48 protein-coding genes are annotated in these 47,589 nt (G+C 67.0%); 26 read left to right on the plus strand and 22 right to left on the minus strand.

Annotated elements, in window-relative coordinates; translation table 11 throughout:
* From A6M56_RS17430 to A6M56_RS17445, 4 genes are all read right to left on the minus strand, one after another.
* Positions 1-546, minus strand: a 546-nt coding sequence (locus tag A6M56_RS17430) for a DUF3683 domain-containing protein (protein ID WP_286758258.1), incomplete at its 3' end; no start/stop codon positions are given.
* A gap of 198 nt (positions 547-744) precedes the next feature.
* The gene (locus tag A6M56_RS17435; protein WP_102080720.1) at positions 745-1,326 is read right to left on the minus strand and encodes a YqaA family protein; all 582 of its coding nucleotides are present in this window, start codon (positions 1,324-1,326) and stop codon (positions 745-747) included.
* A gap of 57 nt (positions 1,327-1,383) precedes the next feature.
* Positions 1,384-2,631: a spore maturation protein gene (locus A6M56_RS17440; RefSeq protein ID WP_062739079.1), complete on the minus strand. Its 1,248-nt coding sequence runs from the start codon at positions 2,629-2,631 to the stop codon at positions 1,384-1,386.
* A gap of 31 nt (positions 2,632-2,662) precedes the next feature.
* Complete coding sequence (locus tag A6M56_RS17445) at positions 2,663-3,589, minus strand: ion channel (RefSeq protein WP_062739080.1); 927 nt, start codon at positions 3,587-3,589, stop codon at positions 2,663-2,665.
* 133 nt (positions 3,590-3,722) lie between these two features.
* Here A6M56_RS17445 and ilvA point away from each other — a divergent pair, with 133 nt between their 5' ends.
* From ilvA to A6M56_RS17460, 3 genes are all read left to right on the plus strand, one after another.
* Positions 3,723-5,243: a threonine ammonia-lyase, biosynthetic gene (gene ilvA / locus A6M56_RS17450; protein ID WP_045785775.1), complete on the plus strand. Its 1,521-nt coding sequence runs from the start codon at positions 3,723-3,725 to the stop codon at positions 5,241-5,243.
* Positions 5,243-6,079: an NADPH-dependent 7-cyano-7-deazaguanine reductase QueF gene (queF, locus tag A6M56_RS17455; protein ID WP_045785774.1), complete on the plus strand. Its 837-nt coding sequence runs from the start codon at positions 5,243-5,245 to the stop codon at positions 6,077-6,079. The genes ilvA and queF overlap by 1 nt, the downstream gene beginning before the upstream one ends.
* A gap of 223 nt (positions 6,080-6,302) precedes the next feature.
* On the plus strand, positions 6,303-7,613 hold the full coding sequence (locus A6M56_RS17460; protein WP_286758259.1) for an acetate kinase: 1,311 nt from the start codon (positions 6,303-6,305) through the stop codon (positions 7,611-7,613).
* 1 nt (position 7,614) lies between these two features.
* On the opposite strand, the gene A6M56_RS17465 is transcribed toward A6M56_RS17460, so the two are convergent.
* The 5 genes from A6M56_RS17465 to A6M56_RS17485 all read right to left on the minus strand — a co-directional run bounded on the left by A6M56_RS17465 (position 7,615) and on the right by A6M56_RS17485 (position 13,168).
* Positions 7,615-8,160, minus strand: a complete 546-nt coding sequence (locus A6M56_RS17465; RefSeq protein WP_102080718.1) for a hypothetical protein — start codon at positions 8,158-8,160, stop codon at positions 7,615-7,617.
* Between the two features lie 45 nt (positions 8,161-8,205).
* The gene (locus A6M56_RS17470; RefSeq protein ID WP_045785771.1) at positions 8,206-8,889 is read right to left on the minus strand and encodes a C39 family peptidase; all 684 of its coding nucleotides are present in this window, start codon (positions 8,887-8,889) and stop codon (positions 8,206-8,208) included.
* Positions 8,890-8,905: 16 nt separating this feature from the next.
* On the minus strand, positions 8,906-9,340 hold the full coding sequence (locus A6M56_RS17475) for a hypothetical protein (protein ID WP_045785770.1): 435 nt from the start codon (positions 9,338-9,340) through the stop codon (positions 8,906-8,908).
* Positions 9,341-9,463: 123 nt separating this feature from the next.
* Positions 9,464-10,753, minus strand: a complete 1,290-nt coding sequence (locus A6M56_RS17480; RefSeq protein ID WP_102080717.1) for a hypothetical protein — start codon at positions 10,751-10,753, stop codon at positions 9,464-9,466.
* Positions 10,754-11,452: 699 nt separating this feature from the next.
* Positions 11,453-13,168 (minus strand): AMP-binding protein, encoded by a 1,716-nt coding sequence (locus tag A6M56_RS17485; protein ID WP_102080716.1) that lies wholly within the window; start codon positions 13,166-13,168, stop codon positions 11,453-11,455.
* 237 nt (positions 13,169-13,405) lie between these two features.
* Between A6M56_RS17485 and A6M56_RS17490 the strand changes: the two genes are divergently transcribed.
* The gene (locus tag A6M56_RS17490) at positions 13,406-13,915 is read left to right on the plus strand and encodes a gluconokinase (protein WP_045787757.1); all 510 of its coding nucleotides are present in this window, start codon (positions 13,406-13,408) and stop codon (positions 13,913-13,915) included.
* 3 nt (positions 13,916-13,918) lie between these two features.
* On the opposite strand, the gene A6M56_RS17495 is transcribed toward A6M56_RS17490, so the two are convergent.
* Both A6M56_RS17495 and A6M56_RS17500 read right to left on the minus strand, forming a co-directional pair.
* Positions 13,919-14,713, minus strand: coding sequence for a hypothetical protein (locus A6M56_RS17495; protein ID WP_045785767.1), 795 nt, complete (start codon positions 14,711-14,713; stop codon positions 13,919-13,921).
* Between the two features lie 51 nt (positions 14,714-14,764).
* Positions 14,765-15,715, minus strand: a complete 951-nt coding sequence (locus tag A6M56_RS17500) for an alpha/beta hydrolase (RefSeq protein ID WP_062739086.1) — start codon at positions 15,713-15,715, stop codon at positions 14,765-14,767.
* Positions 15,716-15,862: 147 nt separating this feature from the next.
* Between A6M56_RS17500 and A6M56_RS17505 the strand changes: the two genes are divergently transcribed.
* Genes A6M56_RS17505 through A6M56_RS17515 form a run of 3 tightly spaced genes read left to right on the plus strand, consistent with a single transcriptional unit; the run spans position 15,863 to position 17,566 of the window.
* Positions 15,863-16,297, plus strand: coding sequence for a YeeE/YedE family protein (locus A6M56_RS17505; protein ID WP_102080715.1), 435 nt, complete (start codon positions 15,863-15,865; stop codon positions 16,295-16,297).
* A gap of 1 nt (position 16,298) precedes the next feature.
* Complete coding sequence (locus A6M56_RS17510) at positions 16,299-16,712, plus strand: DUF6691 family protein (RefSeq protein WP_045785764.1); 414 nt, start codon at positions 16,299-16,301, stop codon at positions 16,710-16,712.
* 47 nt (positions 16,713-16,759) lie between these two features.
* Positions 16,760-17,566 (plus strand): c-type cytochrome, encoded by an 807-nt coding sequence (locus A6M56_RS17515; RefSeq protein ID WP_102080714.1) that lies wholly within the window; start codon positions 16,760-16,762, stop codon positions 17,564-17,566.
* 106 nt (positions 17,567-17,672) lie between these two features.
* Here A6M56_RS17515 and A6M56_RS17520 read toward each other — a convergent pair whose 3' ends face one another.
* Entirely contained in the window at positions 17,673-18,506 is an 834-nt protein-coding gene (locus tag A6M56_RS17520) for a hypothetical protein (RefSeq protein WP_045785763.1), read from the minus strand.
* 151 nt (positions 18,507-18,657) lie between these two features.
* Positions 18,658-19,239, minus strand: coding sequence for a tetratricopeptide repeat protein (locus A6M56_RS17525; RefSeq protein WP_102080713.1), 582 nt, complete (start codon positions 19,237-19,239; stop codon positions 18,658-18,660).
* A gap of 290 nt (positions 19,240-19,529) precedes the next feature.
* Here A6M56_RS17525 and A6M56_RS17530 point away from each other — a divergent pair, with 290 nt between their 5' ends.
* Complete coding sequence (locus A6M56_RS17530; RefSeq protein ID WP_045785761.1) at positions 19,530-20,105, plus strand: TetR/AcrR family transcriptional regulator; 576 nt, start codon at positions 19,530-19,532, stop codon at positions 20,103-20,105.
* Positions 20,106-20,116: 11 nt separating this feature from the next.
* On the opposite strand, the gene A6M56_RS17535 is transcribed toward A6M56_RS17530, so the two are convergent.
* Positions 20,117-20,887 carry a glycosyltransferase family 2 protein gene (locus A6M56_RS17535; RefSeq protein WP_045785760.1) on the minus strand — a complete coding sequence of 257 codons (771 nt, stop codon included), beginning with the start codon at positions 20,885-20,887 and terminating at the stop codon, positions 20,117-20,119.
* Positions 20,888-20,920: 33 nt separating this feature from the next.
* Positions 20,921-21,181, minus strand: a complete 261-nt coding sequence (locus A6M56_RS17540; RefSeq protein WP_102080712.1) for a phosphopantetheine-binding protein — start codon at positions 21,179-21,181, stop codon at positions 20,921-20,923.
* A gap of 402 nt (positions 21,182-21,583) precedes the next feature.
* On the opposite strand from A6M56_RS17540, the gene A6M56_RS17545 reads away from it, so the two are divergent.
* From A6M56_RS17545 to A6M56_RS17590, 10 genes are all read left to right on the plus strand, one after another.
* Positions 21,584-22,240, plus strand: a complete 657-nt coding sequence (locus tag A6M56_RS17545; protein ID WP_102080711.1) for a COG4648 family protein — start codon at positions 21,584-21,586, stop codon at positions 22,238-22,240.
* A 27-nt stretch (positions 22,241-22,267) separates the two neighbouring features.
* Positions 22,268-23,959: an AMP-binding protein gene (locus A6M56_RS17550; protein WP_102080710.1), complete on the plus strand. Its 1,692-nt coding sequence runs from the start codon at positions 22,268-22,270 to the stop codon at positions 23,957-23,959.
* Positions 23,956-24,918: a lysophospholipid acyltransferase family protein gene (locus A6M56_RS17555; RefSeq protein WP_102080709.1), complete on the plus strand. Its 963-nt coding sequence runs from the start codon at positions 23,956-23,958 to the stop codon at positions 24,916-24,918. Before A6M56_RS17550 ends, A6M56_RS17555 begins: the two co-directional genes overlap by 4 nt.
* Positions 24,915-25,526: a LolA-related protein gene (locus tag A6M56_RS17560; RefSeq protein ID WP_045785755.1), complete on the plus strand. Its 612-nt coding sequence runs from the start codon at positions 24,915-24,917 to the stop codon at positions 25,524-25,526. The genes A6M56_RS17555 and A6M56_RS17560 overlap by 4 nt, the downstream gene beginning before the upstream one ends.
* A gap of 10 nt (positions 25,527-25,536) precedes the next feature.
* Positions 25,537-27,954, plus strand: coding sequence for an MMPL family transporter (locus A6M56_RS17565; protein ID WP_045785754.1), 2,418 nt, complete (start codon positions 25,537-25,539; stop codon positions 27,952-27,954).
* Complete coding sequence (locus A6M56_RS17570; RefSeq protein WP_045785753.1) at positions 27,951-28,814, plus strand: polysaccharide deacetylase family protein; 864 nt, start codon at positions 27,951-27,953, stop codon at positions 28,812-28,814. The genes A6M56_RS17565 and A6M56_RS17570 overlap by 4 nt, the downstream gene beginning before the upstream one ends.
* 77 nt (positions 28,815-28,891) lie before the next feature.
* On the plus strand, positions 28,892-30,094 hold the full coding sequence (locus tag A6M56_RS17575; protein ID WP_102080708.1) for a beta-ketoacyl-[acyl-carrier-protein] synthase family protein: 1,203 nt from the start codon (positions 28,892-28,894) through the stop codon (positions 30,092-30,094).
* Positions 30,091-30,918 carry a beta-ketoacyl synthase chain length factor gene (locus tag A6M56_RS17580; protein ID WP_062739095.1) on the plus strand — a complete coding sequence of 276 codons (828 nt, stop codon included), beginning with the start codon at positions 30,091-30,093 and terminating at the stop codon, positions 30,916-30,918. The genes A6M56_RS17575 and A6M56_RS17580 overlap by 4 nt, the downstream gene beginning before the upstream one ends.
* Complete coding sequence (locus tag A6M56_RS17585; RefSeq protein WP_045785750.1) at positions 30,915-31,376, plus strand: hotdog family protein; 462 nt, start codon at positions 30,915-30,917, stop codon at positions 31,374-31,376. The genes A6M56_RS17580 and A6M56_RS17585 overlap by 4 nt, the downstream gene beginning before the upstream one ends.
* Before the next feature lie 21 nt (positions 31,377-31,397).
* Positions 31,398-31,658, plus strand: coding sequence for a hypothetical protein (locus A6M56_RS17590; protein WP_045785749.1), 261 nt, complete (start codon positions 31,398-31,400; stop codon positions 31,656-31,658).
* A gap of 72 nt (positions 31,659-31,730) precedes the next feature.
* On the opposite strand, the gene A6M56_RS17595 is transcribed toward A6M56_RS17590, so the two are convergent.
* The 3 genes from A6M56_RS17595 to A6M56_RS17605 form a co-directional block, all read right to left on the minus strand.
* Positions 31,731-32,513: a bestrophin-like domain gene (locus tag A6M56_RS17595; RefSeq protein ID WP_102080707.1), complete on the minus strand. Its 783-nt coding sequence runs from the start codon at positions 32,511-32,513 to the stop codon at positions 31,731-31,733.
* Positions 32,514-32,978: 465 nt separating this feature from the next.
* Positions 32,979-33,518, minus strand: coding sequence for a single-stranded DNA-binding protein (locus A6M56_RS17600; RefSeq protein WP_045785747.1), 540 nt, complete (start codon positions 33,516-33,518; stop codon positions 32,979-32,981).
* Positions 33,519-33,606: 88 nt separating this feature from the next.
* Entirely contained in the window at positions 33,607-34,770 is a 1,164-nt protein-coding gene (locus A6M56_RS17605) for an MFS transporter (RefSeq protein ID WP_102080706.1), read from the minus strand.
* A 244-nt stretch (positions 34,771-35,014) separates the two neighbouring features.
* On the opposite strand from A6M56_RS17605, the gene uvrA reads away from it, so the two are divergent.
* On the plus strand, positions 35,015-37,879 hold the full coding sequence (gene uvrA / locus A6M56_RS17610; protein WP_286758260.1) for an excinuclease ABC subunit UvrA: 2,865 nt from the start codon (positions 35,015-35,017) through the stop codon (positions 37,877-37,879).
* Positions 37,880-37,928: 49 nt separating this feature from the next.
* Here uvrA and A6M56_RS17615 read toward each other — a convergent pair whose 3' ends face one another.
* From A6M56_RS17615 to A6M56_RS17625, 3 genes are all read right to left on the minus strand, one after another.
* On the minus strand, positions 37,929-39,605 hold the full coding sequence (locus A6M56_RS17615; RefSeq protein WP_062739097.1) for a Na/Pi cotransporter family protein: 1,677 nt from the start codon (positions 39,603-39,605) through the stop codon (positions 37,929-37,931).
* A 14-nt stretch (positions 39,606-39,619) separates the two neighbouring features.
* A complete protein-coding gene (locus tag A6M56_RS17620; RefSeq protein ID WP_045785743.1) occupies positions 39,620-40,240 on the minus strand; it encodes a LysE family translocator in 621 nt (206 codons plus the stop codon).
* Positions 40,241-40,361: 121 nt separating this feature from the next.
* The gene (locus tag A6M56_RS17625) at positions 40,362-40,970 is read right to left on the minus strand and encodes an adenine phosphoribosyltransferase (protein ID WP_045785742.1); all 609 of its coding nucleotides are present in this window, start codon (positions 40,968-40,970) and stop codon (positions 40,362-40,364) included.
* A gap of 109 nt (positions 40,971-41,079) precedes the next feature.
* Between A6M56_RS17625 and A6M56_RS17630 the strand changes: the two genes are divergently transcribed.
* Together A6M56_RS17630 and A6M56_RS17635 are read left to right on the plus strand one after the other, a co-directional pair.
* Positions 41,080-41,658 carry a DJ-1/PfpI family protein gene (locus A6M56_RS17630; protein WP_045785741.1) on the plus strand — a complete coding sequence of 193 codons (579 nt, stop codon included), beginning with the start codon at positions 41,080-41,082 and terminating at the stop codon, positions 41,656-41,658.
* Positions 41,659-41,709: 51 nt separating this feature from the next.
* Entirely contained in the window at positions 41,710-42,114 is a 405-nt protein-coding gene (locus A6M56_RS17635) for a ribbon-helix-helix domain-containing protein (RefSeq protein ID WP_102080705.1), read from the plus strand.
* Between the two features lie 12 nt (positions 42,115-42,126).
* Here A6M56_RS17635 and A6M56_RS17640 read toward each other — a convergent pair whose 3' ends face one another.
* Positions 42,127-44,106: a monovalent cation:proton antiporter family protein gene (locus A6M56_RS17640; RefSeq protein WP_102080966.1), complete on the minus strand. Its 1,980-nt coding sequence runs from the start codon at positions 44,104-44,106 to the stop codon at positions 42,127-42,129.
* Between the two features lie 313 nt (positions 44,107-44,419).
* Here A6M56_RS17640 and A6M56_RS17645 point away from each other — a divergent pair, with 313 nt between their 5' ends.
* The 5 genes from A6M56_RS17645 to A6M56_RS17665 all read left to right on the plus strand — a co-directional run.
* Positions 44,420-45,403 (plus strand): KpsF/GutQ family sugar-phosphate isomerase, encoded by a 984-nt coding sequence (locus A6M56_RS17645; RefSeq protein WP_045785739.1) that lies wholly within the window; start codon positions 44,420-44,422, stop codon positions 45,401-45,403.
* A gap of 16 nt (positions 45,404-45,419) precedes the next feature.
* The gene (locus A6M56_RS17650; protein WP_062739099.1) at positions 45,420-46,004 is read left to right on the plus strand and encodes a KdsC family phosphatase; all 585 of its coding nucleotides are present in this window, start codon (positions 45,420-45,422) and stop codon (positions 46,002-46,004) included.
* 4 nt (positions 46,005-46,008) lie between these two features.
* Positions 46,009-46,641, plus strand: coding sequence for an LPS export ABC transporter periplasmic protein LptC (gene lptC, locus A6M56_RS17655; RefSeq protein ID WP_045785737.1), 633 nt, complete (start codon positions 46,009-46,011; stop codon positions 46,639-46,641).
* Between the two features lie 58 nt (positions 46,642-46,699).
* Entirely contained in the window at positions 46,700-47,266 is a 567-nt protein-coding gene (gene lptA, locus A6M56_RS17660) for a lipopolysaccharide transport periplasmic protein LptA (protein WP_062739100.1), read from the plus strand.
* A gap of 28 nt (positions 47,267-47,294) precedes the next feature.
* On the plus strand, positions 47,295-47,589 hold a 295-nt coding region (locus A6M56_RS17665; RefSeq protein WP_286758261.1), incomplete at its 3' end, for an ATP-binding cassette domain-containing protein.

The following is a 47,589-nucleotide window of genomic DNA, read 5'->3' on the forward strand; positions in this document are numbered from 1 at the left end:
GTCGGTCACGTGCGACACGCGCGACAGGCCGTCGAACTTGATGTTGTCCTTGGCCGTCACGCGGCCGAGCACTTTCTGCGCGCGGCGGCGCAGGTCGTACACCTGGGCGAATTCTTCCTGGAACGCCTTGACGGCGCGGCGCGCGTGCACGACGAGCTGCTCGACCTTCTTGGCGCGCTCATCGCCTTCGGGGTCGTGATGCGAATCGTGGTCGGCCACGCGGCGCTTCTCGATCTCCGCCAGGCGGTGATTGAGTGCGTCGATCAGCATCTGGCGGCGCTTCGGGTTGTCGAGCAGGTCGTCCTGCAGATACGGGTTGCGACGCACCACCCAGATGTCGCCCAGCACTTCGTACAGCATGCGCGCCGATCGGCCGGTGCGACGCTCGCCGCGCAGCTCGTCGAGGATCTGCCACGCAGACTCGCCCAGCAGACGGATGACGATTTCCCGATCCGAGAACGAGGTGTAGTTGTAGGGAATCTCGCGCAGCCGGGGCGCAGCGTCCTGCGCCGCGAGTTTGGCGTCGATCAGAAGTGGGGCGTTCATGGCGAGCCGCGGGGAGGGAGCGCGGCAAAGCAGGTGTCGGCCGCGCGGTCTTTAAAGCGCGATTGTACTGCAAGGTTCACCGTTGATGCGTTGCAACAACGGTATCCCTGCCGGTCGCATGGGCGCGAAAACCGCCACGTTTTCAATGGCTTGCGAAAAGTGTGGCCGCAACCGAGTGGAGCCTGCACCACGCAAACGTCACATCAGGAGGGTCTTGATCCAGCCGAGGATGCCGTGCCAGAAGCCGTCCGGCAGGGTCAGCAGCGCCGTCGTCATGACGAGGTAGCGCAGGAATTTGCCGATGGCCATGTACATGACGCTGGGCCAGAAACGCAGCCGCAGCCACCCGGCGAGCGTGCAGAGCGGATCGCCGATGCCCGGCAGCCACGACACCAGCAGCGACACCGGCCCGATGCGGCGCATCCAGCGGAAATACTTCTTGTCGAGCGGGGGCGCGCGGTGGCGCTTGGGGTGCGGCACGTGGTGGGCGTGCTCGGCGTTGTGCTCGCGACGACGGCGCGCCAGGTGGATGCGCACCAGCGCGAGCTTGGCCGCATAGCCCATCCACCAATCGACCGCACCGCCCAGCGTATTGCCCAGCGTCGCAACGATGACGGCCGGCCAGAACATCTCGGGATTGAGCTTGATGTAAGCGAAGACGGCCGGTTCAGACCCCAGCGGCAACAGCGTCGCCGAGATGAAGCTGACGACGAAGATGGCGGGCAGCCCGACCTTGGGCAGGGCAAGGGTGGCAAAAAGCGTGTCGATCCACTGTTCCATGCGGTCGATTGTAGTGGGCGTGCAGCGCACACGCCGCCCCGGAGTCGCCCTGACCCGTCAGGCGAAGAACAGATACGCGACCAGAACCGCGCCGACCAGCCCGATCAGGTCGGCCCACAGCCCGCACGCCAGCGCGTAGCGCGTGTCCTTGATGCCGACGCTGCCGAAGTACACGGCCAGCACGTAGAACGTGGTCTCGGTCGAGCCCTGGATGATGGCGGCCAGCCTGCCCTGGAAGGAATCCACGCCGTAGGTCGTCATCACGTCGACCATCAGGCCCCGGGCGCCGGCCCCCGAGAGCGTCTTCATGATGCCGACGGGCAGCGCCGGCACGAAGCGCGTGTCGATACCGAGGTGCGAGAACAGCGCGGAGAGCCCCTGCATCAGGAAATCCATGCAGCCCGCCGCGCGGAACACCGCAATGCCGACCAGCACCGCCACGAGGTACGGGACGATGCCGATCGCCACCTGGAAGCCGTCTTTCGCGCCGTCCACGAAGGTCTCGTAGACATTGATGCGGCGAATTGCCCCACACGCCAGGAACGCCACCACGATGGTGAGGATGGCCCCCGCGCCGATCAGGCCGATCCACGCGGCCATCTGCTGCGGCGGAAACTGGCGCAGCCACGCAAACAGCAAGCCCATCACCGCGACAAAGCCGCCAAAGTACGCCAGCAGCGCCGGCTTGAACAGGTTGATGCGCTGATACCACGCCACGGCCGCAATGCCTGCGCAGAAGCCGATGAACGTGGACAACAGCGTCGGCAGGAAAATGTCCGCCGCATTGAAGCCGACCAGGCCCTGCTTGACCGCCATGGCCTGGCGGATGGCGATGACGGAGGTCGGCACCAGCGTCACCCCGGCCGTGTTGAGCACCACGAACATCAGTTGCGCATCGCTGGCGCGCTGCGGCTGCGGATTGATCTGCTGCAGCTCGCGCATCGCCTGCAGGCCGAGGGGCGTGGCGGCGTTGTCCAGCCCCAGCACGTTGGCCGACACGTTCATCATCATCGCGCCGTTGGCCGGGTGGCCGGCGGGCACGGACGGAAACAGGTGCCGCATCAGCGGGTTCACGAGCCGCGCAAACAGATCGACCACGCCGGCGCGCTCGCCCACGCGCATGATGCCGAGCCACAGCGCCATCATGCCGGTCAGGCCGATGGCGATTTCGAAGCCGGTGCGCGCGGCATCGAACATGCCGGTCAGCATGCGGGAGAAGACCTCCATGTCGCCCAGCACGACCTGCACGCACGCGGTGACGAAGGCGATGAGGAAAAAGCCGAGCCAGACGAGGTTGAGAGCCACGGGAGTTGCGCGTTGAAAGCCGACGAGGCGCTCATTGTGCCTGCGGCGGCGCCTCGGCCGGGGTGCCGATCGGCTCGATCTTGTGGAAGTTGTCGTAGTCAACCGTGGTCACGCCGTCTTCTTCGTGAATCAGGTCGAGATAGCGATGATTCCAGCGGATCGCGTCGTGCCGCCACGAATGGCGCGCCTGGACGGTCTGCGCGGCCGTCTCGTCAGCGCCTTCGATCGTGAGCAATAGCAGGGCGTCCACGGCGGCGAGCGATTCCGCCGTGGCGTTGTACAAGGGGCTGGTCTCGTCGATGACGTGCATCATGACCCAGCCGAGCAGGAAGATCGGATGCTCGCTGCGCTCGAGCTTGAGGTCGCGGATCTTGTAGATGGAATAGCCTTCCGGCGAGCGTTCGTCCTGCATCAGCCGCAGCCGTGCCGTGGCCTCCGCAATGACGTTCTGACGCGCATTCGCCGCGCGGAGCATCAGCGTGGGCGTGCCGTTGATGGTGCGCACGACCGGATGGCGGGCAAACAGGATCTTGGCCCGCGGGCGCGAAAACCGCGCAAACACCAGCCCCGTCGCCATGGCGATGCCCGACATGCCAATGAAGATCTCCAGCGTCGCGATGATGTGGGCGTACACCGTCTGCGGGTGCATGTCGCCGTAGCCGACGGTGGCGAGCGTCTCGACGCTGAAGAAGAACGCCCCAAGGAAGCCCGGCGGCGACTGGTTCGCGATGGATGCATCGCCGAGCGAATACAACCCGGCAAACACCGCGTTGAGCGCCAGGAACATCGTGGCCAGCAACGCAAAGAAGGTCGGCCAATTCACTTCCAGCGCGTGGTGGTAGACGTCGCGCCAGCCCAGCGGCGGCATGCCGTACGCAATGACGTGCTGCGTGCCCGACCAGATCTTGCGGCCCCGGCGTGGCCTGGAACGCTTGGAGGAAGACGACGGGGTATGCATGGGGAGCCTCGCGCCGATGGGGAGCCGCACCCCTGTGGCGCGGCCGGGGCAGTGTACCCAGCACCCCGCCCGGCCGGCAAGGCGACGCATGATAGGCTTACGGGCTATCCCCAAGTCCAACCCGGTCCGCACCATGGCCATCGATTACCTCAAGAAAATCCTGACCGCGAAGGTCTATGACGTCGCGCAGGAAACCGAGCTCAAGTTCGCGCCGAACCTGTCGGCGCGCACCGGCAACCGCGTCTACCTCAAGCGCGAGGATGACCAGCCGGTGTTCTCGTTCAAGCTGCGCGGCGCCTACAACAAGATGGCCTCGCTCACGCCGGCCGAGCGCAAGCGCGGGGTGATTACGGCATCGGCGGGCAACCATGCCCAGGGGGTCGCGTTCAGCGCGGCGCGCATGGAATGCAAGGCGATCATCTGCATGCCCGTGACGACGCCGCAGCTCAAGATCGACGGCGTGCGGTCGCGCGGCGGCGATTGGGTCGAGGTCGTGCTGCACGGCGAGAGCTACTCCGACGCCTACAACCACGCCGTCAAGCTGCAGGAAAAGCACGGCTACACCTTCGTGCACCCGTTCGACGACCCGGAAGTCATCGCCGGCCAGGGCACCATCGCCATGGAGATCCTGCGCCAGCATCCGCAGCCGATCCATGCGATCTTCTGCGCGATCGGGGGCGGGGGGCTGATCTCGGGCATCGCGGCGTACGTCAAGGCCGTGCGGCCGGACATCAAGGTGATCGGCGTGCAGAGCGTCGAGTCCGATGCGATGGCCCGCTCGGTGGCCGCCGGCAAGCGCGTCGAACTGAAGGACGTGGGCCTGTTTGCCGATGGCACGGCCGTCAAGCTGGTGGGCAAGGAGACCTTCCGCCTCACGCGCGAACTGGTCGACGAGATCCTCACCGTGGACACCGATGCGATCTGCGCGGCGCTCAAGGATGTGTTCCAGGACACGCGCAGCCTGCTGGAGCCGTCGGGCGCGCTTGCCATCGCGGGCCTGAAGCTGTACGCCGAACAGAGCAAGCTGAAGAACGAATCGCTGGTGGCCGTGGCCAGCGGCGCGAACATGAACTTCGACCGCCTGCGCTTCGTGGCCGAGCGCGCCGAAGTGGGCGAGGCGCGCGAAGCCGTGTTTGCCGTGACGATTCCGGAAGAGCGCGGCAGCTTCAAGCGCTTCTGCGAGCTGGTCGGCTGGTCGCGCAACGTGACGGAGTTCAACTACCGCATTGCCAGCAAGGACGCCGCGCACATCTTCGTGGGCGTGCAAATTGCGTCGCGCGCAGAGGGCGACAAGATCGCCGAGAACTTCCGCAAGCACGGATTCCCGACGCTGGACCTCTCGAACGACGAACTCGCCAAGCAGCACATCCGCTACATGGTGGGCGGGCGCTCGCCGCTCGCCGAGAACGAACTGCTGTATCGCTTTGAATTCCCCGAGCGGCCGGGCGCGCTGATGAAGTTCCTCTCGAGCATGAGCCCGAACTGGAACATCAGCCTGTTCCATTACCGGAACCAGGGGGCGGACTCGAGCAACATCCTCGTCGGCATCCAGGTGCCGAAGAACGAGAAGCGCGAGTTCAAGGCGTTCCTCGCCACGCTCGGCTATACCTATTGGGACGAGAGCGAAAACCCCGTCTACAGCCTGTTTTTGTGATGCACAACCAACCCGAACATTCGCCGCTGGGCAAGACCTCCGCTTACAAGACGGAATACGACCCGAGCCTGCTCTTTCCCATTCCGCGCCAGGGCAAGCGCGACGAGATCGGCCTGCCCGCCGGCACCGCCCTGCCCTTCTTTGGCGTAGACCTGTGGAACCTGTATGAGCTGTCTTGGCTGAACCTCAAGGGCAAGCCGCAGGTGGCGGTGGGCACGGTGATCGTGCCGGCGGATTCGCCCAACATCGTGGAATCGAAGTCGTTCAAGCTCTACCTGAACTCGTTCAACCAGACGAAGGTAGCTTCGCACGAAGCGCTGCAGCAGTTGATCCACCACGATCTGTCGGAGGCGTGCGGCGCGCCGGTGCAGGTGCGCATCGTGCCGCAGGAGGAGTTTGCGCGGCAGAAGATGGGTGAGCTCGACGGCCTGCTGCTTGATCGGCTGGACATCGAAACCGACATCTACCAGCCCGCTCCCGAACTGCTGCAGGCCGACGGGAACGAAAGCCCGGTGGAAGAAACGCTGGTCTCGCACCTGCTCAAGTCGAACTGCCTGGTGACGGGCCAGCCGGATTGGGGCAGCGTGCAGATCCGCTACGTGGGTGCGCCGATCAACCAGGAAGGGCTGCTCAAGTACCTGATCTCGTTCCGCGAGCACAACGAGTTCCACGAGCAATGCGTGGAACGCATCTTTACCGACATCCTGCGCCAGTGCCGGCCGGTCAAGCTGGCCGTGTATGCCCGCTATACGCGGCGCGGCGGGCTCGACATCAACCCGTTCCGCACGAACACCAATACGCCGTGGCCCGATAACCTGCGCAACGCACGTCAGTAAGCGCTGACGCTGCGCAAGACACGCCAGGCGCCTTCGGGCGCCTTTTTGTTGTCCGGGCGATCCGCCGAACGGGCGCGCCGGCCTCGTCCGTTTTGTGGACGCCGGCGCCCTATCGTTTCACGCCCGCTCGCCTATAGTGGTATCCGCATTCCGCCACCCGGGGGAAATCGTGAAGGGCCCATCCGCGTTTCGTGGACAGGGCGCTCTCGACGGGGACATCGCCATGAAGAACGCACCATGGGGGCCGCTTCACGCGGTTGCGTGCGCATGCCTGCTGCTATGCGGCAGGTCGGCACTTGCACAAGCCAACGGGCCGGTGGACGACAAGCCGCCCAGCCTGGAAGCGCTGCAGCGCGAGCTTGCCGATACGCAGGCGCGCCTGCAGGAGCTCAAGCGCTCGATCCAGCAGCAGGAAGCGCATCTGCGGCGCATGCGGCGCGCGCTCGGCATGAGCGAAGGCCGGCTCGACACCGTGCGCGGTGCCGGGGCACCGGGCGCGGCGGGCGATGTGTCGGAGATCGCGCAGACCGATCAGCCGGCGGCCACCCCCGTCGGCAAACCGCCGGAGCCTTCCGACCAGCCGCCGCGCATCGCGCAGATCTTCGACGAGCCAAGCGCCTTGACACCACCGGGCAAGGTGGTCGTCGAGCCGTCATTGCAGATGGCCTATTCGTCGTCGGACCGCGTGGCACTGGTGGGCTACACCATCATCCCGGCGCTGCTCATCGGGCTGATCGACGTACGACAAGTCAAGACGACCACGCTCACCGGTACGGTGGCCGTGCGCTATGGGCTCGCGCGACGCTGGGAACTGGAGGCGCGCGTGCCCTATGTCTACAGCACGAGCGACACCGTCAGCCGCGAGCTGTTCACCGGCACGGCGACGGATAATGCGTTCAGCTCGCACGGGCACGGCATCGGCGATGTGGAGCTGACCGCGCGCTACCAGCTCAATGCGGGCGGCGTCGACAAGCCGTTCTACATCGGCTGGCTGCGCTTCAAGACGCGCACCGGCAAGGATCCGTTCGACGTCACCACCGATTGCGTGACGCGCTGCGTGAGCAATACCACCGGCACCGGCCTGCCGCTGCAGCAGCCGACGGGCTCGGGGTTCTTCGCCGTACAGCCGGGGCTGACGTGGCTGTTCGCGACCGACCCCGCCGTGTTCTTCGGCAGCATCAGCTACCTGCACAACTTCGAGCGCAAGGATGTCAGCCTGAACCTCGTGGACGGCTCGAAGCAGTTCCTGGGCAACGTGAAGGCCGGCGACATCATCGGCCTGAACTTCGGCATGGGGCTGGCGCTGAACGAAAAGGCGTCGTTCTCCATCGGCTACGACCAGAGCATCATCGCGCCGACCAAGCAGAACGGCCAACGCGTGCCGGGCTCGGTGCGAACCATTCTCGGCACATTGCTGGTCGGCTATTCGTACCGGCTCTCGCCCAAGATGACGCTGAACCTGTCGGTGGGTGCTGGCCTCACGCGCGACACGCCGGACCTGACCGTCACGCTGCGTCTGCCGATCCAGTTCTAGCTCAGTGCAGCAGGGTGACGACGTTGGCCAGGGCACCCTGCAGTACGTTGGAGAGATTCAGCTGCCGGAACTGCGGCAGGCTGTTGACCGCTGCGTTGATCGTCGTCACGGCTTGCAACGTCTGGTTGTTCAGACTGTTCTGGATGACCGTGGCCGCTGCAGCCGCGCCGGCGCCCACATCGGGCGGCGCGACATTGTTCGGGCCGTTCTGCACGAGGTTGACCGTGTTGACCACCGAGGCCAGTTGCTGCGCCTGCGTGGCCGTCATGCGTGCCACGTCGGGGATGTTCACCGATGCGCTCGCCACCAGCTCGCCGTTGATGTAGACCGCGCGGTCGATGCCGAACGAGATGTGCAGCCCTGCAAGCGCGGGCACATCGAAGCCGCCGCGCATGTCGTCGAGCTTGTCTTCGGACACGGCGTGCCAGGCATGGACCGGGTTGTTGTCCATGCTGTCCATGCCGGCCGCACACGCATGCCCGGCCGCAGCCAGCGCAAGCCATCCTGCACATCCCGCAGCCCGCGCCACCTTGCCAAACCGCTTCATGATGCCCTCCTGCCCGACCAGCGAATGAGCACCCGCAAACGACGCTCAGAAGTCGGACGGACCATGCTTGGGAACGACGATGTTGCCCAGGCCGCTGCGGTCCATGCCTTCCTCCAGCGGCGCACGCGGTGCCACGCGCCAGTCCGATGAAGCGTTGAACGTCGCCCTCGCCTCGCGGTTGTGGACGACGAACAGCAAATGGTTGTCCCACATGCTCTCGAAGCTCGCACGCGGAATCGCACGCGTGCCCATGGCCGGATCGCCCACGAGCACGCGCCCTTCCTGCACGCCCTTGACCACCACGAAGTGGTGATAGCCGTTCTCGGTCAACAGCACGATGGCCGGCAAGTGGGCGTCCTTCAATGCATCCAGCGGCTGCTCGAAACCATCCGCCTCAAAGCCCAGAGAGGCCAGATAGCGTTTGATGTCGAGCAGCGAAAAGCCTTCTCGCCGGATCTTCTCCTGGTTGCCATGCTCGTACATGGCCTGGAACACGGTCTGCTCGCTCACGGGGTAGCCGTACTGATACGTGAGCAGCGTCGCCACCGCGGCCGACCCGCAACTGAAGTCGAAACGCTGATGCACGGTGCGCAGGTAGCGCGCGGCCTTCATGCTCGTCACCGGCACGGCATAGGTGCCGCCGCCCGTGCCGAGCATGTCGATCGCGCCCGCCCACGCGGGCCCGCACGCTAGCGCCATCAGCACCGCACCCAGCGTCTTGCGCATCATTCCGTCCTTCACAAGCTCAAGGCCGGAACTGCACGTTGACGATGGTGGCGTTCTGGATCAGCACGTTCGCTCCGCTGTTCTGGATGACCGTGGGGATCCCGCTGGCATTGGCAAACGAGCCGTCGCGCACGATGTTCGACCCCGTCGCCACGTTCACGGCGGCGTTGTCGCTGACGGTGCCCGACAGGCGTGCGTCATTGACGGTCTGGTAGAGATCCTGCGTGCCGCCGCGATAGCTGTCGAGCCGATCTGCGCCCACCGCATGACCGAACCCAGGCACCGACACGGCCGCGGCGACCGGGGGACGCGCCGCTTCCGTGTTGGCGACCTGCGCACCGTCTGCGATCGGCACATCGTCCGCTGCCATCGCTGCTGCCGCTGGCCACACTGCCAGGCCGCATGCCAGCCACCATGCCGCCCATCCTGCTGTGGTTCTTCTGTCGGATCGCATCGAGTGTCTCCTCTACGCTCCAACTGCGGGCCGGACCGCCGCTGCATTCCGGCCCCATCCACCGTCATGCGCGAAGCTTCATCGCTTGCGCCGCGGCACTTCCCCGCTCATGCCCGTACCGGGCTACTTGCCCACATTCAGGTTGGCCTGCACGTTGATGCTTTGCTGGATGAGGGAAGCGAAGCCGCTGTTCTGGTTCGCCACCATCACGCCTGCTGCAGACTGGCCGACGCTGGTCATGGCGTTAGACATGTTGAACGTGCCTGCGTCCACCATGACCGCACCGCCTGCGCCGCCCGTGCCACCGACCGCGCCATTGCCGACGCCGCCGTTGCCAACGCCGCCGGCACCGCCGGCCGCGCCGACTGCACCCACGGCGCCGTTGCCTGCCGTTGTCGACGCCGAGCCGTTGGTAGCGCTGCCGTTGGTGGCGCTGCCGCTGGCCCCACCCGTGCCTGCCACGTTGGTGGCTGCACCGCCGGCGGCGCCCGCACCGCCCGTGCTTGTGCCGGTGGCGCTGCTCGTGCCCGTGCCCGCACCCGCGGAGGCCGTGGCCGTGCCGCTGGTGGTGGCCCCGCCAGCCCCGCCTGCTCCGCCGGCCGATGCGCCGCCGCCGCCCGTGGCCGCGCCAGTGCCGCGATGGCGGTTCGCATCCCCACCGCTGGCGCTGGATGTGCCGCCCGCTCCGCCGCCACCGCCACCAGCTGCGCTGGTGCTGCCTGCTGCGCCGCCAAGCCCTGCGCCCAGGCTGGCAGACAGCGTGCCGGAGCTGCCGCCGTTACCGCCGCCACCGGCATCGCCAGCGGCATTGCCGCCATTGCCGCCGTTGCCCGCCACGGCACCGCCGTTGGTCGCGCTGCCGTGCGTGACGCTGCCCGAGCTGCCGCCCGCGCCACCGCTGCCGCCGGCGCCGCCCGCACCACCGCTGCCGCCGGCGCCCGTGCCGCCGTAGCCATATCCGCCACGCCCGCCGGCGCCGCCATTGGCCGACCCGCCATTGTTGGTAGCGACATTGCCGATGCCCGATACGCTGATGTTGGTCACGGCGCCGTCGAGCTTGGAGACGGCAATCGCCTTGCTGGTGTTGAAGGAGTTGGTGAACGTTGCCGTCGCCGTGCCGCCGTTGTTGGCAGCTGCGGTGCCGTAGCCGTCAGCGTTGGCCCAGCCGCTGTTGTCGCGGTTGCTGCCCTGGCTTTGGTTGTTGTGCTGATTCGAGTTGTCGGTTGCCGTGGTGGTTGTGGTGGTTGCCGTGCTCGTCGTCGTGTCTGTGCTGGTATTGGTTCTGGTGATGGTCGACGTGTTGGTCTGGGTCTTGTCGCCCGCGCCGGACGCCGTATTCCCGATGTCGGCCCATGCAACGCCAGAGACCCCCAATCCCATGGCGATCGCGGTGGCCAGTAAGGTCTTCTTCATAACGCACTCCATAAAGGTGAGAGGGACGGCGGGAAGCGCAGCCGCTCAGGCCGGTGCGCCTTGCCTGTGGGAAAAACATGACCCACCCCGGGGCGCCTCGTTTGCATAATCGGTGCCATCCTGGCGGCCGGCTCCACGTGCCCGTCCTAAGCGATTGAAAACGCGAAACATTCACCGGCCGCCCGCCCATGTGCCCGGGGCTTGGGGTGCAATGCTGTTGTGGCGGGTCACTTTTGGAGGTCCGCTTGCACCCGTTCGGTTTCAGCGCCGATACACCGCCGTGGCCCGCGCGCGATCACGGCATCCATGGGTTTGCGCGAAGAGGCAAGCCGCACGCGAGATTGGCGCGGCCACGGTGTCCGGGAGGGGCGATTCGGAAGGTGTTTCAGCGGTGATACATCGGCGCATCGTCGCTCACATTGCGTGAGCGACGGGGCACGGCCGCCCGGCCTCCGGTGGCGCACGTCGCGTGCGGTGGCACGCCGCGATGAGACGCACATCGCCCGCGCACAAGCTTGCGTTTCTGCTCGACTGCGAGCGCTTCCTATCGCGAAGACGCATGCGGCAAACGCGTCTCGGTTTCTACGCCGGGCGCCCAGGCGGGCGGAAAGCAACCGCGCGCGGCCAGCATCGTCATGACAGCGATGCGCCGCCGCGCGCGACCCGTTCGCATTTCAACCGCGAAACCGCAAGCCCGGTTCAGGCCGTGGCCGCCACCGTCAGCTTGAGCTCCTCGATCATGCGATCGCGCATGACGAACTTCTGCACCTTGCCCGTCACCGTCATCGGCATCTCGGTGACGAAGCGGATGTAGCGCGGGATCTTGTAATGCGCGATCTGCCCCTTGCAGAACTCGCGGATCTCGTCTTCCGTGGCCTGCTGGCCAGGCTTGAGCACGATCCACGCGCACACCTCTTCGCCGTACTTCGCATCGGGCACGCCGAATACATTGACGGCCTGCACCTTCGGATGGCGGAAGAGGAATTCCTCGATCTCGCGCGGGTAGACGTTCTCGCCACCGCGGATGAGCATGTCCTTCACGCGGCCGACGATGTTGCAGTAGCCCTCGGCATCGAACGTGGCGAGGTCGCCCGTGTGCATCCAGCCATCCTTGATCGATTCGGCCGTCTTGGCCTCGTCGTCCCAGTAGCCGAGCATGACCGAATAGCCCTTGGTACACAGCTCGCCCTTCTCGCCCACGGGCACCACGTTGCCCGCGCCATCCACCAGCTTGACCTGCAGATGCGGCTGGATGCGGCCGACGGTGGTCACGCGCTTGTCGAGCGGGTCGGTCACCGCGCTCTGGAACGACACGGGGCTCGTCTCCGTCATGCCGTAGGCGATCGTGACTTCGCGCAGGTTCATCTCCGAGACCACGCGCTTCATCACCTCGATCGGGCATGGGGAGCCCGCCATGATGCCGCCGCGCAGGCTCGATACATCGAACGTGCGAAAGTCCGGATGATCGAGCTGCGCGATGAACATGGTCGGCACGCCGTGCAGCTGCGTGCAGCGCTCGTCGGCCACGGTGCGCAGCGTGGCCAGCGGGTCGAACGCCTCTCCGGGGAACACCATGCAGGCGCCGGTGGCCGTGCACGTCAGCACCGACATCACCATGCCAAAGCAGTGATACAGCGGCACGGGAATGCACAGCCGGTCGCCCTCGCGCAGGTTCATCGCCATGGCAACGAAGCGCGCGTTGTTGACGACGTTCACGTGCGTGAGCGTGGCCCCCTTGGGCGCGCCCGTCGTGCCGCTGGTGAACTGGATGTTGATGGCGTCGTCCGGCGACAGCGCATTCGTGATCGCATCCAGCGCATCAACGGATACGTTTTTGCCGCGCGCGATGACGTCGGCAAAGTTGATCATGCCGGGTGTGCTGGCCTCGCCCATCCGGATGACCCAGCGCAGGGCAGGCAGCTTGGCTGATTGCAGTGCACCAGGCTGCGCGGTAGCCAGCTCGGGCGCCAGCGTCTGGAGCATCTCCAGGTAGCGCGACGTCTTGAACGCCTCCGCCGCCACGATCGCCTTGCAGCCGACCTTGTTCAGTGCGTATTCCAGCTCCGACAAGCGATACGCCGGATTGATGTTGACGAGGATGAGGCCCAGGCGCGCCGTCGCAAACTGCGTGAGCACCCACTCGACGCGATTCGGCGACCAGATGCCGATGCGGTCTCCGGGCTGCAAGCCAAGCGCATGCAGGCCCGCGGCCAGCGCATCGACCTGCTCCGCAAACGCGCGCCACGTCCAGCGCACGCCCTGCTCGCGAAACACGACGGCCTCCGCGTCCGGATGGCGCCGCACCGTGTCGGCCAGCAGCGCCGACACCGTCACGTGCGCCAGCGGCACCGACGTATCGCCCACCACGTACGACACACCGCCGCGCGGTCGGGAGTCAATACCTTCACCTGCCATGAATGTCTCCTGCGATCAATTGGGCCTTGTGGGCCTCGCTCGTTATGAATGGCTGTTCGTGCAGCGTTGCATGGAATTTGACGCAGCTTGACGCATTTGGCAATCCGCCCGCAGGGCGAACAATACGGCGGAACGATTGCTGCACCGCAGCAGCAAAAATCCGTGCCTGTTTGCATCAACGCGCTACCATGCCGGCCTGACTTTTGCGCTTTTTTTTTTCCGTACGTAGGGTTGACGATGATCGTTGTAGTGATGGGTGTTTCGGGCTGCGGCAAATCCACGGTGGGCCAGAAGATTGCCGAGCGGCTCGGCTGCGCGTTCCGTGACGGCGATGAATTCCACAGCGACGCCAACCGCGCCAAGATGCACGCCGGCATCCCGCTCAACGACGACGATCGCAAGCCCTGGCTCGAAGCCATCCGCGCGTACATGGACGAAACGACCAGCGGCGGCCGGTCGCTCGTGGTGGCATGCTCGGCGCTCAAGCAGCGCTACCGCGATGTGCTGCGCGGCCCCGCGGGCAATGCCGAATTCGTCTATCTGAAGGGGAGCTTCGAGCTGCTGCAAAGCCGGCTCGCCGCCCGCAAGGACCACTTCTTCAACCCGAGCCTGCTGCGCAGCCAGTTCGATGCGCTGGAAGAGCCGACCGACGCCATCGTCGTCGACATCGCGCTGCCGCCGGACGTGATCGTCGAGCAGGCCGTCGTGCAGTTGCAGGCGCGCGCCGCGCACCGGCCCGCGGCCTGACTGTCACCGCGACATTTCGCCCGGCACGTGCTGCAGCACGGCCTGCACCTCGCCGTTGCATACGCTGCTCATGCGTGCCTCTTCGCGCGGCGTGTCGATCTGTTCGTGCGCCTGCAGCCCCAGTTCGATGAGCGATTGCGCGCGCGGCAGCCAATGGCGCGTGAGCGCCGCCTCCAGATCAGCCGCAATGCGATCCGGGTTGCCAAAGTACAGGCGTCCGCCATATTCGCTCTCGATCTCCTGCCGGATCGTCTCGGCCGCGCGCGGCAGCACGGCGCGGTTGACGGCCACGTGGCGCAGTTCATGCGCGCGGACGGCGTCGTGAGCGCAGCTACCCGGTGCGAATTCACGGGCCACCGCCACCCGAAAATCACTGAGGATCAACTCCACATCCACCGACGGGCGCAGGCAGGTGGTGCGCGGCTGCGTGGGAATGTCCATGTAGCGGCTGGTGACTGAAAACCGCGCGGAGAGGGTCGCATACGTCTTGCCGAGCACGCGCGCGGCGCGATCGTACGGCGGTGCCTCGGCGGTGAGCTGATCGACCGAGCGGTCGTTGGAGAACGACAGCGGCGTTTCGCGGGTCCGCACGTTCACGTGCATGGGCCCGAGCGCGCTGTCGCAGGCCTTGAGCCAATGCGCCTTGTTGGCGGCGGGTGCGGGCGCACCGGTCGCGGCGGCCACACTCTCGATCGGGGCGAAGCGCACGTCGGCAAGATGCGTGCGATGCATGCGGCTCCAATGCCACGCGCCTGTCACCGCGGCCAGCACCAAACCCAGGATCACCACCCGACGCATTTCGATTCCCCGTTTGTGTATCCGGGGCGACCGATGCATTGGCGTTCCGGATCATGCCGGTGTCGATCGGGCCCGTTCTGCGCGGGCCCTCACCAGCTGCCGGATCTGCTCGCCCGATTGCCTCAGTGCGATGCGCGCTTCCGGTAAGAAAGGATAGAAGATCGGCCACACGTGCGGAAGCCGGCGCCCCATCTTCACCGAAACGGATACCCCAGCGGCACGCGCGCGCTCGGCCATTCGGAGGGTGTCGTCGCGCAGCACTTCGGTGTCGCTGACATAGCAGTGCAGCGGCGGCAGGCCGGTGAAGTCGGCATACAGCGGCGAGGCCAGCGGATGGTCCGCCGGCGCGCCCGAATCGCCCAGGTACAGCGCAGCGCCGTGGGCCATCCAGGCGCCGCGGAACATCACGTCCGATTCATCGTTGTCGATCAGGCTTTGCCCGGTGGCGGCCAGGTCTGTCCACGGCGAGTAGAGGATCGCTCCGGCGGGCAATGGATCCGCAGCGTCACGCAGCGCCACCAGCAGTGCGAGCGCCAGGCCACCGCCTGCGGAATCCCCGGCGACAACGACGCGGGCCGGTGCCACGCCCTGCGCGAGCAGCGTCCGGTACGTGAGCAGCGCGTCCTCCACCGGCGCGGGAAACGGATGCTCCGGGGCCAGGCGATAGTCGGGCACGCACACGCGCGCCCGCGCATGCGTAGCCAGGCCGATGGTGATGGGCCGATGCGTGCGTGGGCTGCAGAAAAAATAGCCGCCGCCGTGCAGGTACAGCACCACGGGGGCGTCGCCGTGCAGGCTCGCGTCTGCCGGTTCGATCCACTCGCCGGTGAGCCCGCTGTTGGCCGGCACGATGCGCCAGTCCGCCGGCAGCCGTACCGGCCGCGGCATCGTGCGCTTCTCGGCGTTCAGGCGCGTGGCGATCGGGTCGAAGGGCTCCCGCTCGGTCGGCTTCTTGACCTGATTGCGCACCATCCACGAGACGACCCAGTTCTGCCAGCTCATCCGGCGACCCTCCGCTCGAAAGCCCCAGCGTAAGGGCACGGACAGTCTTGGGCAACCTGCCGTTTCCATCCACCGGCCGCTTGGCAAACAATCTACAAATTTATATAGTGTCCGGAATCTCCGCTCATGTCTTCCCTTCTTCTTCTCATGTCGATGGATTTCGCGCATTTCACGCCGGGTACGGCACTGGCGGGCGGTCTGCTCATCGGGCTGGCGGCAGCCGTGCTGGTCCTGTCCATGGGCCGCATCGCCGGCATCAGCGGCATCCTCGGCGGGCTGCTGCAGCGCCCGTGTGGCGACGCTGCATGGCGTGTCGCCTTCCTGGGGGGGCTGGTCGGCGCGCCGATCCTCGCTGGGGCCCTTGGCCACGCGGTGGTGCCCGACATCACCGCCGGCTGGGGCGAAGTCCTCATCGCGGGGTTCCTGGTGGGCATCGGCACCCGCTATGCGGGCGGCTGCACGAGCGGCCACGGCGTGTGCGGGCTTTCGCGCGGCTCGGTGCGCTCGCTGGTCGCGACGCTCACGTTCATGGCCGCGGGCGTTGTCACGGTGTTCGTGACACGCCACGCGATGGGAGGCTGAAATGGCCGTTCTGATTGCGCTGGTGGCCGGGCTGCTGTTTGGCGCGGGGCTGATTGTCTCGGGCATGGCCAATCCGGCCAAGGTGCTCGGTTTTCTCGATCTGGCGGGCAGCTGGGATCCGTCGCTGGCCTTCGTGATGGCGGGCGCGATTGCGGTGGGCGTGGTCGCCTTCTTCATGGCGCGGCGACGCGCTCGCACGTGGCTCGGCACCGCGATTCAATGGCCGGCTGCGACCGGCGTGTCCGCACGGCTGGTGCTGGGCAGCGCCGTCTTCGGCATCGGATGGGGCCTGGCGGGATTCTGTCCCGGCCCGGCCCTGGTGGCGTTGGGCGCGGGCGTGCCAAAGGCCGGCGGCTTTGTCGCCGCGATGCTGGCAGGCATGGCCGCCTTCAGCTGGCTGGAGCACCGGCGCTGACCGGCCGTTCTTTCTTACAACATCCACATCACCTCACAGGGGGCAGCATGATCTTTCGCACCGTGGGCGCCGCGTTGGCGCTCGCCGTCAGCGCATCAGCCATCGCACAGGGCGCGGCCACACTCGCCGTGCCGGACGAAGCCACCATTCCCGCCGGCCCGATGGGCGACGCCATCAAGCGCGGCAGGCTCATTCTCACCGATACCAAGCGCCAGTTGCCGGGCAACGTGGGCAATGGCCTGAACTGCACGAGCTGCCACCTCAACGGCGGCACGGTGCCGTACGCATCGCCGTGGGTCGGGCTGACCGGCGCGTTTCCGGAATACCGGTCGCGCAGCGGCAAGGTGATCTCGCTGCAGGAGCGCGTCAACGATTGCTTCCAGCGCTCCATGAACGGCAAGGCACTGGCGTTTGACGGTGAAGAGATGAACGCCATCCTCGCGTACATGAAATGGCTTTCCAGCGGCGTGCCGACCGGCACGAACGTGACCGGGCGCGGCTTCGAGAAGATCGATACCGCGCTCAAGCCCGACCGCGAGCACGGCAAAGCGATCTACGCCCAACGCTGCGCCGCATGCCATGGCGCGGACGGCCAGGGGCTGCCGAACCCGCAGGGCGGATACGCCATGCCGCCACTGTGGGGCAAGGATGCCTTCAACGTGGGCGCAGGCATGGCCCGCACGTATACCGCCGCGGCATTCGTCAAGCACAACATGCCGCTGGGCCAGGGCGGTACGCTGACGGCGCAGGAGGCGGTGGACGTTGCCGCGTTCTTTACGCACCAGCCCCGCCCCGACTTTGCGGCACGCACGAAGGATTGGCCCAAGGGCGATCGGCCCAAGGACGCCCGCTGAGACAACGCGTGCCGAAAAAAAAAGCCTGCAGCGGTTGCGCTGCAGGCTTTTTGCTTTGGCACTTCAGGGCGCTGTGCGCCTCTTCTGCGTGAGTCCCCGTTTTGGATCAGTTGACCTTGAGCTGGCCGCCGCGGCCCAGGCCGCCCTTCACGTCTTGCGCCTTGTAGTTGCGCAACGCCACGACCATCTTGTTCCATGCGTCAATGAAGGCGACCACCGTGGCCTTGCCTTCCGGCGTTGAAGAGAAGCCGGCCAGGCCACCGCCCACGCCGCCGCCCAGGCCGGCCAGCACAGCGCCGTAGTTGGTGGCGGTGGAGCTGCCCTCGGCTGCCGCGATCTGCACGGCCGAGCGGACGTCGAACAGCGTCAGCGTCACCACGGACGCCTTGGACTTGACGCTGCCGGCCAGCGCGGCGATGGCGCTGTTGCCCAGCAACCCGCCCACGGCACCGGCCACGCCGCCGATCGGTGAATCGTTGATGATGATCTGCGGCTCCATGTAGTAGTCGGCCGCCACGCGCTGGCCCTTGTGCTGCTTCGAACCGGCGCGGTACTCGCCGGAGTTGCGCTGCAGATCGGTGATGCGCGACAGGCGTGCGTCGGTCTTCTGGTTGCCGATCGACGTGATCACAAAGCAGTTCGACTGCTGCACGGCCATGCGCAGCAGGGGGTCGATGGTGGTGACCTTGGTGGCGCTGCCGAACTGGCCGTACCAGTCGGCGTTGCGGCCGTCGTCCATGGCAATGGTGCCCAGCGGCGAAGCGCAGCGCTCCAGCGTCGGGTCGGCGCCCACGCTGGAGCCGCCGGCTGCCGCACCGGTCACGCCGGCGTTCTGGCCGCCCGGGCTGACGATGCCGCCGCCCGCGCACGCCGCGAGGGAAGCGCTGAGGAGGGCCGCTCCCGCAAGCTTGGCGGTGCGGCTGAAAAGGTTGGTCTTCATGTTGTTGGATGGCTCAGATTGCGTCGATGTTCGGCTTATGCGTCCTACGACTCAATAAGCCCCCCTTGGTTGGGCGCGCGGTGTGCGGACTGGCTTTCTCCCTTTTCCGCCGTTCGCCCGAAAAACGCTGTGAAGCAAATGGCCTGGTGGGTCAATACCAATACCAGGTGGTCTGGCGCCAGACGCCCAGATACGGATAGCCGGAATACCAATAGCCGTAATACGTATTGCGCCATTGCGAGCGCCATTTGAAATCGTCTTCGTCGGACTTCCTGGCGGAGCGCGCTTCTTCAAGCAGCTTCTTCGACTCCTTGTCGCCGCGGCTGACGGCGATCGACAGCCATTTCTCGGCCTCGCGCGGGTCGGAGCCCATCTCTTCCAGCCCGAACAGGTAGAACGCGCCCAGGGCCTTCTGCGCCTGCAGGTTGCCGCGCTCGGCGGCCTCGCGCATCCAGTTCAGCGCCTGGTAGCTGTCCTGACGCACGCCATCGCCCCGGAAGTAGCGCAGGCCGAGATCGTAGGCAGCCTTGGGCTCGCGCTTGGCGGCGTCCTTCAGGGCTGCGATCCGGGGGTCTTCAGGAACCTCGTCCTTGGCGTCGAACGACACCTGGTCTTTCGGGCGATCGGCGCATCCGCGGCTGTCGCAGACCCGTACGGTCGAGCTGGGCGGCGGAGTTTGGGCACAAGCGGCCAGCGCCAATACAACGCCAAGTGCAAGCCATTGATAACGCATGCGACAGCCCCTCGGATGTTGTCCAAGCCGTTTCAGAATCGATTGGAAACGGCTGCATTTTTGTTGTGGTCGACCGGGTGAGATGCCATGGCGCACGCTCGTTCCCCGCCCCCGCAGCACACATGGTGTGCAATTGATATAGATCGTTCTACTTTAGCGGGAACGCGTGGGTGGTGTGTTATTAAAGCGTAACGTTTGCGCGAGCAACAACACACTGGGAACCCGTGGCGGGCCAGGTCGGGGCGTGGGCGCGGTGCTAAGATGCCGCCCAGCAATCAGGAGAAGTGGGAATGCGCGCAAGCAAGCGCCAGCAGGTCGTGGACAAGGCCAGTGAGCTTTTTTCCAGGCACGGCTTTCATCCCGTGGGCGTCGACTGGATCATCGACGAGTCCGGCGTTGCCCGCATGACGCTCTACCGGCACTTTGCCGGCAAGGAAGACCTCATCCGCGAAGTCCTGGAGCAGCGCTACACCTTCATCATGCAAAGCATGGCCGACAAGCTCGGCCCCCTGCCCGACGCCACCGCCCGCCTCAAGGGCATCTTCGACTGGTACGAGACGTGGTTCCGCAGCCCCGAATTCGCGGGCTGCCTGTTCGAGCGCGCGCTGGCCGAGTTTGGCGCGACCTGCCCGCGGGTGACCGACGTGGCGGTCCGCTACCGCGACGATCTGCTCGCCATGATCGAGACGCTGCTCAAAGACGTGGTGCCGGCCGCTGCGGCACGCCAGCTTGCCGGGGTGTACGTGATGCTGCTTTCCGGCGCCACGGCCGACGCCCGGGCGATTGGCGATCCATCTGCGGCTTCACGGGCCTGGGAGGCGGCGCGGGCGCTGCTGGAGCAGGCGCGGGCGACCGCGCCTGCGTAGACACGGCGCAGCTACCAGCCGCGCTGCAGCCGGCGCGCGATCATCGACGGCAGCCGCACCAGCCCTTCGGCGAGCAATCGCAGGTGCATCCCCACGAGCAGGACGTTGTCGCGCAGATAGCGGAAATGTGACACCCCGCCCTCGTCCGCCCGGAAGTACCGCACAGGGGCATCGAGCCGGATCGGCCGCACGCCGGCCCAGCACAGGCGCACCGCCGCTTCCGGATCAAAGTCGAAACCGCGCATCGACGCATGCCGGCGCATGATCGCCGCCAGCGGCGCAATGGGGTACACGCGAAAGCCGAAGAGCGTATCGCCAATACCCGCCCACAGCGTTTCGATGTCTGCGCAGCCGTTGGACAGGCGCCGGCCCTGCACGCGAATCTGCGGCGCGCTCGAATCGAACAGCGGCTGCCCCAGCACCATCGCGTCCGGCGCCGCGCATGAAGCCTGCATGAAGGCGGGGATGAGGTCGGTGGGGTGCTGGCCATCGGCGTCCATGGTCAGCACGTGGGTGAAGCCCTGCGCGGCAGCGGCTTCCAGTCCCGCCAGGATCGCCACGCCCTTGCCGCGATTGCGCGGCAGCACGATCACGTGCAGCCCCGGATCGCGCTCAGCCATGGCCCGCAGCCGCTCGGTGCTGCCGTCGGTACTGCCGTCGTCCACCACCCACACGGGGTTCCACTGCGCGCGGGCGGCGCGCACGGCGTCATCGACCTTGCGGCCGGGGTTGTAGCTCGGAATGAGGACGAGATGCGTCGAAGAGGCGCCGGTCATCGGCATGGCGTCGGTCCGGCGGGACGTCCGGTGCTGGGATCAGCGCGTACGGTGCGCGGCAACGTAGGCCGCGAGGGCCCCGAGCGACGCGAAGATCTTCTTGTTCTCCGGATCGCCCGAACGCAGTTCGAAGCCGTACTTCTTGGAGATCAGCAACGCAATTTCGAGGATGTCGATGGAGTCGAGCCCAAACCCTTCGCCATACAGCGGCGTATCGGCCGTGAGGGAATCGAGTTGGATGTCTTCGAGGTTCAGTTCGCCGATCATCAGCACGGCGAGCTCTTTTTCCAGATCGTTCATCGGTCTTGCATGCACAGGCAGCCTGCAGCGGGGAATGCGGCCAGAAACAACGTCGTTCTCCTCGCCCGAAGCCCTGTCTTGCCCCGCCTGTGAAAGGGGGTCGTTTAAGCTAGGCGGATTCTAGACGAAGGGTCACACCGCGTATAGCCGCAAACCGTGACAAGACCTCATGCCGGCGCGCTCCGCGCCATGTGACGCAAACGATTCAGCCGCCGTCGTGGCGCCATCCGACGGGCCCCGCATGCCGCCCCGGACGGGACGGCCGCGTACATCCGGTTACAAACACACCGCCGCCGGGCCGGGCAACCGCGCCGCGCGGCCCTAGAATGTGCCGCCCGACCATGCCAGCGCGGTGCCTATGATGAACCTGTCCCCTTCCACACGACGATGCCCTGTCCTGCCATGAGCCGACTGCTCCGCCTTGCACACGGCACCGCGGGCCTGGCGGCCGTCGTCGCATACCAGGTCGGTGCGCACCATGCGGTCGCGACGCCTGGCGCGCATGGCCTGGGCCTGGCGATGGCGCTGGTGCCGCCGCTGGCCATTGCCCTGCTGGCCGCCGCGCGCTCTGTGCAGCGCGCGTGGCTGGTGCCGCTGTGGCTCGTGCTCTGCGGCGCGCTTTGGACGATGCGCGAGCCGCTGGCACGCCATTTCGACTGGGGCCTGTACCTGGAGCACGCGACCTTCAACCTGATGATGGCCTATCTCTTCGGCCGGACGCTGCAGGCTGGGCGCGAACCGCTGTGCACGCAATTCGCGCGCATCGTGCACGGTACGCTCACGCCACGCATCGCTTGGTATTCGCGGCAGGTCACGTGGGCGTGGACGCTCTTCTTCGTGGCGACGGCCGCCACGTCCACGGCGCTGTTTGCCCTGGCATCCACCGTCACGTGGTCAACGTTCGCGAACTACGTGTCGCTGCCGCTGGTCGGCGCGATGTTCGTGGTGGAATACCTCTGCCGGCGCATCGTGCTGCGCGACGCGCCGCGCTCCAACCTGTTCGACGCCGTGCGCGCCTACCGCCAATCCGCGCACGGTGCCACGGGCCGCCCCCGCTGAGTCGCGAATCGCCCCGGAATGTCCTGCATGCCCACCTACCCGCTCGTCTCGCATCGCTCGCTGGATGACACGATCGCATGGCGCGACGGCACGCCCGTGCCCGTGCGCACATTCGTGGCCGATGTGACCGCGCTGGCGGCAAGACTGCCTGCGGGCGCCCACGTATTCAACGCGTGCACCGACCGCTACCGGTTCGCCGTGGGCGTCTGCGCGACGCTGGTGGCCCGCAAGGTCAGCCTGCTGCCGCCCATGCAGACCGCGCAGATGGTGCGCCAGCTCGCGGCGTTCGCGCCGGATGTCTTCTGCCTGTATGACACCGAGGACTGCCCCGTCGCACTGCCGGGCTTGCGCTATCCCGACGATCTGGCCGCGGATGCGCCGGCCGCTGCCGTGCCGCAGATCGAGGCGTCGCGGCCGGTGGCGGTGCTCTTTACTTCCGGCTCCACCGGCACGCCCGTGCCGCATCGCAAGACCTGGGGCGCCCTCGTGCAATGCATGCACACCGCCGCGGCGCGGCTTGGGCTCGATGACGGACGCCCCGTCACGCTGGTCGGCACAGTGCCGCCGCAGCACATGTACGGGTTCGAGATGACGGTACTGCTGGCGCTGCAGGCCGGCCTCGCATTCAGCAGCCGACAGCCGTTCTATCCGGCGGACATCCGCGAGACGCTCGACGCCGTGCCGCAGCCGCGCGTGCTGGTGACGTCGCCGGTGCACCTGCGTGCGCTGCTGGCATCGGAGCCGACACTGCCTTGCGCATCGCTCGTGCTGTCGGCCACGGCGCCGTTGTCGGAAGCGCTCGCACGGGAGGCAGAGTCGCGCCTCGCGGCACCGCTCATCGAGATTTACGGCAGCACCGAAACCGGCCAGATCGCGAGTCGCCGCAGCGCCAACGAAACCGCATGGCACTTGTATCCGGACGTGCGCATGCAGGCGCGTCCCGACACCGCGGGTGACGAGGGCCCGACCATATGGGTCAGCGGCGGCCACGTGCAGACGCCGGTGCCGATGGGCGACGCCATTGAGCTTCTGGACGACACGCGTTTCCACCTGCACGGACGCAAGGCCGATCTCATCAACATTGCGGGCAAGCGCTCTTCGTTGGCGTATCTGAACCATCAGCTCACGTCGATCCCGGGCGTGGTGGACGGCGTGTTCTTCATGCCCGACGCCGCCCCGGCGGCCCCACACGCGCACGGCGGCACGGCGGTCACGCGTCTGGTGGCGCTGGTGGTCGCGCCAGAGCTGGCGGCGGCGGACGTGCTGCGCGCGCTGCACGAGCGCGTCGATGCCGCGTTCTTGCCGCGCCCCCTGCTGCTGGTCGACGCGCTGCCGCGCAACGAGACCGGCAAACTCCAGCGCGACGTCCTCGCGGCGCTGGTGGCACGGCATGCGTCGCGCCCGCCTCGGCAGACCGTCCTGCGGTTCACGATTCCGGCCGGCCACCCCGCCCTGCCTGGCCATTTTCCCGGGCACCCGATCGTGCCCGGCGTGGTGCTGCTCGATCGCGCCATCGGGCTCATCGGTGCGGCGCTCGGCCGCTCGCTCGATGCCTGCCGCATCCGTTCGGCCAAGTTCCTGAGCCCCGCAGAGCCGGAAGACGCGCTCGACGTGACGTTTGACACCACGGCCGGCGGCGCAATCGTCTTCACGATCCGCACGGGCGAGCGCGACGTCGCCAGCGGTGTGCTGAGCGTGCAGGAGGGCGTGACGGCATGAAGCGCCCCGAATGGGCAGAGCGCCCGGAACGCAGCAACGCGCTGCTGCTGCGCGTGATGACGTGGCTGTCGCTGCGGCTGGGGCGACGGCTGGGGCGCGCCCTGCTGCGCCTGATCGCCGCGTACTTCGTGCTGTGTTCGCCGTCGGCATGCCGGGCTTCGCGCGACTACCTGCGGCGCACGCTCGGCCGGCGTGCCGGGGTGCGCGACGTGTTCCGCCACATGTTCACGTTCGCTACGACGATCCACGACCGCATCTACCTGATCGCGGGGCGCTTCGATCTCTTCGACATCGGGTTGCAGGGGCAAGAGCACGTGCATGCCGTGCTCGCGCAAGGCCGGGGCGCCTTTCTGCTCGGCGCGCACCTCGGCAGCTTCGAGGTCGTGCGCGCGCTGGGCCGCTCAGTACCGGACCTGCGTGTGGCCGTCGCCATGTACGAAGACAACGCGCGCAACATCAACGCCGCCATTGCCGCCATCAACCCCGCGGCGGCGCCCGACGTCATTCCGCTGGGGCGGGTCGACGCCATGCTGCAGGTGCGCGAGGCGCTCGACGACAACCGGCTCGTTGGCATGCTGGCCGACCGCACGCTGCTGCGCGATGCCGGCCCGTCGGTGCGGCGCATGGCGTTTTTGGGCAGCCCGGCGGGGTTTCCGCTGGGGCCGCTGCACATGGCCGCCATGCTGAGGCGGCCGGTGCTGTTCATGACAGGGCTGCACCTGGGCGGCAACCGCTACGCCGTCCACTTTGACCGGCTGGCCGACTTCACCGACATCCGTCGCGAGGAACGCGCCGCCGCCGTCGAGGCAGCGCTGGCGCGCTATGTCGAGCGCGTCGAGCGCTATTGCCGCATCGCGCCGTACAACTGGTTCAATTTCTTCGATTTCTGGCACGATGCCGGCGCCGCCCCCGCACCCGCCGGCACCGCGGCCAAGCGACAGACCACCCAGACACCATGACCGCAACGCGCCCATTTCGTCTCTACCGCGCCGTCCTCACGCTGCTCGCTGCCTGCATGCTGGCCGGCGCCGCGCACGCCGATACCGCATGGACGCTCGACCGCCTGATGTCCACCCTTGCGCGCAACACGTCCGGGCGCGCCAGCTTTATCGAGACCAAGACGCTGTCGATCGCGGCCGAGCCGATCGTGTCGTCGGGCGAGCTGGTGTTCGTCGCGCCGGACCATCTGGAAAAGCACACGCTGCGGCCCAAGCCGGAGCACATGGTCATCGACGGTGACAAGCTGACCGTGGAGCGCAACCAGCGCAGGTTCACCGTGCCGCTTTCGCAGTATCCGGAGCTCAACGCCTTCATCGACAGCATCCGCGCGACGCTGGCCGGCAACCGCTACGCGCTCGAAGCGATCTACCAGGTTGCCATTGCGGGCCGCGGCGACGACTGGACGCTCACCCTCACGCCCATCGACGCGCGCATGCAGAAAGTCGTCAGTTCGATCACGCTCGAGGGCACGGGCGACGCGATGCGCAGCGTCACCCTCCGCCAGGCCGACGGCGACCATTCGGTGATGCGGCTGCAGCGCATCGCCGGTACCGCCCGGCGCCCATAGAGGCAGCCGCATGGAACGCTTGCACGCCCTGCGCCGGCCCGCGGTGCTGCTCTGGCTGACCGGCCTGGCGCTGTGCGCGATCGTGGTGTCGCGCGCGCAGTTCACGGCCGACCTGTCTGCGTTCCTGCCGCGCTCCCCAAGCGCCGAGCAGCGCGTGCTGGTGGACCAGCTGCGCGAGGGGCTGGTGTCACGGCTCATCCTCGTCGGCATTGAAGGCAGCGATGCGGCCACGCGCGCGACGCTCTCACGCAAGCTCGCGGCGACGCTGCGCGCCGACCCGCAGTTCCATGCCGTCAACAACGGCGAGCCCGTGAACGAGGCGCGCGACCGGCAGTTCATCTTCGAGCACCGCTACGTGCTCAGCCCCGCCGTGACGCCGCAGCGCTTCTCTGCCGAGGGCCTGCACGCCGCACTGGCCGAGAGCCTGGACCTGCTGAGTTCGTCTGCCGGGCTCGTCGCCAAGCACCTGCTGCCGCACGACCCGACGGGCGAGGTGGCCGCGCTCGTCAGCCAGCTCAACACCACCGCGCTGCCGTCGTCGATGCACGGCGTGTGGGCGGCGCGCGACGGGCAGCGCGCCGTGCTTGTCGTGCAGACGGCTGCCGCGGGCTCCGACACCGACGCCCAGGCCCGCGCCATGGATGCCGTGCGCCGCGCCTTCGATGCCGCCTCGCACAGCACGCCCAATGCGGCATCGGCCCGGCTGCTGATGACCGGCCCGGGCGTCTTCTCCGTGGAGACACGCAACGCAATCCGGCATGACGTGGAGCGGCTCTCGACGCTGAGCCTGGTGCTGGTCGTGGCGCTGCTGCTGACGGTGTACCGCTCGCCGCGCACGGTAGTGCTGGGGCTGCTGCCGGTGCTCTCGGGCGTGGCCGCAGGGGTGGCGGGGGTCAGCCTGGCATTCGGCGCGGTGCACGGGCTCACGCTCGGCTTTGGCACCACGCTCATCGGCGAGGCGGTGGACTACTCGGTCTATCTGTTCGTGCAGTCCGCCCGCGCGCGCGGCACCAGCCCGCGTGACAGCCTGCGGGCGTGGGTGGCCGCGTACTGGCCGACCATCCGCCTGGGCGTGCTGACCTCGGTGTGCGGCTTTGCGTCGATGCTGTTTTCTGGCTTTCCCGGCTTGGTGCAACTCGGGCTGTATTCGATCGTGGGACTCGTGACGGCGGCGCTCATCACGCGTTTTGTGCTGCCGCATCTGTACAGCGGGCACGTGGAGATCCGCGATGTGTCGCGCCTGGGCGGATGGCTTGCACGCGCGGCCGGTACGGCTTGTCGGCTGCGCTGGCTGCTGGCCTTGGTACTCGCGGGCTCGCTCGCCGTCCTGGCGCTGCATCGCGATGGCCTGTGGAGCCGCGAGCTGGCCGCATTGAGCCCCGTGCCCGCCAGCAGCCAGGCACTCGACGCGAGCCTGCGCGCAGACGTCGGGGCGCCGGACGTGCGCTATCTGGTGGTGATTCCCGGCGCAACGGAGCAGGCCGCGCTGGAAGGCGCCGAGAGGATCGCCGCGCAGCTGCAGCCGCTGGTGGACCGTGGCGTGCTCGCCGGCTTCGAGAACCCCGCGCGCTATCTGCCGAGCGACGCGACGCAGCGTGCGCGCCTGGCCAGCCTGCCGAGCGCCGACGCGCTGACCGCACGCATGCGCGCTGCCGTCGAAGGCCAGGCGATCCGCGTCAAGCCCGAGCGCTTCGCGCCGTTCATCGCCGACGTCACGGCTGCCCGCACCCAGCCGCTGCTGCGGCGTGCCGATCTGAACGGCACATCGATGGCGTTGGCTGTCGATGCGCTGCTGACCGAACGTGCCGGCCAGTGGAGCGCCATGCTGCCGCTGCGTGCACCGGCAGGCGCAAAGGCGGCATCCCACCAGCCGAGCCTGGATGCCGAGCCCGTCCGCGCCGCCGTGGCGCGTGCGGGCGTGTCCGGTGCCCTGTTCGTCGATCTGAAGGCCGAGGCGGACCGCCTCTACGTCGACTACGTGCATGAGGACATCCGCCTGTCGCTCGCCGGTTTTGCGGTGATTGCCGTGCTGCTGCTTGTGGCGCTGCGCTCGGCACGGCGCGCTGTGCATGCACTGGCCCCGCTCGTCGGCTCGGTGCTGGTGGTGGCGGCCGGCTTTGCGCTGGCCGGCGTGCAGCTCACGATCCTGCATCTGGTCGGCATGCTGCTGATCGTAGCGGTCGGATCGAACTATGCGCTGTTCTTCAGCCAGCGTGCGGGCACGGCCGAGCAGCACATCGGCACGCAGACGCTCGTGTCGCTGCTGGTGGCCAATCTCGCAACGGTGGCCGGCTTTGGGCTGCTGGCCTTCTCGCACGTGCCGCTGCTCAGCACATTCGGCCTGACCGTTGGCCCCGGTGCCATGCTCGCGCTGGTGTTTGCTGCCATCCTCGCGCCCCGCCAATGCTCAGACCCCGCCACGCCATGAACGCGTCGTCTGCTTCGATAGCCGTTGCGGCACGCCGCTGGAAGCCGACGCCGCTCATCAGCGGCGCGCTGGCGGTGCATGCCGGCGCCGCGCTCGCTGCGGTGGCCGCGCCCGCTGCATGGCCGTGGGCGGGGGGCAGCGTCATCGCATCGCATCTGGTGCTGATGGCCGCCGGCCTGTGGCCTCGCAGCACGTGGCTCGGCCCGAACTGGACGAGGCTGCCCGAAACGGCCGGCGCGCAGATCGCACTGACCATCGACGACGGCCCCGATCCGGAAGTCACGCCGCGCGTCCTGGACATGCTCGACCGCTACAACGCCAAGGCCACGTTCTTCTGCATCGGCGAGCTGGCATTGCGCCACCCGCGCTGCGTCGAGGCCATCGTCGCGCGCGGGCATGCCGTGGAAAACCACAGCCAGCGGCATCGGCACACGTTCTCGGTGCAAGGCCCTGGGGCACTGCGCAGGGAGATTGGCGCGGCGCAGGACACGCTCACGCAGATCACCGGCACCCGGCCGCTGTTTTTCCGCGCCCCGGCGGGGCTGCGCAATCCGTTTCTTGAGCCGGTGCTGTGCCAGCTTGGCCTGCAGCTGGCCAGTTGGACGCGCCGCGGCTTCGATACGCGCTCCACCAACGCAGACGCCGTCGCGCAGCGTCTGCTGCACCACCTCGCACCGCGCGACATCCTGCTGCTGCACGACGGTCACGCCGCGCGCGACGTACAAGGTGAACCGGTGCTGCTGTCCGTCTTGCCGAAGGTGCTGGAGGCCGCCCGGCAGGCGCGGTTGCGCTGCGCGACGCTGCGCGATTGCCTGGAAGACCACGCCGCACCGGGCGCCGAGCCGCACATGTCCATTTGATAAAATTTGTGACTTGACGCCATGGCCTGCGGCAACGGCCTGCAGCCCATTTCCCACCCCTACCGCGCCCCCCCCAAGTGAAGCCCGTACTGGTCACGCATTTCACCGCCACGAGTTGTCTCGGACGTGGCCTTGACGCCACGCTGGCGGCGTTGCGCGGGCAGCGTGGCGGCCTCGCGCCGTGCGACTTTCCGCGGGCGGAACTCGACACCTGGATCGGCGCAGTGGACGGCGTCGACGACGCTCCGGTGCGCTCCGACCTGGCCGAGTTCGATTGCCGCAACAACCGCCTCGCCCAGATCGGTCTCACACAGGACGGCTTTGCCGAGCGCGTGGAAGCGGCCAGGGCCCGCTATGGCGCGCAGCGCATCGGCGTCTTCATCGGCACCAGCACGTCGGGCATCCTCGAAACCGAACACGCCTATCAGCACCGCGATCCGCAGTCCGGCGCGCTGCCCGGCGATTTCCGCTACACGCAGACGCACAACATCTACTCGCCCGCCGCGTTCGTCCGCGCGTATTGCCGCCTCGGCGGCCCGGCCATGGCCATTTCGTCGGCATGCTCGTCGGGCGCCAAGGTGTTTGCCTCGGCGCGGCGCATGCTCGAAGCCGGGCTGATCGACGCGGCGGTGGTGGGCGGTGTCGATTCGCTGTGCCTGACCGCGCTGTACGGGTTCAATTCGCTCGAGCTGCTGTCGCGCCGGCCATGCCGCCCGTACGACGTGGCGCGTGACGGCATCTCGATCGGCGAGGCGGCGGCGTTTGCGTTGCTGGAGCGCATGCCCCCACACGCCGTCGACGACGATGCGATCGCGCTGCTCGGCATCGGCGAATCGAGCGACGCGCATCACATGTCGTCGCCGCATCCTGAGGGCCTCGGGGCACAGGCGGCCATGGCGCAGGCGCTGTCGACCAGCGGCCTGGACGCATCCGACATCGACTACATCAACCTGCACGGCACGGGCACACTCAGCAACGACGCGGCGGAGGCCCATGCCGTCCGGGCGCTGTTCGACGGCACGGCGTGCAGTTCGACCAAGGGGGCGACCGGCCACACGCTCGGCGCGGCAGGCGCGCTGGAGGCCGTCATCACGGCGCTCGCCCTGCGCCACCAGTTCGTTCCCGCCGGCATCAACACCACCGAGCCGGATCCCGCACTCGGCGTGCATTACGTTACCTCCGATCGCAACGCGCGCGTGCAGGCGGCGCTGAGCAACGCCTTCGGTTTTGGCGGCACGAACTGCAGCCTGGTCTTTGGCCGCGCAGGGCTCGCATCATGACCCGACTCAGTGCATTCATCGAAAGCGTCGGCGTGCTGGGCCCGGGGCTGCCGGAGTGGCCGCACACCGCCCAGGTGCTTGCGGGCCGCACGGCCTACACGCACGCGCCAACCGAGCTGCCGCCGCCCGCCGGCCTGCCGGCCATCGAGCGCCGCCGCACGGGGCCGGTCGTCAAGCTTGCACTGGCCGTGGGGCGCGAAGCGGTCGCCGGTAGCGGGCGCGATGCGGCCTCGCTCGCGACGGTGTTCAGTTCGTCTGGCGGCGACGGCCACAACTGCCACGCGATCTGCGAAACCCTGGCCGGCGACGACCGCAAGCTCTCGCCCACGCGCTTCCACAACTCCGTGCACAACGCGCCGGCCGGCTACTGGAGCATCGCCACGCAGGCCCGGGCGCCATCCAACGTGCTGTGCGCGCACGACGGCAGCTTTGCGGCTGGCCTGCTCGACACTGTCTGCCAGGTGGCGGCCGATGGCACGCCGACCCTGCTGGTCGCGTATGACGGCACATATCCGGAGCCGTTGCACGCCGTCCGCCCGGTGCCCGATGCGTTTGCGGTGGCCCTCGTGCTGGCGCGCGAAGCGGGCCCGCGCTCGCTCGCCCGCATCGACGTCGCACTGAGCGACACACCCCCGACCACGCTCGCGGATGCGGCGCTCGAGACGCTGCGTCAGGGCAACCCCGCCGCGCGCGCATTGCCGCTGCTGCAGGCGCTGGCCACACAGCGCGCCACGAACCTCGTGCTCGATTACCTGCCCGACACGCGTCTGCAGGTCGACCTCACGCCGTTGGGCACGTCCACCATGCAGGCCAGCGCGTCGTGAGCCCAGATTCGCAACGGGTACCGCCGCTGGACCGCGACTGGATCGCGGCGCGCATTCCGCACAGCGGCACCATGTGCCTGCTCGACGCCGTCGTCGGCTGGAGCGATACGCGCGTCCACTGCACGGCCACCAGCCACCGCGACCCGGCCAATCCGCTGCGCGCCCACGGACGGCTGGCGGCCGTCTGCGGCATCGAGTACGCGGCGCAGGCCATGGCGGTGCACGGCGCCCTGTGCGCAGCAGACCAGCGGCGTCCCCGCGCCGGGTTCCTCGCCAGCGTGCGCAGCGTCGAGGCGCACGTCCCGCGGCTCGACACGATCGACGCGCCGCTCGATGTCGAGGCCGAACGCATCGGCGGCGACGGCAACAACGTGCTGTACCGATTCACGGTGCGCGATGGCGAGCGCCTCCTGTTGACCGGGCGCGCCGCCGTGGTGCTCGACGCGTCCGCTGCATGAACCTGTTTGAGAGGATTCCGTATGAAAAGCCGTCTGCTTTTGATCCCCGCGCTGCTGCTCGCGCTGTGGAGTGCGCTAGCCCACGCTGACCTCTCTGAGGCCAAGCAGGACATCAAGCAGGGCACGAAAGAAGCGGCGCGCAAAACGGGGCATGCAGCAAAGGAAGTCGGGCATGCCACGGCCAACGCCGCGCGCGCGGTGGGCCATGGCGTGAAGAACGCGGCGCATGCGACCAAGTGCGGCGTGAAACATGTCTTCAAGAAGCCTTGTGAGAGCGACTAGCGCCCCTGGGCGCATATCGCCCATCGGATCGTGCCCCTGGGTCTGTGTCGCAGCGCCCGCGACAGCCGCGGGTCAGTCGTGGCCCAACGCATCGCCCTCCTGGATCATGGACCGCAGCAGCAGGTCGAATGGGGCGCTGGAGACCTTGAACAGGCCCTGATACGGATGGGTCAGTTCCAGTATCAAGAAATTGGCGCTTGCGATAGCGACGGCGCCCAACAATATAAACAGTATTCCGACGATATTGCCGCCACTGAGGCTTCCATAAAGAAAAAACAGCAGACAGGCCCAGCCAAACACAATGACAAGAAGCAGTGCAGGCACCTGATTTGAAAGACTCCTGACGATATTCGATTGGATGGCAATAAAGTTGCTGGAAAACTGGCGGATAGCGTTAAGGTCGTCGCGGGTGACGGCTTCAAACCCCTCGGAGATCCTGTTGATCTCCAGCATCGTCTCGACGTCCTCGGAAAGGTGCGCGTAGCTTACCTCTGTCGCCTGCTGGCTGCCCTGATCCGACCAATATCGTTGCAGCAGGCGAACGACCATCCGGCGCAGCATTGTCCTTGGCTTATCGGAGACGCCGGGAAATTGCTTGAGCAGAAGATCAATATTCCCCACAGCGTTGATCAAGGAATTGAAATCGGCCTGATGATTGTTGAACGTGGCGTAGGAAGAAGATACGAGAAGGCCTAGAACGATGGCAAACAGCGTGCCGATCAAGCCTGAAACAGATTTGATGATATCTTCAGACAGGCTGATATCTGCCGGAAACAGCTTGTGCACATAGACGCCGGCAATTGCACAAGAAAAGGTAGCAATCGAAATCGTAATACAGCGACCAAGTATGCTCATTGCGGATGCCTGCCAAATTCGGGTTCGAGTTCCGGGCTCGCCGCCCGCGGGAGGCGGGGCATGTCTGCTGCCGCGCCAACCATGTGCCCAGCCGCTACGCCGCCGGAGACTCGCCGCTCAAAAAGTCGATTCTATCAACCTTGATAAGTATATCAAATATGAGAGATACGGCAGCCTTTTGTCTCAACCAACTGGCGTGCTGGTGGCTGTAGTCCGTTCCCGCACACGCAAGCGCGGTCATCAAACGTGCCGGTGGACGCCGCAACGCGGTCGAGTTGAGCGAGGTAGGCACAAGTCTGCTCATGCCGCGCTTCCCAAGCGCCGACCGTGGGGCTACGGTCACAGACCAATCCGGTGTGGGCGGGCTGCCCAATGAAAAAGGGCGCCCTAGCGGCGCCCTGCATTCAGTTTTTTTACCCATCAAAGCTCAGGGAGGAATCTTCCTTTGTCTGACGGGTACGTTGGTCAGAACGGGATATCGTCGTCCATGTCCTCGAAGCCATTCGACGGCGCGGGCTGACGGCGTGCGCTGCCGCCCTGGCCGGCACCGGCCTCGCCGCCGCGCGAGTAGCCGCCGCCACCGCCCTGGCCCTGGCTGCGGCCGCCGCCGTAACCCCCACCGCCGCCTTCTCCGCCGCGCGAGTAGCCACCACCGCCCTCACCGCCCATGCCTTGGCGGCCGCCGAGCATCTGCATCTGCTCTGCGACGATTTCGGTGCTGTATTGCTTCTGGCCGTCCTTCTCCCACTGGCGGGTCTTGAGGCGCCCTTCGACGTAGACCTGCGAGCCCTTTTTCAGGTATTCGCCGGCGATTTCCGCCAGGCGGCCGAAGAAGGCGATGCGGTGCCATTCGGTGGCTTCGCGCATTTCGCCGCTGGCCTTGTCCTTGTAGCGGTCCGTGGTGGCCACGCGGATGTTGGTGACGGCGTCGCCGCTGGGCATGTAACGCGTTTCCGGGTCGGCACCGAGATTGCCGACGATGATGACTTTGTTGACGGACGCCATGATGAGTTTCCGAAGGTAATTGAAGGGATGCCGCCGTAAAGGGCTAACGAAAAAAAGCCGACTGAAAGTGTAGCGCTGAATGCCGACCCTAGTGCCGACGCAACGCCGGCATCTGCATGGGGCTGGCGATTATAAGCCACGCCAAAGCCAGCGCCGCGCAGGTCAAAAATACGGCATGCTGCCCCACGTGCAGCAGAATCCAGCCGCCGCCGGCGCCGCCCGCAAACAGGCCCAGGGCCTGCGTCGTGTTGTATACGCCCATGGCCGCCCCCTTGCGTACGCCCGGCGCGTACTTCGACACCAGCGATGGCTGCGACGCCTCCAGCACGTTGAAGCCGAGGAAGTAGACCAGCAGCGCGATCGACAGGGCCGCCAGCGTCGGATGCACTTCGCCCAGCGCCAGTTGCGCCACCATCACCAGCGCGACGGCGCAGAGCAGCACGGCCTTCATCCTGCCGCGCTTCTCCGCCGCAATGATGGCCGGCACCATCAGCACGAACGACACGCCCATCACCGGCAGGTAAATCTTCCAGTGCGAATCGACGGGCAGGCCGGCGGCTTCCAGCATGTGCGGCAGCACGACGAACAGGGCCGTCTGTGTGGCATGCAGGGCGAACACGCCAAAGTTCAGGCGCAGCAGCTCGGGGTTGTGCAGCACTTCGCGGAACGGCGCCTTCACGTGCGCGGGCGGGCGCGGCGCATTCGGCACCACCCACATCACCACGCCGATGGCGACGATGGCCAGCACGCCAATCGCCAGGAACATCCCCGGCATGCCGACCCAGCGGAAGATGACCGGCGCGCTCACGATGGCCACGGCAAACGACACGCCGATGCTGCCGCCAATCATGGCCATGGCCTTGGTGCGTTGCTCTTCGCGCGTGAGGTCGGCCACGAAGGCGATCACCGCCGATGAGATGGCTCCCGCGCCCTGGATGGCCCGCCCCACGGCGATGCCCGCGACGCTGTGCGAAAACGCCGCCACCAGGCTGCCCATCGCGAAGATCACCAGGCCCGCAACAATGACGGGCTTGCGCCCGAAGCGGTCAGACAGCCAGCCGTACGGGATGTAGAGCACCGCCTGCGTCAGGCCGTACACGCCGATGGCGAAGGCGACGAGCTGCGTGTTGTTGCCGTCGGGCAGCGTTTTCGCGAACACCGCGAAGACCGGCATGATCATGAACAGGCCCAACATGCGCAGCGCGAAGATGCCGGCCAGCGAAGCGGCCGCACGCAGCTCGAGGCCGGTCATGCGGCCGGAAGCGGAAGTCATGGACGGGGAAGCGGAAGACATGGCGCGGAAACCGCCGCAGAACACACGAAAGGAATGCGGCGACAAAGACACTTGAACGGCCTCGCCAATCGCCCCATCTGGGCGCGGACACCGGCAAAACCGAAGTTCGGTATATTAGCAGGCTTACCCTTTTCCACCCCCTCCCGCCGATTGCCGCAGGCGGTCCGCACCCGACGCCGCATTGAGCCGCATTCAGCCACACATGGACGAAATCAAGATTCGTGGGGCCCGTACCCACAACCTGAAGAACATCAACCTGGATCTGCCGCGCAACAAGCTGGTCGTGATCACCGGGCTTTCGGGGTCGGGCAAGTCGTCGCTGGCGTTCGACACGCTGTACGCGGAGGGGCAGCGGCGCTATGTCGAGTCACTTTCTGCCTACGCGCGGCAGTTCCTGCAGCTGATGGAAAAGCCGGATGTGGACCTGATCGAAGGCCTGTCGCCGGCCATCTCCATCGAACAGAAGGCCACCAGCCACAACCCGCGCTCCACCGTCGGCACGGTCACCGAGATCCACGACTACCTGCGTCTGCTGTATGCGCGCGCCGGCACCCCCTACTGCCCCGACCACGGCCAGCCGCTGGAAGCGCAGAGCGTGTCACAAATGGTGGACGCCGTGCTGGCGCTGCCGGCCGACACCAAGCTGATGATCCTGGCGCCCGTGGTGGTCAACCGCAAGGGCGAGCATGTCGACCTGTTCGAGGCGATGCAGGCGCAGGGCTTCGTGCGCTTTCGGGTGCGCTCGGGCGGCGGCACCGCGCATGAGGCCGAGGCCCGGGTCTACGAGGTCGACGACCTGCCCAGACTGAAGAAGAACGACAAGCACTCGATCGACGTGGTGGTCGACCGCGTGAAGGTCAACCCGGAGCTCAAGCAGCGCCTGGCCGAATCGTTCGAAACCGCGCTGCGCCTGGCCGACGGCCGCGCCGTGGCGCTGGAAATGGATACGGGCCGCGAACACGTCTTCAGCTCCAAGTTTGCGTGCCCGATCTGCTCGTATTCGCTGCAGGAGCTGGAGCCGCGGCTGTTCTCGTTCAACAACCCGATGGGCGCCTGCCCGCACTGCGACGGCCTGGGCCAGATCACGTTCTTCGATCCGAAGCGCGTGGTGGCCTTCCCGAACCTGTCGCTGGCCTCGGGCGCCATCAAGGGGTGGGACCGCCGCAACCAGTTCTACTTCCAGATGCTGCAGAGCCTGGCGGCGTTCTACGACGTCGACATCGACGTGCCGTTCGAAGAGCTGCCGCAGGAAATCCAGCAGATCGTGCTGCACGGCTCGGGCAAGCAGCAGATTCCGTTCACGTACATCAACGAACGCGGCAAGACGACGGTGCGCGAGCACGCGTTCGAGGGCATCATCCCGAACCTCGAGCGGCGCTACAAGGAGACCGACTCCATTGCCGTGCGCGAGGAGCTGGCCAAGTACCAGAACAACCAGGCGTGCCCGGAGTGCCACGGCACCCGCCTGCGCCGCGAGGCCCGCTTCGTCAAGGTGGGCGAAGGCGACCAGGCCCGCGGCATCTACGAGATCAACGGCTGGCCGCTGCGCGACGCGCTCACGTATTTCCTCACGCTGAACCTGCACGGCGCCAAGCGCGAGATTGCCGACAAGATCGTCAAGGAGATCACCGCGCGGCTGAACTTCCTGAACAACGTCGGGCTCGATTACCTATCGCTGGAGCGCAGCGCCGATACGCTCTCGGGCGGCGAGGCGCAGCGCATCCGCCTGGCGTCGCAGATCGGCTCGGGGCTGACCGGCGTGATGTACGTGCTTGATGAGCCGTCCATCGGCCTGCACCAGCGCGACAACGACCGCCTGATCGGCACGCTCAAGCACCTGCGCGATCTCGGCAACTCGGTGCTGGTGGTCGAGCACGACGAGGACATGATCCGCGCGTCGGACTACGTGGTGGACATCGGCCCGGGCGCCGGCGTGCACGGCGGTCAGATCATCGCCGAGGGCACGCCGATGCAGATCGAGCAATCGCCGGCATCGCTCACGGGCGGCTACCTGTCGGGCAAGCGCCGCATCGAGGTGCCAAAGCAGCGCACGGCGCCGGACGACGAGCGCTGGCTGCGCATCATCAACGCCACGGGCAACAACCTGAAGAACGTGTCGGCGGACATCCCGATCGGGCTGCTCACGTGCATCACGGGCGTGTCGGGCTCGGGCAAGTCGACGCTGATCAACGACACGCTGTATCACGCAGTGGCGCGCCATCTGTACGGCTCGACGCCGGAGCCGGCACCGCACGACCGCATTGAGGGGCTCGAGCATTTCGACAAGGTCATCAACGTCGACCAGTCGCCGATCGGCCGCACGCCGCGCTCGAACCCGGCCACGTACACGGGCCTGTTCACACCGATCCGCGAATTGTTTGCTGGCGTGCCGGCGGCCAAGGAGCGCGGGTACGACCCGGGCCGCTTCTCGTTCAACGTCAAGGGCGGCCGCTGCGAGGCCTGCCAAGGCGACGGCGTGCTCAAGGTCGAGATGCACTTCCTGCCCGACGTGTACGTGCCGTGCGACGTGTGCCACGGCAAGCGCTACAACCGCGAAACGCTCGAAGTGCTCTACAAGGGCAAGAACATCACCGAAGTGCTGGAGATGACGGTGGAGCAGGCGCACGAGTTCTTCGCGCCGGTGCCAGTCGTGCGCCGCAAGCTGCAGACGCTGCTGGATGTTGGCCTTGGCTACATCCGCCTGGGGCAATCGGCGACCACGCTGTCGGGCGGTGAAGCGCAGCGCGTGAAGCTGTCGCTCGAGCTGTCGAAACGCGACACGGGCCGCACCCTGTACATCCTGGACGAGCCGACCACCGGCCTGCACTTCCACGACATCGAGCTGTTGCTCAAGGTCATCTACAAGCTGCGTGACCATGGCAATACGATCGTCATCATCGAGCACAATCTCGACGTGATCAAAACGGCCGACTGGCTGCTCGACCTTGGGCCGGAAGGCGGTGCGGGCGGCGGGCAGATCATCGCCAAGGGCACGCCCGAAGACGTGGCGCGGAACAAGGCGAGCTTTACCGGCAAGTACCTGGCGCCGCTGCTCAAACGCAAGTAAGCACGGCGATGCGGCAAACAGAAAGCGCAGCTTCGGCTGCGCTTTTGTCTTAGTGGCTGGCCGGCGCGGCTTCCGCGTCGACTTCGTCCGCGTCCTTCATCCGGCTGCGGTTCAGCACCCCGGCCTCATCCAGCACCGGATACGCCGCCGCGCAGAACAGCGAGTTCAGCCGCTTGAAATCGCTGATGATGTCCAGATGCAGCGAACTCGTCTCGATGCTCTCCGCCGTCTGCGCCGACACGCGCGTGAGGTGGCTGCGCGCGTAGCGTTTCTCCAGGTCGCGGAAGTGCGCCTTCTCCAGCATCAGCGTCTGGGCGCTGCGCAGGTCGCCCGTCAGGAACACCGACAGCGCAAGCTTGAGGTTGACGACCAGCCGCCCATGCATGTCCTCCAGCTCCTGCATGCCGGCCTCGGAAAACGCCAGCTTGTGCGCGATCTTCTTCTCGCGCACATCCTGCAGCAGGCGGTCGAGGATGTCGCCGGCGTGCTCAAGGTTTATCGTGAGCGAGATGATGTCAGCCCAGCGCTTGCCCTCACGCGCATCGAGCGCCTCGTGGCTCAGCTGCGTGAGGTAGAGCTTGATGGCGGTGTACAGCGCGTCGACCTCGTCGTCGATGGCGCGGGTGGTCTGCAGCAGGCGCGCGTCGTTCGTCTTGAGCACGCGCAGGGTGTTGTCAAGCATGTGCTCGACGCGGTCGCCGATGCGCAGCACTTCGCGTGCGGCATTGCCCAGCGCCAACGTTGGCGTGGCCAGCGCCGAAGGATCGAGATAGCGCGGCGCGACGAGGTCGTCGATATGCGCGCCGCCCGGCAGGATGCGCGCGCACAGCCGGGCCATGTGGTCGGTCAGGCCGATCAGCAGCGCCGCCAGGGCCACGTTGAATACCACGTGGAACGCCACCACCATATGCTGCAGCGCCACCCCCGCATGCGGCGCGAGTTCGGCCAGCGTGCCGAGGAACGGCAGCGCCAGCGCCGCACCGAGCAGCCGCGACAGCAGGTTGCCGAGCGTGGCCCGGCGCGCCGCCTGGCTCGATGACGGCGTGGTCGCCAGCGCGGCCACGGCGCTGCCAATGTTGGCCCCCAGCACAATCGCAAACGCCACCTTGACCGACACCGCCGCCGACGTCGCCAGCGTTGCGCAGAACAGCACCACCGCCAGGCTCGAATAGCACAGCAGCGTGAGCACCGCCCCAATCAGCATGTTCAGGCCGGTGTCCGACGAGATGGAGCCAAGCAGCACGCGCAGCGCATTCGCTTCGACCATCGGACTGGAGGCCACGGAAATCAGCTCCAGCGCCATCATGATCAACCCGAGGCCGATCAGCACGCGCCCGAAGTGCCCGACCGGGCTGCCCTTGCGCGAGAGGTGCAGGATCACGCCGAAGAAGATCAGGAGCGGCGACAGCCACGACAGGTCCAGCGCAAACACCTGGGCCATGATGGCCGTGCCCACGTTCGCGCCCAGCAGGATCGCCAGCGCCGCCGACACGCTCATCAGCCCTTGCGCGACAAACGCCCCGACGATGGTGGCCGTGGCATTGCTGCTCTGCACGAGACACGTCACCCCGATGCCCGCGAGCAGCGCCGAGAACCGGTTCGACACGCTTCGCGAGAGCAGGCGGCGCAGGTCGGCGCCGTACAGGCGCAGCATGCCGACCTTGACGGTCTGCGTGCCCCACACCAGCAGGGCCACGCCGGAAAGCAGTTTGAGCAGCGTATACATGGAAGTCCGTTGCGCTACTTGGTCAGCGCCACACGCAGGCCCAGTCCGATGAAGATGCAGCCGCTCACCCGATCGAGCCACAGCGACGCGCGCGGCGTGCGGCGCATCCAGCCGCCCAGCGCTGCCGCACACCAGCCGTACAGACTGAACACGACGACGGTCTGCGCCATGAACACGCCGCCCAGCAACAGCATCTGCAATGCAGCATGGCCGGCCTGCGCGTCAACGAACTGCGGCAGGAACACGACGAAGAAGAGCGTCACCTTCGGGTTGAGCACATTGGCCACCACGCTCTGACGGTACACCTGCCACAGGTCCGGCGCCGCCTGCGGTCCAGCATTCTTCAGGCCGACGCCACCCTTGCTGCGCAGCGCCTGCAGGCCCAGCCAGACCAGGTAAGCCGCGCCCAGCCAGCGGATCGCCTGAAATGCCAGCGGCGACGATTGCAGCACCGCAGCGAGCCCCAGCGCCGCCAGCGTCGTATGGAACAGGCAGCCGGACGCAAAGCCGGCCGCGGCTGCCAGCCCTGCCTTGCGGCCCTGGCTTGCGCCGCGCGCGATGACCTGCAGGTTGTCCGGCCCGGGCATCACGGTGATGGCAATGGAAGTCAGCAGGAACAGCACTACGTGTGGCATCGGCGTCTCTCGGCCAGATCGGAAATGAACCGCGGAAAGGGTCCATGCTACTGCGCACGGCGGCAGAGCGTCATATTTTTGTCACATGAGCATACGCGGCGCAGGCATCGCCCGGGCGCGCTCAATGGCCGTCGAAGCGGCACACCGTAAAAAGCGGCAGCCCGCCTTCGATCAGCAGGCGCGACCCGCCCAGCTCTGGCAGGTCGACAATCGCCGCGCCCTCCACCACCGTCGCGCCCAGGCGCTCCAGCAGGCGCTTGCCGGCCATCATGGTGCCGCCCGTGGCGATCAGGTCGTCGATCAGCAGGACGCGGTCGCCGGGCTTGCAGGCATCGGCGTGAATTTCCACCGTGGCGCTGCCGTACTCGAGCATGTATTCCTCGGCCACCGTCGTGAACGGCAGCTTGCCCTTCTTCCGGATCGGCACGAAACCGAGGTTCAGCTCGTACGCGACGATCGAGCCGAGGATGAAGCCGCGCGCGTCGATGCCCGCCACCAGGCTCAGCCCCTGACCCATGTAGCGGTGCACGAACACATCCACCAGCACGCGCAGGCTCTTCGGGTCCTGCAGCAGCGGCGTGATGTCGCGAAACATCACCCCGGCCTGCGGCCAGTCCGGCACTGTGCGGATGCGGTCGCGCAGGTAGCGCGACACGTCGCCCAGCTCGGTAGACGCGGGAACGGACGACGGCGTCAGCAACGCCGCCTGAGGGTGCGGGACTTGGCTCATGGCAGAAGCAAAAAGCGGGGAAAACGTGGTCTGCGGTAATGGGCTACCACCCGGGCCGAATGGCGCCGAACCACAATGGGCAAACCGCAACCATACAGGAGACACGGCAATGGCTAAGAAAATTCTGATGCTGGTGGGCGACTACGTGGAGGACTACGAAGTCATGGTGCCCTTCCAGGCGCTGCAGGTGGTGGGCCACACCGTCCACGCCATCTGCCCCGACAAGAAGGCAGGTGACACCGTGGCCACCGCCGTCCACGACTTCGAAGGCGCGCAGACCTACTCCGAAAAGCCCGGCCACCGTTTCACGCTCAACGCCGGCTTTGCCGACGTCGATCCGGCCACGTACGACGCACTTCTCGTGCCCGGCGGCCGCGCCCCCGAATACCTGCGCCTGAACGCCCGCGTGCTGGAGATCGTCCGGCACTTCGCCCAGGCCGACAAACCCATCGCGGCCATCTGTCACGGCGCGCAGTTGCTGTCGGCGGCGGGCGTGCTGGAGGGCAAGGTGTGCTCGGCGTATCCGGCGTGTGGCCCTGAAGTCACGGCGGCGGGCGGCACCTTCAAGGACATCCCGGTCGACCAGGCCCATACCGACGGCAAGCTCGTCACGGCGCCCGCTTGGCCGGCGCATCCGGCCTGGCTTGCACAGTTTCTTGAAGTCCTGGGCACGCGGGTCCTACACTGATCCGGCTGCCCGCCGGTACCGGACCCGCGGGCGCCTTCAGGAGCCCCGGCCATGTGCGAAATCTTCATCCGCGCCAATCCTCACTCGTACGACAGCCTCGCGCGTTCGCTACGCCTGCATGGCGTGGCAACCAGCGTGCGGCTGGAGTGCCTGTTCTGGGAGGTGCTTGAAGAGATCGGCCAGCGTGACGGCCTGACGGTCAACCAGCTCATCAGCAAGCTCTACGACGAACTGCTGGAGCGGCGCGGCGAAGTGGCGAACTTTGCGTCGTTCCTGCGCGTCTGCTGCCTGCGCTACCTGATGCTGCAGCATGAGGGCCGTATTCCGGCTGACACACGGGTGTCGATCCGCTCGCTCGATGCCGCGGCAGTGCTCGACGGGCTGCCGCCCAGCATGGCCGATGCGCCACCGCCGCGCCGCTCGCGTGGGCCGCTGCTGGAAGCGCTCACCAAATAGGCGGCCCGGCCTTCAGCGCGGCGAGAGGCGCTCCTCCGCCAGTTGCAGCCCTTCCGGCGTGCCCCGCAGCACGACGATGTCGCCCTGTTCCAGCACGGTATCGGGCTCCGGATCGAGTGCGCGAATCCCCTGCCGCCGGATCGCCGTCACGGAAGTCTTGAACGTCTCCAGCCCCATCGTGCCGAGCTTGCGGCCAATGGCGGGCGAGCCTTCGACCAGCGGCACCGAATGCAGCCGCACGGCCTCGCGCTCGAGCATGTCTTCTTCGTCGTCCTGGCCGTGGAAGTAGCCGCGCAGCAGGCTGTAGCGCGCGTCGCGCATCTCCTGGGCACGCCGCACCACGCGGCGCAGCGGCACGCCGAGCAGCACCAGCGCGTGCGAGGCCAGCATGAGGCTGCCTTCGATGATCTCCGGGACGACCTCAGTGGCGCCGGCCTGCTGCAGGCGGTCCAGGTCGGCATCGTCAATGGTGCGCACGATCACGGGTAGCGTGGGCTCCAACGCCTGCACATGGTGCAGCACTTTCAGCGCCGAGGGCGTATCGGCATACGTGATGGCCACCGCCGCCGCGCGGTGGATACCGGCCGCCACCAGCGATTCGCGGCGCGCCGCATCGCCGTAGACCACGTGTTCGCCGGCCGCCGCGGCGTCGCGGACGCGGTCCGGGTCCAGATCCAGCGCCACGTAACCGATGCCTTCCTGCTCCAGCATGTGCGCCAGGTTCTGGCCGCTGCGCCCATAGCCGCAGATGATGACGTGGCCCTCGGTAGCGATGCTTTGCGCGGCGATCTTCGTCATCGCCAGCGATTGCATCAGCCAGTCCGTGCGCGAGAGCCGCATGGCGATCACGTCGCTGTACTGGATCAGGAACGGCGCCAGCAGCATCGACAGCAGCATCGCCGCCAGAATGGCCTGCCCGAGCAGCGGATCGATCAGCTTCATGCCGTCGATCTGGTTGAGCAGCACGAAGCCGAATTCACCGGCCTGCGCAAGCCCCAGCGCCGTGCGGATCGCCGCGCCGCCCCCGGAGCCGAACCCCCGCGCGAGCAACGCGATCAGCACGAACTTGAACAGCACCGGGCCCAGCACCAGGGCCAGCACGAGCCCCCAATGCTCGAGCACGACACGCGGGTCCAGCAGCATGCCCACTGTCACGAAGAACAGGCCGAGCAGCACGTCGCGGAACGGCTTGATGTCTTCTTCCACCTGCAGCTTGTACGGCGTTTCCGACACCAGCATGCCGGCCAGGAACGCACCCAGCGCCATCGACAGGCCCAGCCGCTCCGTGAGCGCCGCCATACCGAGCGTGACCAGCAGCAGGTTCAGCATGAAAAGCTCCTGCGAGCGGCGCGCCGCCACCAGGTGGAACCAGCGCGAGAGCAGCTTCTGCCCCAGGAACAGGATCAGCACCAGCGCCACGGTGATCTTCAGCGCGGCAATGGAAAGCGCCAGCGCCAGGTCTTTCGGGTTCTTCCCGAGCGACGGAATGACGATCAGCAGCAGCACCACCGCCAGGTCCTGGAACAGCAGCACGCTGATGATGTTGCGGCCGTGCTCCGTCTCCAGCTGCAGGCGCTCGGCCAGCATCTTTGAGACGATGGCCGTCGACGACATCGCCAGCGCGCCGCCCAGCGCCAGCCCTGCCTGCCACGACAGCGGATACCAGTACGACAGCAGCAGCGACACCGGAATCGTCAGCAGCATAGTCAGCACCACCTGCGACGCGCCCAGCCCCAGCACCAGCCGCCGCATCGAGCGTAGCTTGGAGAGGTTGAATTCCAGCCCGATCGAGAACATCAGGAACACCACCCCGAACTCGGCCAGGTAGCGCGTCTGGGCAGAATCGGACTCCAGCCCCGTCGCCTTCGGCCCGATCAGCACGCCCACCACCAGATAGGCCAGCATCGGCGGCAGCTGCAGCATGCGGAACAGCACCACGCCGATCACGGCGGCGGCCAACAAGACAAGAGTGAGCTCCAGCGGCGAATGCATGCGACGCGAAAAAACCAGGCGAAAGAGGTTGGACAGGGCGGCCGGATGCCGCGCATCAGAACGGTGCCGGCGACGCGCATGCCGCCAACAGCACGCGGCGCGCTGCAAGACCGATGCCAGATATAAACGAAGAACGCGATGCGCGGGACGCCGCAGAGCAAAAAATGACGGCGTGGCGACGGGACGGAAACGGGTTGGAAAGCGGATTGCCGCGGCGCAGCAAAACAGGGCGCCCGCACGCCCCGCTGCCCCCCGCAAGACCAGCCACGACGCGCCGGAAGCGGATCGTGGCTTATTGTTATACTTCGCCGCCATGATAGCGAATTTCAATCCCGATCGAGCGCTCGCGCTGGCGCAGCAGACCTTCGACATCGAAGCGCAAGCCGTGCTGGGGCTCAAATCCCAGGTGTCCGCCGACTTCGCGCGCGCGGTCGAGATGGTGCTCGGCTGCACCGGCCGCGTGGTCGTGTCCGGCATGGGCAAATCGGGCCACATCGCGCGCAAGATCGCCGCCACGCTGGCCTCGACCGGCACGCCGGCGTTTTTCGTGCACCCCGCCGAAGCCAGCCATGGCGACCTCGGCATGGTCACGCGTGACGACGTCTTCATCGGCTTCTCCAATTCCGGCGAGGTGTCGGAGCTCAACGCCATCCTGCCGCTCATCAAGCGGCTGGGCGCCAAGCTGATCGCCGTGACGGGCAACCCGCAGTCCTCGCTCGGCAAGCATGCGGATGTCGTGCTCAACTCGCACGTCGACGTCGAAGCCTGCCCGCTGAACCTCGCGCCCACCGCGAGCACCACCGCGCAGATCGCACTCGGTGACGCACTGGCCGTGGCGGTGCTCGACGCGCGCGGCTTCGGCGCAGACGACTTCGCCCGCTCGCACCCGGGCGGCTCGCTCGGCCGCAAGCTGCTCACGCACGTGCGCGACGTCATGCGCTCGGGCGACGCCATCCCGCGCGTGACCGAAGACACGCCGCTGTCGCAGGCGCTGATGGAAATCACCCGCAAGGGCATGGCGATGACCGCCGTGGTGGATGCGCAAGGCCGCGCGGTCGGCGTCTTCACCGACGGCGACCTGCGCCGCCTGCTCGAAACCCCGCGCGACTGGCGCACCGTGCCGATGCACGAAGTCATGCACCGCAATCCGCGCGCGATCGGTCCCGACCAGCTCGCCGTCGAAGCCGTCGAAGTGATGGAAACGCACCGCATCAACCAGCTCCTGGTCGTCGATGCCGCCGGGCTGCTCGTCGGTGCGCTGCACATCCACGACCTGACGCGCGCCAAGGTCATCTGAGGGACACCTTTCGCAGATGACCGCACCGGCCGATCCCGTCCACAGCAATATCGACGCGCGCTTTCCGCAGGCGATGGAACGCGCGGCGCGCGTGCGCCTGATGGTGTTCGACGTGGATGGCGTGCTCACGGATGGCCGCCTGCTGGTGGGCCCCGAGGGCGAAATCAGCAAGGCCTTCGACACGCTCGACGGCCATGGCATCAAGCTGCTGGCGCAGGCCGGCATCACGCCGGCCATCATCACCGGCCGGCAATCCGAGATCGTTGCCTGGCGCGCCGGGGAACTCGGCATCGAGCATCTGTACCAAGGCGTGGCCGACAAGCGCGAGGCGTTTGCCCATCTGCTGGCCGCGACCGAGCTGCGGCCGGCGGACGCCGGCTACATGGGCGACGACTGGCCCGACCTGCCCGTGATGACGCTGGCCGGTTTTGCGGCCTGCCCCGCCCAGGCGCACGCCGAACTGCGCAGCCGCGCACACTATGTCGCCCAGGCGACGGGCGGACGCGGCGCGGTGCGCGAAGTGGCCGACCTGATCCTCAAGGCGCAAGGCGCCTACGATGCCCTGCTGGCGCAACTGCTGCAGGCCCCGCAATCTTTCTGAGCCCATGGCCAGCGAACGCTCCCAACGCCTCGTCTCTTCCGTGCTGCAGCTCATGCTGCGCGGGCTGCCGATCCTGCTGATGGGGATCGTGTGCGGCATCACGTTCCTGCTCGTGCAGGTCAACACGCCGCAAACCGATGCCGCCGCCAATCAACCCAAGCGCCACACGCCCGACTACACGATGGACGGCGTCTCGGCCACCGCGCTGGATGAGACCGGCGCCACCAAATACCGCTTCACCGGCGTCCACATGAACCACTACGAGGACGACCTCACCTACGACGTCACGTACCCGGCGCTGCGCGTGTATGCGCCCGACCGCCCGCAGGTCACCGCCCGCGCCGACCTCGGCAAGATGAACGGCGAAGGCACCATCATCGACCTGTACAACAACGCCAAGGTGGTCCGTGCGCAGGGGCCGGACCCGCGCCAGGATCCGCTGATGACGGCCGCTTCAACGTACTTCCAGGTGCTGCTCAACGACGACATCGTGCGCACCGACAAGCCGGTCGAACTGCACCGCGGGCCGTCCGTCATGAACGCCAACGGCCTCGTCTTCAACAACGTGACGCGCCAAGTACAATTGCTGGGCAACGTGCGCGGCCGAATCGAGGGGCTGGGAGCGCCAAAGCAGTAAACTCCACGCCCGCACCTGACCGCGCCCATCGACCGCGCCCTTCTCCGACGTGATCTCCATGACCCACTCCTTCCGTGCCACCGGCCTGGCCATCGTGGCCGCGCTGCTGCTCCCGGCCCTGCCCGCCCACGCCGAGCGCGCCGACCGCGACAAGCCACTGGTGCTCGAAGCCGACAACGCCAGCTATGACGACCTGAAGCAGGTCTACCACCTGACCGGCAATGTCGTGCTGACCAAAGGCACCATGGTGCTGCGCTCCGACGCCGCCGAGCTGCGAACAGACCCCGAGGGCTACAACTACGCCGTGGCCACGTCCAAGCCGGGCAACCTGGCGTTCATCCGCCAGAAGCGCGACAACGTCGACGAATACATCCAGGGATGGGCTGAGCGCATCGAGTACGACGGCAAGCAGGAAATTTCCAAGCTGATCAGCCGCGCGCGCATGGAGCGCCTGCAAGGTGCCACGCAACTCGACGAGATCCGGGGCGCCGTCATCACGTACGACGGGCAGAAGGAGTTCTATACAGCCTCGGGCGGCGCCGAGAACGCCACTTCCGCCAACCCGTCGGGTCGCGTGCGGGCCATCCTGGCCCCGCGCACGAGCACGCCCGCTGCCAAGCCCTGATCCGTACCGCTGCCTCTCCTGTCTGCCTATGTCCGCCACCGCACTCGCCCCCAAAACCGTCGCGCCGCAGGCCACGACCTCCAGCACACTGGTGGTCCGCCATCTGAAGAAGCGCTACGGCACGCGCACGGTGGTCAAGGACGTATCGCTCGACGTGAAAAGCGGTGAGGTTGTCGGACTGCTCGGCCCGAACGGCGCGGGCAAGACGACCTCGTTCTACATGATCGTCGGGCTGGTGGCGCTGGACGCCGGCGACATCGTGCTCGACGGCCAGCATATCAGCCGCTTGCCGATTCACCAGCGCGCCCGCATGGGGCTGTCAT

The sequence above is a fragment of the Ralstonia sp. RL genome, from assembly GCF_001683835.1.
Classification (GTDB): domain Bacteria; phylum Pseudomonadota; class Gammaproteobacteria; order Burkholderiales; family Burkholderiaceae; genus Ralstonia; species Ralstonia mannitolilytica.

What these genes read in the sequence shown, in the direction of transcription:
- A6M56_RS17460 (WP_286758259.1), top strand. Translation starts at nt 6,303, where the DNA reads ATGAAGAACGCACCATGGGGGCCGCTTCACGCGGTTGCGTGCGCATGC.
- A6M56_RS17595 (WP_102080707.1), bottom strand. Translation starts at nt 32,513, where the DNA reads ATGAGCATACTTGGTCGCTGTATTACGATTTCGATTGCTACCTTTTCT.
- A6M56_RS17640 (WP_102080966.1), bottom strand. Translation starts at nt 44,106, where the DNA reads ATGCATTCGCCGCTGGAGCTCACTCTTGTCTTGTTGGCCGCCGCCGTG.
- A6M56_RS17435 (WP_102080720.1), bottom strand. Translation starts at nt 1,326, where the DNA reads ATGGAACAGTGGATCGACACGCTTTTTGCCACCCTTGCCCTGCCCAAG.
- A6M56_RS17560 (WP_045785755.1), top strand. Translation starts at nt 24,915, where the DNA reads ATGACCGCAACGCGCCCATTTCGTCTCTACCGCGCCGTCCTCACGCTG.
- A6M56_RS17535 (WP_045785760.1), bottom strand. Translation starts at nt 20,887, where the DNA reads ATGCCGATGACCGGCGCCTCTTCGACGCATCTCGTCCTCATTCCGAGC.
- A6M56_RS17635 (WP_102080705.1), top strand. Translation starts at nt 41,710, where the DNA reads ATGTGCGAAATCTTCATCCGCGCCAATCCTCACTCGTACGACAGCCTC.
- A6M56_RS17505 (WP_102080715.1), top strand. Translation starts at nt 15,863, where the DNA reads ATGTCGATGGATTTCGCGCATTTCACGCCGGGTACGGCACTGGCGGGC.
- A6M56_RS17565 (WP_045785754.1), top strand. Translation starts at nt 25,537, where the DNA reads ATGGAACGCTTGCACGCCCTGCGCCGGCCCGCGGTGCTGCTCTGGCTG.
- A6M56_RS17545 (WP_102080711.1), top strand. Translation starts at nt 21,584, where the DNA reads ATGAGCCGACTGCTCCGCCTTGCACACGGCACCGCGGGCCTGGCGGCC.
- A6M56_RS17500 (WP_062739086.1), bottom strand. Translation starts at nt 15,715, where the DNA reads ATGAGCTGGCAGAACTGGGTCGTCTCGTGGATGGTGCGCAATCAGGTC.
- A6M56_RS17625 (WP_045785742.1), bottom strand. Translation starts at nt 40,970, where the DNA reads ATGAGCCAAGTCCCGCACCCTCAGGCGGCGTTGCTGACGCCGTCGTCC.
- lptA (WP_062739100.1), top strand. Translation starts at nt 46,700, where the DNA reads ATGACCCACTCCTTCCGTGCCACCGGCCTGGCCATCGTGGCCGCGCTG.
- A6M56_RS17480 (WP_102080717.1), bottom strand. Translation starts at nt 10,753, where the DNA reads ATGAAGAAGACCTTACTGGCCACCGCGATCGCCATGGGATTGGGGGTC.
- queF (WP_045785774.1), top strand. Translation starts at nt 5,243, where the DNA reads ATGCACAACCAACCCGAACATTCGCCGCTGGGCAAGACCTCCGCTTAC.
- A6M56_RS17550 (WP_102080710.1), top strand. Translation starts at nt 22,268, where the DNA reads ATGCCCACCTACCCGCTCGTCTCGCATCGCTCGCTGGATGACACGATC.
- uvrA (WP_286758260.1), top strand. Translation starts at nt 35,015, where the DNA reads ATGGACGAAATCAAGATTCGTGGGGCCCGTACCCACAACCTGAAGAAC.
- A6M56_RS17605 (WP_102080706.1), bottom strand. Translation starts at nt 34,770, where the DNA reads ATGACCGGCCTCGAGCTGCGTGCGGCCGCTTCGCTGGCCGGCATCTTC.
- A6M56_RS17465 (WP_102080718.1), bottom strand. Translation starts at nt 8,160, where the DNA reads ATGAAGCGGTTTGGCAAGGTGGCGCGGGCTGCGGGATGTGCAGGATGG.
- A6M56_RS17620 (WP_045785743.1), bottom strand. Translation starts at nt 40,240, where the DNA reads ATGCCACACGTAGTGCTGTTCCTGCTGACTTCCATTGCCATCACCGTG.
- ilvA (WP_045785775.1), top strand. Translation starts at nt 3,723, where the DNA reads ATGGCCATCGATTACCTCAAGAAAATCCTGACCGCGAAGGTCTATGAC.
- A6M56_RS17445 (WP_062739080.1), bottom strand. Translation starts at nt 3,589, where the DNA reads ATGCATACCCCGTCGTCTTCCTCCAAGCGTTCCAGGCCACGCCGGGGC.
- A6M56_RS17650 (WP_062739099.1), top strand. Translation starts at nt 45,420, where the DNA reads ATGACCGCACCGGCCGATCCCGTCCACAGCAATATCGACGCGCGCTTT.
- A6M56_RS17580 (WP_062739095.1), top strand. Translation starts at nt 30,091, where the DNA reads ATGACCCGACTCAGTGCATTCATCGAAAGCGTCGGCGTGCTGGGCCCG.
- A6M56_RS17570 (WP_045785753.1), top strand. Translation starts at nt 27,951, where the DNA reads ATGAACGCGTCGTCTGCTTCGATAGCCGTTGCGGCACGCCGCTGGAAG.
- A6M56_RS17515 (WP_102080714.1), top strand. Translation starts at nt 16,760, where the DNA reads ATGATCTTTCGCACCGTGGGCGCCGCGTTGGCGCTCGCCGTCAGCGCA.
- A6M56_RS17510 (WP_045785764.1), top strand. Translation starts at nt 16,299, where the DNA reads ATGGCCGTTCTGATTGCGCTGGTGGCCGGGCTGCTGTTTGGCGCGGGG.
- lptC (WP_045785737.1), top strand. Translation starts at nt 46,009, where the DNA reads ATGGCCAGCGAACGCTCCCAACGCCTCGTCTCTTCCGTGCTGCAGCTC.
- A6M56_RS17530 (WP_045785761.1), top strand. Translation starts at nt 19,530, where the DNA reads ATGCGCGCAAGCAAGCGCCAGCAGGTCGTGGACAAGGCCAGTGAGCTT.
- A6M56_RS17520 (WP_045785763.1), bottom strand. Translation starts at nt 18,506, where the DNA reads ATGAAGACCAACCTTTTCAGCCGCACCGCCAAGCTTGCGGGAGCGGCC.
- A6M56_RS17555 (WP_102080709.1), top strand. Translation starts at nt 23,956, where the DNA reads ATGAAGCGCCCCGAATGGGCAGAGCGCCCGGAACGCAGCAACGCGCTG.
- A6M56_RS17470 (WP_045785771.1), bottom strand. Translation starts at nt 8,889, where the DNA reads ATGATGCGCAAGACGCTGGGTGCGGTGCTGATGGCGCTAGCGTGCGGG.
- A6M56_RS17475 (WP_045785770.1), bottom strand. Translation starts at nt 9,340, where the DNA reads ATGCGATCCGACAGAAGAACCACAGCAGGATGGGCGGCATGGTGGCTG.
- A6M56_RS17525 (WP_102080713.1), bottom strand. Translation starts at nt 19,239, where the DNA reads ATGCGTTATCAATGGCTTGCACTTGGCGTTGTATTGGCGCTGGCCGCT.
- A6M56_RS17495 (WP_045785767.1), bottom strand. Translation starts at nt 14,713, where the DNA reads ATGCGTCGGGTGGTGATCCTGGGTTTGGTGCTGGCCGCGGTGACAGGC.
- A6M56_RS17485 (WP_102080716.1), bottom strand. Translation starts at nt 13,168, where the DNA reads ATGGCAGGTGAAGGTATTGACTCCCGACCGCGCGGCGGTGTGTCGTAC.
- A6M56_RS17600 (WP_045785747.1), bottom strand. Translation starts at nt 33,518, where the DNA reads ATGGCGTCCGTCAACAAAGTCATCATCGTCGGCAATCTCGGTGCCGAC.
- A6M56_RS17630 (WP_045785741.1), top strand. Translation starts at nt 41,080, where the DNA reads ATGGCTAAGAAAATTCTGATGCTGGTGGGCGACTACGTGGAGGACTAC.
- A6M56_RS17615 (WP_062739097.1), bottom strand. Translation starts at nt 39,605, where the DNA reads ATGTATACGCTGCTCAAACTGCTTTCCGGCGTGGCCCTGCTGGTGTGG.
- A6M56_RS17590 (WP_045785749.1), top strand. Translation starts at nt 31,398, where the DNA reads ATGAAAAGCCGTCTGCTTTTGATCCCCGCGCTGCTGCTCGCGCTGTGG.
- A6M56_RS17540 (WP_102080712.1), bottom strand. Translation starts at nt 21,181, where the DNA reads ATGAACGATCTGGAAAAAGAGCTCGCCGTGCTGATGATCGGCGAACTG.
- A6M56_RS17490 (WP_045787757.1), top strand. Translation starts at nt 13,406, where the DNA reads ATGATCGTTGTAGTGATGGGTGTTTCGGGCTGCGGCAAATCCACGGTG.
- A6M56_RS17645 (WP_045785739.1), top strand. Translation starts at nt 44,420, where the DNA reads ATGATAGCGAATTTCAATCCCGATCGAGCGCTCGCGCTGGCGCAGCAG.